Source organism: Streptomyces sp. NPDC107500, from assembly GCF_055582785.1.
On sequence record NZ_JBVJPF010000010.1, the window covers coordinates 286,244 to 343,914 of the forward strand.

Annotated in this window: 42 protein-coding genes and 1 pseudogene (2 of these 43 running past the window's edge); 25 read left to right on the forward strand and 18 right to left on the reverse strand. The window is 72.4% G+C overall.

All coding sequences use genetic code 11. The features are described from left to right. From ACZ67M_RS35085 to ACZ67M_RS35100, 4 genes are all read left to right on the forward strand, one after another. Nucleotides 1–414 carry the 3' portion of a hypothetical protein gene (locus tag ACZ67M_RS35085; RefSeq protein ID WP_469854052.1) on the forward strand. 504 nt of this gene lie to the left of the window's left edge, so only the last 414 of its 918 coding nucleotides appear in the window; its start codon lies beyond the left edge, outside the window; the stop codon is at nucleotides 412–414. Continuing rightward, nucleotides 389–1,225 (forward strand): prephenate dehydratase, encoded by an 837-nt coding sequence (locus ACZ67M_RS35090; protein WP_469854053.1) that lies wholly within the window; start codon nucleotides 389–391, stop codon nucleotides 1,223–1,225. Before ACZ67M_RS35085 ends, ACZ67M_RS35090 begins: the two co-directional genes overlap by 26 nt. Before the next feature lie 251 nt (nucleotides 1,226–1,476). Next, nucleotides 1,477–2,121 carry an HAD-IA family hydrolase gene (locus ACZ67M_RS35095; protein WP_469854054.1) on the forward strand — a complete coding sequence of 215 codons (645 nt, stop codon included), beginning with the start codon at nucleotides 1,477–1,479 and terminating at the stop codon, nucleotides 2,119–2,121. Nucleotides 2,122–2,131: 10 nt separating this feature from the next. After that, nucleotides 2,132–3,049 (forward strand): TIGR03619 family F420-dependent LLM class oxidoreductase, encoded by a 918-nt coding sequence (locus ACZ67M_RS35100; RefSeq protein WP_469854055.1) that lies wholly within the window; start codon nucleotides 2,132–2,134, stop codon nucleotides 3,047–3,049. A gap of 30 nt (nucleotides 3,050–3,079) precedes the next feature. On the opposite strand, the gene ACZ67M_RS35105 is transcribed toward ACZ67M_RS35100, so the two are convergent. Together ACZ67M_RS35105 and ACZ67M_RS35110 are read right to left on the reverse strand one after the other, a co-directional pair. After that, the gene (locus tag ACZ67M_RS35105; RefSeq protein ID WP_469854056.1) at nucleotides 3,080–3,577 is read right to left on the reverse strand and encodes a carboxymuconolactone decarboxylase family protein; all 498 of its coding nucleotides are present in this window, start codon (nucleotides 3,575–3,577) and stop codon (nucleotides 3,080–3,082) included. Between the two features lie 191 nt (nucleotides 3,578–3,768). Beyond that, on the reverse strand, nucleotides 3,769–4,257 hold the full coding sequence (locus ACZ67M_RS35110; protein WP_469854110.1) for a TetR/AcrR family transcriptional regulator: 489 nt from the start codon (nucleotides 4,255–4,257) through the stop codon (nucleotides 3,769–3,771). 265 nt (nucleotides 4,258–4,522) lie between these two features. On the opposite strand from ACZ67M_RS35110, the gene ACZ67M_RS35115 reads away from it, so the two are divergent. Next, nucleotides 4,523–6,076 carry an MDR family MFS transporter gene (locus ACZ67M_RS35115; protein ID WP_469854057.1) on the forward strand — a complete coding sequence of 518 codons (1,554 nt, stop codon included), beginning with the start codon at nucleotides 4,523–4,525 and terminating at the stop codon, nucleotides 6,074–6,076. A gap of 172 nt (nucleotides 6,077–6,248) precedes the next feature. Here ACZ67M_RS35115 and ACZ67M_RS35120 read toward each other — a convergent pair whose 3' ends face one another. Both ACZ67M_RS35120 and ACZ67M_RS35125 read right to left on the reverse strand, forming a co-directional pair. Further along, nucleotides 6,249–6,737 (reverse strand): SRPBCC family protein, encoded by a 489-nt coding sequence (locus ACZ67M_RS35120; protein ID WP_469854058.1) that lies wholly within the window; start codon nucleotides 6,735–6,737, stop codon nucleotides 6,249–6,251. A 125-nt stretch (nucleotides 6,738–6,862) separates the two neighbouring features. Beyond that, on the reverse strand, nucleotides 6,863–9,649 hold the full coding sequence (locus tag ACZ67M_RS35125) for an ATP-binding protein (RefSeq protein ID WP_469854059.1): 2,787 nt from the start codon (nucleotides 9,647–9,649) through the stop codon (nucleotides 6,863–6,865). 431 nt (nucleotides 9,650–10,080) lie between these two features. Between ACZ67M_RS35125 and ACZ67M_RS35130 the strand changes: the two genes are divergently transcribed. The 3 genes from ACZ67M_RS35130 to ACZ67M_RS35140 all read left to right on the forward strand — a co-directional run bounded on the left by ACZ67M_RS35130 (nucleotide 10,081) and on the right by ACZ67M_RS35140 (nucleotide 13,464). Further along, entirely contained in the window at nucleotides 10,081–11,490 is a 1,410-nt protein-coding gene (locus ACZ67M_RS35130) for an FAD-binding protein (RefSeq protein ID WP_469854060.1), read from the forward strand. A gap of 278 nt (nucleotides 11,491–11,768) precedes the next feature. Then, a complete protein-coding gene (locus tag ACZ67M_RS35135; RefSeq protein ID WP_469854061.1) occupies nucleotides 11,769–12,407 on the forward strand; it encodes a peptide deformylase in 639 nt (212 codons plus the stop codon). 166 nt (nucleotides 12,408–12,573) lie between these two features. Continuing rightward, on the forward strand, nucleotides 12,574–13,464 hold the full coding sequence (locus ACZ67M_RS35140) for a Bax inhibitor-1/YccA family membrane protein (RefSeq protein ID WP_469854062.1): 891 nt from the start codon (nucleotides 12,574–12,576) through the stop codon (nucleotides 13,462–13,464). A gap of 34 nt (nucleotides 13,465–13,498) precedes the next feature. Here the strand turns inward: ACZ67M_RS35140 and ACZ67M_RS35145 are convergent, their stop codons facing one another. Continuing rightward, a complete protein-coding gene (locus ACZ67M_RS35145; RefSeq protein ID WP_469854063.1) occupies nucleotides 13,499–14,077 on the reverse strand; it encodes a TetR/AcrR family transcriptional regulator in 579 nt (192 codons plus the stop codon). A gap of 176 nt (nucleotides 14,078–14,253) precedes the next feature. Here ACZ67M_RS35145 and ACZ67M_RS35150 point away from each other — a divergent pair, with 176 nt between their 5' ends. Next, on the forward strand, nucleotides 14,254–14,640 hold the full coding sequence (locus ACZ67M_RS35150) for a hypothetical protein (RefSeq protein WP_469854064.1): 387 nt from the start codon (nucleotides 14,254–14,256) through the stop codon (nucleotides 14,638–14,640). Nucleotides 14,641–14,771: 131 nt separating this feature from the next. Next, nucleotides 14,772–15,269 carry a hypothetical protein gene (locus ACZ67M_RS35155; RefSeq protein ID WP_469854065.1) on the forward strand — a complete coding sequence of 166 codons (498 nt, stop codon included), beginning with the start codon at nucleotides 14,772–14,774 and terminating at the stop codon, nucleotides 15,267–15,269. A 135-nt stretch (nucleotides 15,270–15,404) separates the two neighbouring features. On the opposite strand, the gene ACZ67M_RS35160 is transcribed toward ACZ67M_RS35155, so the two are convergent. The 4 genes from ACZ67M_RS35160 to ACZ67M_RS35175 all read right to left on the reverse strand — a co-directional run bounded on the left by ACZ67M_RS35160 (nucleotide 15,405) and on the right by ACZ67M_RS35175 (nucleotide 21,448). Next, nucleotides 15,405–16,259, reverse strand: coding sequence for an alpha/beta fold hydrolase (locus ACZ67M_RS35160; RefSeq protein WP_469854066.1), 855 nt, complete (start codon nucleotides 16,257–16,259; stop codon nucleotides 15,405–15,407). Between the two features lie 181 nt (nucleotides 16,260–16,440). Beyond that, nucleotides 16,441–17,223, reverse strand: coding sequence for a creatininase family protein (locus tag ACZ67M_RS35165; protein WP_469854067.1), 783 nt, complete (start codon nucleotides 17,221–17,223; stop codon nucleotides 16,441–16,443). A 73-nt stretch (nucleotides 17,224–17,296) separates the two neighbouring features. Further along, nucleotides 17,297–18,376, reverse strand: a complete 1,080-nt coding sequence (locus ACZ67M_RS35170) for an alpha/beta fold hydrolase (protein WP_469854068.1) — start codon at nucleotides 18,374–18,376, stop codon at nucleotides 17,297–17,299. A 297-nt stretch (nucleotides 18,377–18,673) separates the two neighbouring features. Then, entirely contained in the window at nucleotides 18,674–21,448 is a 2,775-nt protein-coding gene (locus ACZ67M_RS35175; protein ID WP_469854111.1) for a helix-turn-helix transcriptional regulator, read from the reverse strand. A 396-nt stretch (nucleotides 21,449–21,844) separates the two neighbouring features. Here ACZ67M_RS35175 and ACZ67M_RS35180 point away from each other — a divergent pair, with 396 nt between their 5' ends. Continuing rightward, nucleotides 21,845–26,698 carry a ricin-type beta-trefoil lectin domain protein gene (locus ACZ67M_RS35180; protein WP_469854069.1) on the forward strand — a complete coding sequence of 1,618 codons (4,854 nt, stop codon included), beginning with the start codon at nucleotides 21,845–21,847 and terminating at the stop codon, nucleotides 26,696–26,698. 73 nt (nucleotides 26,699–26,771) lie between these two features. Next, nucleotides 26,772–29,978, forward strand: a complete 3,207-nt coding sequence (locus ACZ67M_RS35185; RefSeq protein ID WP_469854070.1) for a DUF5010 domain-containing protein — start codon at nucleotides 26,772–26,774, stop codon at nucleotides 29,976–29,978. 95 nt (nucleotides 29,979–30,073) lie between these two features. On the opposite strand, the gene ACZ67M_RS35190 is transcribed toward ACZ67M_RS35185, so the two are convergent. Continuing rightward, a complete protein-coding gene (locus ACZ67M_RS35190; RefSeq protein WP_469854112.1) occupies nucleotides 30,074–30,562 on the reverse strand; it encodes a TetR family transcriptional regulator in 489 nt (162 codons plus the stop codon). Between the two features lie 206 nt (nucleotides 30,563–30,768). Between ACZ67M_RS35190 and ACZ67M_RS35195 the strand changes: the two genes are divergently transcribed. After that, nucleotides 30,769–32,211 (forward strand): aldehyde dehydrogenase, encoded by a 1,443-nt coding sequence (locus ACZ67M_RS35195; protein WP_469854071.1) that lies wholly within the window; start codon nucleotides 30,769–30,771, stop codon nucleotides 32,209–32,211. Nucleotides 32,212–32,315: 104 nt separating this feature from the next. Here the strand turns inward: ACZ67M_RS35195 and ACZ67M_RS35200 are convergent, their stop codons facing one another. From ACZ67M_RS35200 to rpmF, 5 genes are all read right to left on the reverse strand, one after another. Beyond that, nucleotides 32,316–33,170, reverse strand: a complete 855-nt coding sequence (locus ACZ67M_RS35200; RefSeq protein WP_469854072.1) for an MBL fold metallo-hydrolase — start codon at nucleotides 33,168–33,170, stop codon at nucleotides 32,316–32,318. 156 nt (nucleotides 33,171–33,326) lie between these two features. Then, nucleotides 33,327–34,184 (reverse strand): oxidoreductase, encoded by an 858-nt coding sequence (locus tag ACZ67M_RS35205; protein ID WP_469854073.1) that lies wholly within the window; start codon nucleotides 34,182–34,184, stop codon nucleotides 33,327–33,329. Between the two features lie 147 nt (nucleotides 34,185–34,331). Then, a complete protein-coding gene (locus tag ACZ67M_RS35210) occupies nucleotides 34,332–35,165 on the reverse strand; it encodes an oxidoreductase (RefSeq protein WP_469854074.1) in 834 nt (277 codons plus the stop codon). Between the two features lie 183 nt (nucleotides 35,166–35,348). Further along, a complete protein-coding gene (locus tag ACZ67M_RS35215) occupies nucleotides 35,349–36,701 on the reverse strand; it encodes an amidase family protein (protein WP_469854075.1) in 1,353 nt (450 codons plus the stop codon). 188 nt (nucleotides 36,702–36,889) lie between these two features. Next, nucleotides 36,890–37,090, reverse strand: a complete 201-nt coding sequence (rpmF, locus tag ACZ67M_RS35220) for a 50S ribosomal protein L32 (protein ID WP_469854076.1) — start codon at nucleotides 37,088–37,090, stop codon at nucleotides 36,890–36,892. Between the two features lie 639 nt (nucleotides 37,091–37,729). On the opposite strand from rpmF, the gene ACZ67M_RS35225 reads away from it, so the two are divergent. The 6 genes from ACZ67M_RS35225 (at nucleotide 37,730) to ACZ67M_RS35250 (ending at nucleotide 45,577) form a co-directional block, all read left to right on the forward strand. Further along, on the forward strand, nucleotides 37,730–40,120 hold the full coding sequence (locus ACZ67M_RS35225) for a M4 family metallopeptidase (protein ID WP_469854077.1): 2,391 nt from the start codon (nucleotides 37,730–37,732) through the stop codon (nucleotides 40,118–40,120). 203 nt (nucleotides 40,121–40,323) lie between these two features. Continuing rightward, complete coding sequence (locus ACZ67M_RS35230) at nucleotides 40,324–41,259, forward strand: SDR family NAD(P)-dependent oxidoreductase (RefSeq protein WP_469854078.1); 936 nt, start codon at nucleotides 40,324–40,326, stop codon at nucleotides 41,257–41,259. Nucleotides 41,260–41,324: 65 nt separating this feature from the next. Then, nucleotides 41,325–42,029 (forward strand): alpha/beta hydrolase, encoded by a 705-nt coding sequence (locus ACZ67M_RS35235; RefSeq protein WP_469854079.1) that lies wholly within the window; start codon nucleotides 41,325–41,327, stop codon nucleotides 42,027–42,029. A 91-nt stretch (nucleotides 42,030–42,120) separates the two neighbouring features. Continuing rightward, nucleotides 42,121–42,774, forward strand: coding sequence for a TetR/AcrR family transcriptional regulator (locus ACZ67M_RS35240; RefSeq protein ID WP_469854080.1), 654 nt, complete (start codon nucleotides 42,121–42,123; stop codon nucleotides 42,772–42,774). Nucleotides 42,775–42,925: 151 nt separating this feature from the next. Next, the gene (locus ACZ67M_RS35245) at nucleotides 42,926–44,002 is read left to right on the forward strand and encodes an LLM class flavin-dependent oxidoreductase (protein ID WP_469854081.1); all 1,077 of its coding nucleotides are present in this window, start codon (nucleotides 42,926–42,928) and stop codon (nucleotides 44,000–44,002) included. 93 nt (nucleotides 44,003–44,095) lie between these two features. After that, entirely contained in the window at nucleotides 44,096–45,577 is a 1,482-nt protein-coding gene (locus ACZ67M_RS35250) for an MFS transporter (protein ID WP_469854082.1), read from the forward strand. A gap of 108 nt (nucleotides 45,578–45,685) precedes the next feature. Here ACZ67M_RS35250 and ACZ67M_RS35255 read toward each other — a convergent pair whose 3' ends face one another. Both ACZ67M_RS35255 and ACZ67M_RS35260 read right to left on the reverse strand, forming a co-directional pair. Beyond that, nucleotides 45,686–46,051 (reverse strand): hypothetical protein, encoded by a 366-nt coding sequence (locus ACZ67M_RS35255; RefSeq protein ID WP_469854083.1) that lies wholly within the window; start codon nucleotides 46,049–46,051, stop codon nucleotides 45,686–45,688. A 141-nt stretch (nucleotides 46,052–46,192) separates the two neighbouring features. Further along, nucleotides 46,193–50,248 (reverse strand): ricin-type beta-trefoil lectin domain protein, encoded by a 4,056-nt coding sequence (locus ACZ67M_RS35260; protein WP_469854084.1) that lies wholly within the window; start codon nucleotides 50,246–50,248, stop codon nucleotides 46,193–46,195. 179 nt (nucleotides 50,249–50,427) lie between these two features. On the opposite strand from ACZ67M_RS35260, the gene ACZ67M_RS35265 reads away from it, so the two are divergent. The 5 genes and pseudogenes from ACZ67M_RS35265 (at nucleotide 50,428) to ACZ67M_RS35285 (ending at nucleotide 56,771) form a co-directional block, all read left to right on the forward strand. Then, the gene (locus ACZ67M_RS35265) at nucleotides 50,428–51,444 is read left to right on the forward strand and encodes an alpha/beta fold hydrolase (RefSeq protein WP_469854085.1); all 1,017 of its coding nucleotides are present in this window, start codon (nucleotides 50,428–50,430) and stop codon (nucleotides 51,442–51,444) included. 164 nt (nucleotides 51,445–51,608) lie between these two features. After that, on the forward strand, nucleotides 51,609–51,800 hold the full coding sequence (locus ACZ67M_RS35270) for a hypothetical protein (RefSeq protein WP_469854086.1): 192 nt from the start codon (nucleotides 51,609–51,611) through the stop codon (nucleotides 51,798–51,800). Between the two features lie 53 nt (nucleotides 51,801–51,853). Continuing rightward, nucleotides 51,854–54,607, forward strand: coding sequence for an ATP-binding protein (locus ACZ67M_RS35275; protein ID WP_469854087.1), 2,754 nt, complete (start codon nucleotides 51,854–51,856; stop codon nucleotides 54,605–54,607). Nucleotides 54,608–54,745: 138 nt separating this feature from the next. Beyond that, nucleotides 54,746–55,128: pseudogene (locus tag ACZ67M_RS35280) on the forward strand (GDSL-type esterase/lipase family protein); the annotation flags it as partial. 110 nt (nucleotides 55,129–55,238) lie between these two features. After that, complete coding sequence (locus ACZ67M_RS35285; RefSeq protein ID WP_469854088.1) at nucleotides 55,239–56,771, forward strand: LCP family protein; 1,533 nt, start codon at nucleotides 55,239–55,241, stop codon at nucleotides 56,769–56,771. A gap of 24 nt (nucleotides 56,772–56,795) precedes the next feature. Here the strand turns inward: ACZ67M_RS35285 and ACZ67M_RS35290 are convergent, their stop codons facing one another. After that, nucleotides 56,796–57,224 (reverse strand): SRPBCC family protein, encoded by a 429-nt coding sequence (locus tag ACZ67M_RS35290; protein WP_469854089.1) that lies wholly within the window; start codon nucleotides 57,222–57,224, stop codon nucleotides 56,796–56,798. A 123-nt stretch (nucleotides 57,225–57,347) separates the two neighbouring features. On the opposite strand from ACZ67M_RS35290, the gene ACZ67M_RS35295 reads away from it, so the two are divergent. Further along, nucleotides 57,348–57,671, forward strand: partial view of a CGNR zinc finger domain-containing protein gene (locus tag ACZ67M_RS35295; RefSeq protein ID WP_469854090.1) — the 5' portion only. 213 nt of this gene lie beyond the right edge of the window; the window shows 324 of its 537 coding nt (coding positions 1–324); the start codon lies at nucleotides 57,348–57,350; its stop codon lies beyond the right edge, outside the window.

The window sequence follows — 57,671 nt, forward strand, 5'->3', positions numbered from 1 at the left end:
CTGGCCGGCCCCGGCGCGCGGGTGACGGCGGCGTGCCCGGGGCCGCGCTCCGCACCGGGCTCCGGCCCCGTCGTCGCGGCCGAGCTGGCCGCCGTCCTGCACGACGAGCGGCTGGCCCTGGCGGCGGCCCTGCACGGTGCGCCGACCGCACGGGAGGGGCTTCCCCGGGCTCTGCGGGAGCGGCTCGCCGTGCGGGTACGGCGGCTCGCCGACACCGTTCATCACGTGCTCGCGGCGGCCTACGATCACGTCCTCGCGGACGACCGCGGCGGCGGACAACCCCTGGTGCGCGTGATGGAGGCGAGTTCACCGATACTGCAGCAGGTGCGGTACGCAACGGAGCTTCTGCCGCCCCACTACAGGATTTCCCTCAGGAAGGCTGAACGCGGTGACGACCGTCGCATATCAGGGTGAGCCCGGTTCCAACTCGGCGACCGTCGCACGCACCCTGTACTCGGACACCCGAGAACTGTCCTGCACCGGCTTCGAGCAGGCCCTGGACGCCGTGGCCCTCGGCGATGCCGACCTGGCCGTGATCCCGGTGGACAACTCCGCGGCCGGACGCGTCGCCGACGTGCACCACCTGCTGCCGGAGTCCGGGCTGCACATCATCGGCGAGTACTTCCACGCCATCCGTTTCGACCTGATGGGTGTCGCCGGGGCCACCCTGGACCAGGTGGAGTGCGTCCGCAGTCATGTGCACGCGCTCGGCCAGTGCCGCAAGTTGCTGCGCGAGGGCGGCTGGCGCACCCTGGTCTGCGACGACACCGCCGGGGCGGCGCGTGAGGTGGCCGAGCTGGGGGACGCGCGGCACGCGGCCCTCGCGCCGCCCGCGGCGGCCGGGCTGCACGGTCTCGACGTGCTGCGCGCCGGCGTGGAGGACGACCCGGAGAACACCACGCGGTTCGTCGTCCTGTCCCGGCGGGCCGCCCCCGCCCCGGACCCCGGGCAGCCGACCATGACGAGCCTCTTCTTCAGCGTGCGCAACATCCCGAGCGCGCTCTACAAGGCACTGGGCGGCTTCGCCACCGGCGGGGTGAACCTCACCAAGATCGAGAGCTATCACATCGGCGCGGGGCTCAACGCCAGCCGCTTCTACGTCGAGGCTGAGGGCCACCCCGACGAGCGGCGGGTCGCCCTCGCTCTGGAGGAACTGCGGTTCTTCTCCTCGGAGGTGCGCGTCCTGGGCGTCTACCCCGCCCATCCGCACCGGTCGAGGGGCTGACGCGGGAGTACGGAGCGGACCGGGGGGAGGCGGTGGGGTCCGGGCGGCGGCAGGGCGGGGGCGAGCGGGTTCCCGCCGCCGTCGCCGGGGCGGCGGAAACCCCTCACCCGGACAACGTGCCTGCCCTGCCGACAGGTTCACACCTCGTCGTGATGATCCTCGAACATGTGCCTTCGTGACACTTGTGGTGCGCGCTTTGAAACACATGACCTGGTGTGGGGCGAGTGTGTCCGGTCTACTAAAGTGTGCATATGACCCAGCACCGCAAGGGCCTCGTGCTCGACTTCGGCGGTGTGCTGACGACCCCCCTGCCGCCCGCCGCGCTGGCCTTCGAGAAGCGTGCGGGACTCGCTGAGGGGACGCTGCTCACCGGTCTCTACCTGGACCCGGAGGGGATCCGGCTCACCGAGGAACTGGAGCGCGGTGCGCTCACCCAGATCCAGTGGAACGAGGCGGCCGGCCGGCTCCTCGGCATCGAGCCGGAGAACCTGATGGGCCGGATCTTCGCCGATCTGCGCCCCGAGCCCCTGGTGATCGCCGCTGCCGCCGCCGCGCGCCGGGCGGGGGTGAAGGTCGCCCTGCTGTCCAACTCCGTCGGCCTGGCCCCGTGGAACCTCTACGACGGCTACGAGGTGGAGGAACGCTACGACGCCGTGGTGCTGTCGGAGGTCCACGGGACACGCAAGCCCGAACCGGAGATCTTCCGGCTCGCGCTGGACCGGCTCGGACTGACGGCCGGGGAGTGCGTGTTCGTCGACGACACCGAGCAGCACCTGCCGCCCGCCGCGGACCTGGGTTTCGCCACCGTCCACGCCGTGGACCCCGCCCGGACGGTCGCCGCCCTGGAAGACCTGCTCGGTACTTCGCTGACGGGCAGGGACCGGGACACCGTATGAGGAGACACCCATGAAACTCGGCCTGGCCCTGCCGACCTTCGGTCCCGACGCCCATCCGGAAGGCATCCTGCGGGTGTGCCGCACCGCGGAGGAGATGGGGTACGACTCCCTGTGGACGGGCGACCGGGTCCTCGCCCCGCTCGTTCCGGGAGCGCACTATCCGAGCGGTGACGGGCAGATGCCGCGGGTCTACGAGAACCACATGGACCCGCTGGTCGCCCTGACGTTCGCCGCGTCCCACACGACCCGCGTCCAGCTGGGCACCAGCACCCTCAACGGGCTGTGGCAGCCGCCGATCATGCTGGCCCGTTCGCTGACCACCCTCGATCTGCTCAGTCAGGGCCGCCTGGTCGTGGGCCTCGGCCTTGGCTGGATGCCCGACGAGTACACCGCGGTCTCCGTGCCCTGGAAGGGCCGGGGTGCCCGGCTCGACGAGACGCTGCAGATCCTGCGGGACTACTGGGCCAACGACGTCTTCTCCCACGAGGGCGCCCTGTTCACGATCCCGGAGACGGTGGTGGGGCTCAAGCCGTCCCGGCGGCCCGCACCGCCCGTGCTGCTCGCGGCGTTCACGCCCAGCGGGTTGCGGCGGATCGGACGACGGCTCGACGGCTGGCTCCCCGTGGCGCTGCCGCTGCCGCAGCTCCTCGGCATGTGGGACATGATCGTGAAGGAGGCGGTCGAGGCGGACCGTGACCCGTCCGCCCTGCGGATGGCGCTGCGTGTCAATCCGGAGCTGACGGACACGAGGACCGACGTCGAGCGCATGCCGTGGGCGGGCACGCTCGCCCAGTACGTCGACTACGCCCGGACCGCCGCGGAAGCGGGCGTCCACGAACTGTTCGTGGACTTCGGCCAGACCCACGCCTCCCTGGCCGAACGTGTCGACCTGGCCGGCCGCTTCATCGAGGGCGTCCGCCAGGGCTGACCACCGGGACGAGCCGGCCGCTCCGCCGGGTCATCGCGACCCGGCGGTGATGCGGCCGAACGACCAGAAGTAGCCGGCCACGTGCAGCACGTCGACCAGTTCCCGTTCGGTGAGGTGGGCGCGGGCCTGCCGGTAGACCTCCTCGGAGACCCGCGGCTGCCTCACCAGTTCGGCGGTGAGCCGGACGAGCGCCCGGTCGTGGGACGACAGCTCGGGGTGGTCGGGCTCGCGGGCGGCGACGATCCGCAGAGTCTGTTCGTCCACGCCCTCCGCCCGCGCGAGCGGGGTGTGCTGGGCCGCGACCGACGGGCTGTCGGTGTAGGCCGCCACGGTAAGTATCACGAGTTCGCGCGAACGCGCCGGCAGGTCCAGCGAGGTGGCCAGCGCACGGGCCAGGCCCTCGAACGCCTTCACGGTGCCCGACGCGTGGCACAGCTCCCCGATCAGGGGAGCGGGCGGCAGGATCGAGGAAAAGGCGCTGACCTCCTTCGGGAAGGAGGTCGGGTTCGGGGCGGTGCGCAGGGACATGGCGTACTCCGATCGAGGGGTGCGGCGGTGCGCGGGACTCGGCGGGTCCCGTCCGGGGCGGCGGTGAAGCCGGGGCTCGCTCGCACGACGGAAGCGGCCCGGAACACGGGCGCGAGAAACGGACTCAAGAGTCCGTCCTGGACGATATCGGACCTTGGAGTCCGTTTCAAGGGCCCTCTGCTCTTCCGGCCTCAGGGTGCGCCGACGCCGCGCAGCAGGGTGTCGACGACGACGTCCGCCGCCCGCGCGGGGCTGAGGTCGGGCAGCTGCCGGGACACCAGGTGCATGAGCTGGGGCAGCAGGCCGCCCACCCACCCCGCGGGGAGCCCGGGACGGAGGATTCCTTCGGCGACGGCACGGTCGAGGAAGGCCTCGACCTCCTGCGCGGAGGCGTCGCGGCGGGCGCGCACCTCCTCGTCGGCGAGCATGCGGGTGAGGTCGACGGGCCAGGTGCGGTTGACCGCGATGATGTTCTCGACGTAGCGGTGCAGGGCGACGGCGACGGGTGCCTCGCGCAGCCGGGCGTCCTCGATGGCCCGCTCGATGGCCGCCAGGCGGGATGCGTAGATCGCGGCGAGCAGGTCCTCGCGGGAGGCGAAGCGCCGGTAGACGGTGCGCCGGTCCACGCCCGCCTCGGCGGCGATGCGCGCGATGCTCGCACCGGGATCGGTGGTGAGCATGCGCGCGCCGGTGGTCAGAACGGCTTCCAGATTGCGTGCTGCGTCGGCTCTCACGTCGTCGAGTCTATGCGTGCTGTGACCCCTGAGACCTTCTAATGCCTCTCCATGGTGAATCACTCGACTGAAAGTGCTACATTAACGTGACAGATAGCTCGGGTAGTGACAGTAGAGTGAGACGAAAAGGCCGTGTGACGGCCGACGCGAAGCTCCTGCCGCACCTCGGACGACCCTGAGAAAACCCTTGGATGAGAAGGAAGGCACGTCGATGTCGTTGTCGAAGTCACAGTCCGCACCGCCAAGGGCGGGCGGTGTCGCCGCCGCGATGAGCGCGCTGATCCTCGCGGTGCTGCTCGCGGCCCTGGACCAGACGATCGTCTCCACCGCGCTGCCCCGGATAGCGCAGGACCTCAACGGGTTCGACGACATCGCATGGGTCAGCGCCGGGTACCTGCTCGCCTCGACGGCCGTGACGCCGCTGTGGGGCAAGCTCGGCGACATGTTCGGCCGCAAGCGGCTCTACCTCGCCGCCACCTCGGTGTTCCTGATCGCCTCCGTCGCCTGCGGCCTGGCGCAGAACCTCCCCGAACTGATCGGCGCCCGGGTGCTTCAGGGCGTCGGCGGCGGCGGCATGATCGTGCTGACCTTCGGTCTCGTCGGTGACATCGTCGCGCCGAGCGAGCGCGGCCGGTACCAGGGCATGTTCGGCTCGGTCTACGGCGTCGCCAGCATCGTCGGCCCGCTGCTCGGCGGTGTCTTCACCGACCAGCTCTCCTGGCGGTGGGCCTTCCTGATCAATCTCCCGGTCGGCATCGTGGCCCTCTTCATCGCGGCCCGCGCCCTGCCTGCCGCTGCCCGCGGCGCCAAGGCGCGCATCGACTACGCCGGCGCCACCCTGCTGGCCGCCATCGCCACCGGCCTGGTCCTCGTCACGTCCTTCGGCGAGCGCTGGGGCTGGGGCTCGCCGTCCATCGTCGGCCTGATCGTCGCCACCGTCGCACTCGCTGCGGTACTGGTTCCCGTCGAGCGCCGCGTCGCCGCGCCGGTGCTGCCCCCGGCCATGCTCGGCTCCCGCACCGTGGTGTTCTCCTCGCTGATCGCGTTCTTCGCCAACGCCGCGATGTTCTCGGTCCTGGTCTACCTGCCGACCTACCTGCAGATCGTGCACGGAGTCTCGGCCACGCTGTCGGGCATCTACATGCTGCCGCTCGTCGCCGGGCTGGTCGTCAGCCAGTCCCTGGCCGGACGCTGGGCCGCCCACATCGATCGGCTGCGGACCATCCTGCTGAGCGGCCTGGCCGTCAACCTCGCCGGTCTGCTCCTGCTCGCCACCATCGGCAACGGCCCGAACACCCTGGTCCTCAGCGTCTACTTCCTGATCACCGGGATCGGTATCGGCATGGTGCCGATGGTCGTCATGACCACCGTCCAGAACAGCGTCCCGGCCGCCGACATCGGCGCCGCGAGCGCCGTCGTCACCTTCTCCCGCTCCATCGGTGCCGCGTTCGGAGTCGCCGTCTTCGGTACCCTCCTCAACACCGGCTTCGCCGACCGGGTCAGCGGCCTGCCGACCGCCGGCGGTTTCGACGCCACGCGGCCCGACACCGTCGGACACCTGCCCGGCGCGCTGCGCGAGACCGCCCTGGACGCCTTCGCCCACGCCACTGCCGCCGGATACCTGTGGATCGCCCCGGCCCTCGCCGCCGGCATCGTCCTCGCCCTCTTCCTCAGGCCGTCCGCGAGGAGCGCGCACACCGTCGCGGCGACCCCAGACGACACGGCCGGTGCGCCCGCGGCCGAGGAGAACGCCGCGGCCGTATGAGCCACGGCGGCACCACCCCGACCGGCCGGCCCCGCAGGCGGGGCCGGTCGTCGGCGTGTGTGCCGGGCCGTGCGACAAGGCCAAGGCGCCTGTCCGGCCATTCCCGCCCGCTCTGCGACGCCGTGCACGCGCTCTCGCCGCAGTGCCGCCCCTCGGGCGACGACGGTCCTCGTCAGACCGGCCCCTGGCCCACGGCGCTCTCCGACAGCCCCTTGAGCTGCGCCAGCCACAGGGCGTGCAGGCGGCGTGCCCACAGGGGTGACTGCGCGTCCAGAGCCCGGGCGGCCGGTCCGCGGACGACGTTCTCGCTCACCACGTGGGTGCCGCCCTCCACCTCGGTGAGCAGCCATGCCTGGTAGAGCTGGACTCCCGCCCCCACCACCGACCAGCCGAGCCGGTGCGGCTCCACCCGCTCCCCGAAGAACACCTCGAACCCGTGCTCGTGGAAGCGCACGCGGAAGGTCCCCTCCAGCGCACCCGGCCGGGACTCGGTCACCCCGGCCGCCCACTCCGGCCACCGGGCCACGTCGGTCAGCACACCGAACGCCGTGGTGGGCGGGGCGTGCACGACGACCTGCGCCTGACAGAAGCTGTGGGCACGGTCGGGCGAGAAGCCGGACGGCCAGTGGATGTCCGGATGACTGTCCGAGGCGCCGTGCATCCGGCTCCCCTCTCGTGGTGCTGAACCGCGGTGCTGAACCCTGGTGCGGAGCGGGGCGGGACAGCCCCGTGTCCACTGTGCGCGCGACCGCGGAGCGGGGACATACGTCAAATGACTGGCCGCTGTCAGCCGTTCCCGGGGCCCTCGAGAGCGGAGAGCGCGTCCCGCAGCGCGGCCCGCGAGGTGATGCCCAGCTTGGGGTAGATCTGGTACAGGTGCGTGCCGATGGTGCGGTGGGAGAGGAACAGCCGCTCGGCGATCTGCTTGTTGGTCAGTCCGGTCGCCGCGAGGGTGGCGATCTGCAGTTCCTGCGCGGTCAGCGCGGCGGACCTCGGCCGCGCGGCGGCCGGCGCGGACTGCCCGCTCGCCCGCAGTTCGGCCGCCGTGCGCGTCACCCAGGGCTGCGCCCCGAGTTGCTGGAAGCTCTTCAGCGCCTGCGCCAGTTGGTCCCGTGCCTCCGATGTCGCCCGCAGCCGCCGCAGACGCTCACCGTGGAAGAGGCGGACCCGCGCCGCGTCGAACGGCCAGCGTTCCGGCCCGGGCAGGGCCAGCGCCCGCTCGAAGAGGGCGACGGACTCCTCACCGGGCGTCGTCAGTGCCTCGGCGGTCAGGACGGACAGCTCCAGCCGGGGGGACAGCGCGGCCATCGCGGAGGCGCGCATCGCGGCCGCGTGGGCGGCCGCCTCCTTCTCGCGACCGGTCCGCACCGCCGCCTCGACCAGGTCCAGCGCACCCCACATGGCGATCGGGACGTACGGTGCCACGGTGCCCGGCTCGTTGAGCGTGCAGGAGTGCCGGTAGGCGGTCTGATAGTCGCCCCGGCCCAGGGCCGTGAGCGCCCTGGCGTGACCGGCGAAGAACCGTGCGCCGAGGGCCCCGCGGGGGGTTGCCCACCGCACGATCTCCTCGGTCAGCGCGTCACTGGTCTCCGCGTCGCCGCGGACCGCGGCCACGGCCGCCCGGATGTAGTGGAAGTACCAGGCGAAGAACCGGTAGTCGTGGTTCTCGCACAGGGCCAGACCCTCGTCGGCCAGATCCGCGGCGTCCTCCCACCGGCCCAGGTGGAAGTAGTCCAGCCCGAGGTGCATCAGCGCGCCCAGATGGCGGCGGACGGGCGCCGTGCCGGCCCGGCCCTGCTCGACGAGGCGGCGGGTGGCCCACCGGAAGTCGCCGAGCCGGTCCGCGAAGACGGACGCGGTGCCCACCCGGATCACCCGGGTCGGATCGTCGCCCACGGTGGCGGTCAGCTCCGCGAGCCGGGGCAGCGCCTCGGGACCGGTGCGTGCCGGGTCCGCGAAGGTGCGGATGATCACCCACAGCAGGTCGGGTGTCTCGGGGGTCAGCCGGTCCAGGAATGTCAGCAGGGGCCGCCACAGGTGGGGCTCGCCGCCGTACCAGCACAGCAGGACCAGCAGGTGCAGCGCCTCCACGAGCGCGGCGTCCGCGGCGTCCCAGTCGTGCTCGCCCGACTCGATCGCACCGACCAGCAGCCGGTACGCGGTGTCGATGTCCCCGTCCTGGTTGATCAGCAGGAACGCCGACGCGGCCGCCGCGTGCAGCGACTTCTCACCGGTCTGGGGGTGGGCCAGCCGGGCGAGCAGCCGGGAGGCGTCCTCCAGCTCCCCGCCGGAGTCCACGCCGACGTAGGCCGCCTCGGCCAGCCGTCTGCTCTCGTCGGCGGGCGCGGGGCTGAGTCCCGCGGCCCGGGTCAGTGCCGTCACCGCGCCGAGCGCGTCCCCGCGCCGCAGCCTGCGACGTCCGGCCTCCTCCAGCAGGGCCGCGACCGTCTCGTCCGGACCCACGGCGGCCTCGCCCAAGTGCCAGGCACGGCGTTCCGGCTGGTCCTCAAGGACCCCGGCGAGCGCCTCGTGGGCCCGTCTGCGTTCCGCGGCCGTCGCATGCTCCACCACCGCGGAACCGATCAGCGGATGCCGGAAGGACAGCCGGCGGTTGTCGGCGGAGATCGTGACCAGCCGGTCCTGCTCGGCGGGTGCCAGGTCGTCGACGACGGCCAGGCCGGCCCCGGCGGCCTCGATCGACGCCAGGTCACCGGTGCCGTCCAGGGCGGCGATCAAGAGCAGCGTACGGCAGGGATCGGAGAGCCCGGCCACCCGTGAGGCGAACAGGGCCTGCAGCCGCTCGCTCAGGGGCAGCACGGAGGGGATCGCCGCGAGCGTCGTGCGCTGCTCCGGGGAGAGCGCCCGCGGCAGCTCCACCAGGGCCAGCGGATTGCCTCGCGCCTCGGAGGCGATCCGGCGCCGTACGGCGGGGGAGAAACCGGGGTGGGTCAACGCCAGCAGCTCCGCGGAGGACGTGTCGCTCAGCGGTTCGAGCCGGTGCTCGGTCAGACCGCTGGACTCGAAGAAGCTGTCGGCGCCCTCGCGGGAGGCGGCGAGGAAGCCGATCCGGCTGCCGACCAGCCGCCGGGCGACGAAGCCGAGCACGGCGTTGGTCGCCCGGTCCAGCCACGGCAGGTCGTCGACGACGATCAGCAGCGGCGTCCGGGCGGAGATCGTCCGCAGCAGCAGCAGGACCGCGGTCGAGGTCAGCAGGCGGTCCGGCACCGGACCGCCGCCGATACCGACGGCGACGCGCAGGGCATCGCGGTGGACGGTGTCCAGGGCGTCGAACTCGTCGAAGAGGGGCACGAGGAGCTGATTGAGGCCGGCGTAGCCGATGTCCGCCTCGAACTGCACCCCGTTCGCGCGCAGCACCCGGATGTCCTGGCGCACGGCGCCGTTGGCCACCGCGTCCAGGACCGCGGTCTTGCCCACCCCGGCCTCGCCCCGGAGCAGCAGCGCCGCTCCGTGGACCTGGGAATCGGTGAGGAAGGACCGGATGAACGCGAGATCCTCGTCCCGCCCGACCAGGCGGGGCGCGGTCGGGCAGCCCGTCGCGTCCAGGTCACTCATCGCACTGCCTCCAACGGCCCACGTACCGGGGTCCGGTCCACCGCCCCGACCTGGCCGTGTACGCCCGCACCCGGCTCCGTACGGCCCATGCAACCATCGCGCGGCGAAGGACGTCCAGATTCCGCCCTTGCCGGTCCGGCCGGGATCGTTTTCACCGGTTCGTACGGTACCGCGAGCGGACGCGCCCGGCGGAGTACCCGTCACGGCGTAACAGGGAGACCGAGCGGGCGAGCCGGGTCCGGCCGGCCCGCGAGGCGGCGGCCCGTGACGCGGCGGCGGGGGCCGAACCGCGGCACCTCACACATGCGCACGAGTGCGCAGTGAACGACGGAGCAGCTTCCACTCGTGTCAGAAGCGTCAGATGACGTCGCACACGTTTTACGAGACGGGCGGCGAGACACATGTGCAAGTGAGGTCGTGACAACGTGAATGTGGACAGCCTTGATCAGACGAACGGGAAGCTCACCCCGGAGGACGTGGCCGCCCTGCGGCGCGTCGTCGCCGGGCCGGTGCTGGAGCCGGGGGCCGAGGGATACGGACCGGAGTGCGCCACCTACAACCTGACCTGCGGTCTGCGGCCTGCCGTGGTGGTCGGGGCGACGAGTGAGCAGGACGTCCTGGAGGCGGTCCGGTTCGCCGGGCGGCACGACATGGGCGTCGCGGTGAAGTCCGCGGCCCACCAGGTGGCGTCGGCCGCCGAGGGCGCGCTGCTGATCACGGTCGAGCGGATGCGGGACCTCGTCGTCGACGCGGGCGAGTGCACCGTACGGGTCGGGCCGGGCGTGCGGTGGACCGACGTGCTGCCGCGTGCCGCGGAGCACGGGCTCGCCCCGATCGTGGGTTCGGCGCCGAACGTCGGGGTCGTCGGCTACACCCTCGGCGGCGGTCAGAGTCCGCTGCTGGGACGCAGCCTGGGTTACGCCGCCGACCACGTGCGCCGCGTGAACCTGGTCACCGCGGACGGAGAGCTGCGACGCGTGACGGCCGAGAGCGACCCTGACCTGTTCTGGGCGGTGCGCGGCGGCAAGGGGAACTTCGGAGTCGTCACCGAGATCGAGTTCGACGTCTTCCCGGTCACCCGTTTCTACGGGGGCAGTGTCTACTTCCCGGGCGAGCACCTGGCCGACGTGCTCCGGGCCTGGCGTGCCTGGCTCCCCGGCGTGGGGGAGGACATGACGTCCTCCATCGGCGTCCAGCGCCTGCCCGACCTGCCGGTGCTGCCGGAGCCGCTGCGCGGCGCCTTCGTGGTCCACCTGCGGGTCGGCTACCTGGGGTCGGCCGAGGACGGCGCGGACCTGCTGGCGTCGCTGCGGGCGGCCGCCCCGGTGCTGATCGACCTGGTGGGGGAGAAGCCGTTCACCGCCATCGGGGAGATCCACCAGGACCCGGTGGACCCGATGCCGTACTTCGACCGCAGCGTCTGTCTGGAGGACTTCGACGAGAAGGCGGCCGAGGCGTTCGCCGACCTGACGGGGCCCGAGTCGGGCTGCACCCTCGCCAACGTCGAGATCCGCGCGCTCGGCGGTGCCCTCGACCGCGAACCGGCGGTGCCCAACGCGGTGTCGAGCCGTGGTCTGCCGTACGTGGTCTTCGGGTTCGCGGTGGGTGCCCCGGACGAGGCGGCCCGCCTCAGGGGCGAGCTGGAGCGGGTCATGGACGGGCTCGCGCCCTGGGCCGCGCGGCGCAACATGGTGAACTTCCTCTCCCCGGACGAGGCGACCGACGCCGAGGGCGTGCGCCACGTGTACGGGCCGCAGCGGTACGACCGGCTCGCCGCGGTGAAGACGGCCTACGACCCCGGCAACGTCTTCCGGTTCAACCACAACATCGTCCCCGCCTGAGCCCCGGGCGGCACGGCCTTCCCCGGTGTCCGGGTGAACCGCGGGACACCGCGCGCACGTGTCGATGACAGCAGGGTCCCCGCGGCGTTCCGGACGCGGCGGGGCGCCGGCGGTGGTCCGAGCGCTGTGCGACGGACTGCCGCCTCCCGGGCTCCCGGGCCGGATCCGCTGTGGGGGCGGATCCGCGCCGGAGGGAGCCCGGGGCTGCGCTCTGCGCGCTCCCGGCAACGGACACACCCTGCTTCACATGTGACGTGACATGCTGGCAAGCTGATCACATGAGCAAGAAACCTATCTCGCTGTCCGCGCGGGTCGAGGAACTGCTGGCGGTGGACGGGCCCCTGCCGATCGTCGCCGCGGGCGACCCCGTACTGCGGGCCGTCGCCGAGCCGTACGAAGGACAGCTCGGCGACGCGCTGTTCGGCCGGTTCGTGACCAGGCTGCGCGAGACGATGCTGGCGGCCCCGGGTGTCGGGCTGGCCGCTCCCCAGGTCGGCGTGCCCCTGAGTGTCGCGGTCGTGGAGGACGCGGCCCGCGGCCCGCAGGAGGTGCTCGCGGCGCGCGGGCGCGTACCGCTGCCGTTCCGGGTGCTGGTCAACCCCGCCTACGAGCCGGTGGACGGGGAGCGGGCCGCGTTCTTCGAGGGCTGCCTGAGCGTGCCGGGGTGGCAGGCGGTGGTGGCCCGGCACGCCCGGGTCCGGCTGCGCGGGCAGGATGAGCACGGCGACGCGGTCGACGAGGTGGTGACCGGCTGGCCGGCGCGGATCGTGCAGCACGAGACCGACCATCTGCGCGGCACGCTCTACCTGGACGTGGCCGAACCGCGGTCGCTGTCGTCCAACGCGTCCGTCGCCGAGCGCTGGTCGCAGCCCGGCCCCGAGACGGCCGCCGCCGCACTCGGGTTCCCCCTGGGATGACTGCTCCGACGCCCCCGAGGCACCGCCCGCATCCCACCGTCAAGTGACTGATGCCCGGGGCTCGTCCGGCCGGGCAGTCTGAGACGAGCCGAGACCTCCGGCGACACGGCCCGCATCGGGGCACCCGCGAACGCCGGTACGTCCGGCACGGAGAAGAGGAACTGGCGTGGCACTGGTCGAGCAGCAGACGCTGAAGAGCAGCAACCCGATACTTTCCCGGCCGCAGTTCACCCGGATCGGCGGGCAGAAGACGGCGGCCAGGGACCCCCGGACGGGCCTCGCCGTCATCCTCGACCGCATCAGGGCGGGCACCGAACGGGAGCAGGGCGGCGGCGCCCGCCCCGCGCCGCCGCCGCTGCACGTCGGTTACCTGCTGACCATGGACGAGGTACTGCCCCGGGCGGCGGCCGGGCTGGGCACCACCGCCCTCGCGGCGGTCCTGTCCTGGACGGTGCTGCCGCTCGCCCGGATCGGCACCGCGTGGTCCTGGAGCGTCGTCGCCGCGGCCGCGGCCCTGACGGCGGTGCTGGTGATCACGCAGTACCGCAGGAACCAGCCGTCCGCGACTCTGACCCTCGCCTTCGCCGCCGCTCAGGGACTGTTCCTCGGCACGCTCTCGGCGACCGCCTTCAGCCATCTGTCGCCCGGGCTCTTCGTCCAGACCGTCCTCGGTACGATCGCGGCCGGTGCCGGGGTGCTCCTCGCCCAGGCCCTGCACTGGGTCCGGGCCAACCGCCGCTTCCGTGCCTTCACCGGCGCCGCGTTGCTGGGCCTGGGTCTGCTCGCGCTGGCCGACTGGATGCTGTACCCCGTCATGGGGCTGGACGGCCTGGGCCTGCGCCCCTTCGGCCTCGGCCTCTTCATGGCCCTGGTGGGCGTCGTCCTGGGCGCCTGCTTCATGCCCCTGCACCTCAAGCAGGTGGAGAACGGCCTCACCTACGGCGCGTCCCGGGACCAGGCCTGGCCCGCCGCGTTCGGTCTCACCCTGACCATGGTGTGGCTGTACGTGGAGACCGTGCGGCTGCTCACCCTCTACCAGGGCGACGACGTCTACTGAGCCGGACCGCGGGGCCCGCCCGGCCGCCCGGGGATCACCGTGCCGCGCCCGCCGGCAGGTCCCGTACGGAAGCGGACGGGCACAGTCCCCGCAGCACCGTCTCGAACAGCCGGTCCGGCCTGGCCGAATCCTCGGCCCCGGCACCGGCCTGCCACAGCGGACCGAGCAGCAGGAGCACGTCCTCGGCCGTCGTCCCCGGGGTCATGGTCCCGGCCGCCTCGTTGGCGCCCACCAGCCTCGACAAGGCGTCGAGGAGCGGACGGTAGGCATCGGCGCAGGGCTTCGCGGGGGCGCCGGTGGCCAGTTTCATGACGTTCGCGAACTCGGGAAGGCACCGGCCGACATCCAGCAGGCGCCGCAGCCAGACGCGCAGCGCGAACTGCGGGGGCAGACTGCCCAGGAGGACGGGTACGGCGGCCACCAGCGCGTCCACCTCGTCCCCGTACACCTCCAGGACCAGGGACTCCCGGCTCGGGAAGTGCCGGTAGAGCGTGCCCTGGCCGACGCCGGCCCGGCGCGCGATGCACTTCAGGGAGACGTCACCAGGCGCGCCGAGCATCTCGGCCGCCGTTTCGAGGATGCGCAGCCGGTTGCTGTGTGCGTCCGCTCTCATCGATGCTCCGGTTCCTCTCCGGCGTGACACCGGCCGGGCCACGTGTCACACGCTCTCCCCGGCCCGGCGAGACGGACGCCGAACACACCTGGAGACACGTATTCTTATCGAACCTACACCGTTCGTCGCCCGACGGGCATATTTCCCCACACCTCTCCGAAGGAATTCTCACACCCATGTCGATGGACTTGTTCGTCACTCACACCTCGGCCGAGCGGCACCCTGCGGCCGTGCGGGAACTCGCCGCGTCGACCGCGGCCCTCACCCGGGACCTGGACGCGGGCAGGTGGGTTCCGGGACAGCTGGAGCGGTCGCTGGTGTCCCGGCTGTTGGTGGCCTGCGCGGGGGACGGACAGCTGACCCCGGTCCGGCTGCGGGAGGTCCAGTGGGAGGGCAGTGTCGCCCTGACCTACGCGGGGGAGGGCCGGCTCTCGCGGCTGCTGGCGCAGACGTGCGAGGTGGCCGAGGGGGCGGCGCCGGACGCCGCGTCCGTGCTGTCCGGGGCCGTGCGGCTGCTGGAGCGCACGGCACGGGCCGGGGTGGTGGACGGCGACCGGCCCTGACCGCGGCGTGTCGGTGCGTCGGTGCCCCGACGCGTCCGCCGTGCCAGTCAGATGACGGATGTGGGCGCCTGCCGCCCGCGCGAGACTCGGTGGCACGAGGCGCGCACCGTACGCAAGGACAGGGGGACAGCATGACGAGACATCCCGGCTGCGGCCGGCCGGACTGCGACCGCTCGCCGGCCGGACCGACGACGACCGGGCCGGCACCGGCCGGGCGGCGGACCGGGGCCGGTGACGGGCACCGGCCCGTCCTGACCCTGGTCCGAGGCTCGGGCGGTGGCCGCCGCACGCCCGTCGACCTGTCCCTGCTGACCCGTGAGCCCATGCCGGCCGGCGTCCGCGGCGCGCTCGTCGCGGTGACGTCCGGCAGACTCCTGGCCACCTGGGTGCCGGCCGGACCGTTCCGCGTCCCGCCGGGCCGGGTCCTGCTGTCCTGGACCCGCACCGCCGACGGCCGGACGGACGTCACGGCCCGTCTGGGGCTGGCCGGTGCGCAGGTCCTGCTGGCTGTCTGGCCCGGTCTGCGCGGTGAGTGGTCCGGTGTCGTCCGGCCGACCGTCGCGGAGGTGACGGAACTGCACGCCGCGCTGCACCTGGCGACCGCGGTCCTGGACCGGCTGGCCGACTGACCGGCCTCCCTCACGGCACGGCGGTGGTGGGGGGTCCGTCCCGACGGCCTCGTCCCGCACGTGTTTCACTCGCATACCTCGTCCGCGTGCCTCCCCCCGGGGGGAGGCACGCGGACGAGGTATGCGAGTGAGGTGTCAGCGGACGGTGGCGCGGGCGGCGCGCTCGATGACGTCGGCGACGAGGCGGGGGTGGGAGACGGCGACCGAGTGGGAGGCGGCGACCTCGGTGGTGTGGGCGTGGGCGCGCTCGGCCATGAAGCGCTGCACGGCCGGGGGGATGTTCAGGTCGCGGGTGGTGATGACGTCCCAGGTGGGCTTGTTCTTCCAGGCGGCCGTCGTGGCCTTCTCCTCCAGCGCCGACTGGGCGATGGGACGCTGCTCGGCGGCCATCAGGGCGGCCTGCTTCGCGGGGACGTCGGCGGCGAACTGGTGGCGGAACTTGTCCCGCTGGATGTACAGGTCGGTGGTGGTGGAGCCGTCGGCCTGCTGGTAGGTCACCGGGTCGAGGGCGTCGGGGAGGGTGGAACCCGGGAACTTGTTGGTGAGTTCCAGGGCGGTCTCGCCGGGGGCGGGGAGAAACGCGGCGACGTAGACGAGGGCCTTGACGTCGGGCTCGTCGGTGGCGGCCTCGCTGATGACGTTGCCGCCGTAGGAGTGGCCGACCAGGATCTTCGGGCCCTCGATGTGCTCGAGGAGCGCGCGCAGCGAGGCGGCGTCGGAGGCGGGGCCGCGCAGCGGGTTGGCGGCTGCCACGACCGGGTAGCCGTCGGCGCGCAGGTGGTCGACGACGCCGTTCCAGCTGGAGCCGTCGGCGAAGGCGCCGTGCTCCAGGACGATCGTCGGCTTGGTGCGTCCGTCGTGCTTGGCGGCTCCGGCGCTCTCGGCGCTGGCATTCCCGCTGAGGGCGAAGGCGCCCAGCGCGATGCCCGCCGTCAGCGTGGAGACCACACCCGTCACCAGCCGCTTGCGTCCGCCCTTTTTGCTCACCACGGTTGTTCCTTCCACATGTTCCGGTAGCGATGTCCGGACCGGTTTCACCGGGCCAACGTCACCGCTTCAACTGGTGATGAATCTGTCAGATGTTTCGTCACCTGTCAAGCAGGTGACGACATGGGGAGTGCACACGTGCTCCGGAGGAGCGGCGCTCCCCGTAACGCCCGGGGCGAAGGCCTCAGGGCCGGGGCTGGGGCCCGTCGCCCTTGGCCCACGGGTCCCGGGTGATGATGTCGGCGAGCGCTTGGGCGCAGCCGTCCAGCATCCGCTCGCCCTTCTCCCGGCTCGCCGGCCGTGCGTCCCCCGCCACGCCGGACGCGGTGATCCGGTCGAAGGTCACCGCCATGTACAGGGGGTCGTCGGACTCGGCGGGCAGGGTGATCCGCGGTCCGTGTGCCTCGGGCAGGTGCTCGGCGCGGAGCAAGTCGGGATGGGCGGCCATCATCATGGACGTCTCCCCCTCGCAGGCGTGCATGAGTCCGTCCTGCGTCTCCAGGGTGTCGCGGACGACTTCCCGTCCCGCGCCGAAGTAGCTGGCGAAGGCGATCGGCGTCGAGAGTTCCAGGGTCAGCTCGGTCGTGAGGGCGTTCAGGGCGGTCATATTGCCGCCGTGTCCGTTGACGATGAGGATGCGGGAGAAGCCGACCCGGATCACGGATCGGCAGATGTCCCGCAGCAAGGCGTGCAAGGTGGCCAGACTGAGGGTGAGGGTGCCCCCGAACGGCATGTGATGCTCCGACAGGCCGGTCGCCACCGACGGCGTCACCACCACACCGGTGTGCTCCGACGCCAGCAGCGCCGTCCGCCGGCACACCTCCGCGGCCAGGAAGTCGTCCACCCCGGTGGGCAGGTGGGGGCCGTGTTGTTCGGTGGCCCCCACCGGCAGCAGCACCACCGCGTCGCGGGCCGCGAGTGCGCGCAGTTCGGCGGCGGTCAGACGGTTCCACTGGACTTCGTTCATCGGGGGCTCCTCCTGGGAGTGAACGGCCCGACGGACGAGGGCCCCCGGGCCGGTGGCGGGTGCGGGTGAGGGCTCAGAGGTGGGCGGCGTCGACCACGGCCTGGGCGAAGGCGGTGGGTGCCTCCTGCGGCAGGTTGTGGCCGATGTTCGCGATCGTGCGGTGCGCGTAGGGGCCGGTGAAGTGGTTGCGGTAGGCCGAACCGTCGCCGGGCGGCGCGGTGAAGGGATCGAGGGCGGCGTCGAGGGTGACGGTGGGGACGTGGATGGCGGGCTGGGCGGCGAGCAGCTTCTCGTAGCGCGCGTACCGGTGGTCCGTGTCGACCAGGCCGATGCGCCAGCGGTAGTTGAAGAGCACGATGGCCGCGTAGTCCGGGTTCTTGAACGCTTCGGCGGTGCGGTCGTAAGTGGCGTCGCTGAAGTCCCAGTTGGGGGAGACCAGGGTCCACACGTAGCGGCACAGCGCGAGGCGGCTGTCCTCGGCCTCCATGGCCGCCTTGCCCCGGGGGGTGGCGAAGTACCACTGGTACCACCATGTGTGCTCGACGGCCGGGACGGCGGGTGCGACCTGGGCCTTGCGGTTGGTGATGAGGTAACCGCTGGTGGAGACCATGGACGTGACCCGCTCCGGCCACAGGGCGGCGATGATGTCGGCGGTGCGCGAGCCCCAGTCGAACCCGGCCAGGGCGGCCTTCTCGATCTTCAGGGCGTCCATCAGGGCGATGATGTCCAGCGCGATGGCCGACTGTTCGGCCGTGCGCGGGGTGCGGTGGGACAGGAAGGTGGTGCTGCCGTGTCCGCGCAGGTAGGGGACGATGACGCGGTAGCCCAGGTCGGCGAGGAGCGGGGCGACGTCGACGTAGCTGTGGATGTCGTACGGCCAGCCGTGCAGCAGGAGCACGACCGGGCCGTGGGCCGGGCCGGCCTCGGCGTAACCGACGTTCAGGACACCCGCCTTGACGTGCTTGATCTTTCTGAACGAGGTGTGGGTGCCCGGAGTGACGGCCGGGACGGTGGGAGCCTGCGAGCCGCCGCCGCCCGGCCGCCCGTGCGAGGCGGTGGAGGCGAACGCGTCGGTTCCCAGGCTGGAGAGCGATACCGCGGCCGCGCCGGTGCCGAGGCCGACGGCCTTGCTGAAAGTGCGCCTGTTGATCATGTCAAACCTTCCGTCATGCGTTGTCCACTGACCGGTCGTTGACCGCGCCGCTGCTCACACCTGCCGCACGGGAGCACCGGGCCGCTGGGGCACGGTGACCCTGCCACAGAAGAGTGTCACCTGTCCAACAGGTGACGGAAGTGGGTGGGGTGGGGCGGGGTCGACGCCCCATACTCTGGCCCCGGGGGTCTGGGGACACATCAGTCAAATGACGGTACGAAACGGGTACAAGAGGTGAAATCGCCTGTCGGCGGTGGCCTCGGTCATTCGACTGAGGCCCGTCGCTGCGCGTGCGGGTCACCTGCCTCCGCGCTCCTCCAACCGGGTCAGTGCGTCGTGCAGGGCGGCGCGGGAGGTGATGCCGAGTTTGGGGAAGACCCGGTAGAGGTGGGAGCTGACCGTGCGCGGCGACAGCCGCATGCGCTCACCGATCTCCTTGTTGGTCAGTCCGATCGCGGCGAGGCCGGCGATCCGGCGTTCCTGCCAGGACAGTTCGCCGGTCTGCGCGGACGGGGTGCGGGCGGCCAGTCCGGACGCCCGCAGCTCTCCCTGGGCCCGTTCCGTCCAGGGGACCGCACCGAGCCGCTCGAACGCCTCGGCTGCCCGCAGGAGCAGCGGCCGCGCCTCCTTGGGCCCCCGGGTGTGGCGCAGGCGGATGCCGTGGGCGAGGCGGATGCGGGCGAGTTCGAAGGGGAAACGGGCGGCGGAGGGCTGGCTCTCGGCCCGCTCGTGGAGGCGGTCGGCCTCCTCGGGGTCCGTCGCCGTCATGGAGAGGGCGCCATAGGTCAGGAGCGCGAGACGCGGCGAGACACCGGGCAGGCCGGCCCGTTGTGCCGCGAGGGCGTGGGCGCGGGCCGGTTCGGCACGGCCGGTGTGCAGGGCCGCCTCGACCAGGTCGAGCAGGGTGCGGGACGCCTGGTGCGCGTACGGTTCGAAGGTGCCGGGCGGGGTGATGCCGATGGCGTGCAGGTAGGCCGCCTCGTGGTCGCCGTCGGCGAGCGCGGCGGTGGTGCCGATGGCGTCGGCGATCTGGGTGAGGAAGCCGACGCCGCGGGGGCGGGCCCAGGCGTCGACGGCGGCCTGGAGTTCGCGGGCCCGGTCGGTGTCGCCGCGCAGCGCGGCCAGCAGCCCCAGGTACGCCCGGGTGTGGTGGGCCAGCAGCGCGTATCCGTGAGAGGTCGTCAGTTCGAGGTCGCGCCGGCCGGTGCGCTCGGCCTCCTCCCACTCGCCGACCGCGAGCTGGTCCAGCATCACCAGGTGCAGCGTCGTCATGCTGTTGCGCACGAAGCCCGTCTCGGACTGGCGGTCCACCATGTGCTGGAGGTGCGGGCGGTACTGGCTGAGGGTGTCCACGTGGTAGGCGGCCACCCCCAGCCGGCTGAGGTCCCAGGGCTCCAGGTCCGCCAGGCCCGCGAACTCGGCTTCGATCCGCTCGCGCACCCCCGCGCCGTGCCGGACCACGTCGCCCCAGGCGTCGCCGTAGACCAGGGAGCGCGAGGGCACGTCCCCGCCCAGGGAGCCGAGCAGCGCGCGGGTCTCCTCCCACTGGGCGGCGTCGCCCGCGTACTGGGCGATCGCGAGCAACAGGTTCACCAGCCGGGTGAGCACGTCGGAGGTTCCGTGCGGATCGCGGGCGCGCACGCACGCGATGGCCGCCGACACCCGGCGGTGGGTGTGCCGCACGTCGCCGTCCTCGAAGAGGGCGCGGTACGCCGAGGTGAGCACCGAGACCGGCGGGTCGTCCGTGTCCGGGGCCCGGTCCGCGCGCACCAGTTGCCGTGCCTGGTCGAACAGGCCGGCGTGGCCCGCGACGAAGGCCGCGTCGCCGAGCCGGCGGGACCGCTCCGCGGGGCTCTCGCTCAGCTCCGCCGCCCGGGTCAGCCAGGCCATCGCGGCCACCGCGCCGCCCCGCCTGGTCGCGGACTCGGCGGCCGTCTCCAGTGCCCGCGCGACCTCGTCGTCGGGGTCGACCGTCGCCGCGGCCAGGTGGGTGGCCCGGCGTTCGACGTCGTCGTGGTGCACCCGGGCGAGCACGGCGTGCGCGGCCCGGCGCTGGTTGGGCGTCGCCGACTGCACCACGGTGGAGCGGATGAGCGGATGCCGGAAGACGAGGTTTCCGTCGGCCGGTTCGACCTCCAGCAGACCGGCGGCCACCGCCTCCTCGGCGTCCCGCATCCGGTACTGCCGCGCACCCGGTGCGGGAGGTGCGCCCCGTGAGGTGCCGACGCCGTCGAGGGCGCCGCGCAGCAGCTCCTCGCGGACCCGGTGACCGAGTCCGGCCAGGCGGGCGCCGTACACCTGGTGGAGCCGCCGGGGCAGCGGCAGCGAGGCGTCGCGCAGTCCGAGGCAGTCCGCCGTCGCCAGGTCCGCGGGGCCGCCGCGGGACCGGGTCGCGTCCCCGTGGGCGTGGGCGGGCAGTTCGAGCAGGGCCAGCGGATTGCCCCGCGCACGGTCCAGCACCAGCTCCCGCACCTGCGGGGCGAGGACCGGGTGGTGGTGGTCCAGCAACGCGCGCGCCGCCCCGTCCGGCAGGGCGTGGACCGGCAGTTCCGGCAGAGCGGCGGTGTCGAAGCCCGAGGGGGCGTCGGAGCGCAGGCCCACCAGGAGCTTCACCGAGCCGCCCGTGAGCCGGCGTCCCGCGAACCCGAGCACCGCGACGCTGGACGCGTCGAGCCACTGGCCGTCGTCGAGGACGAGCAGCAGCGGTCCGGTCGAGGCGGCCAGGGACAGCAGGTCCAGGACGGCGATGCCGAGCGACATGGCCGACGGCGGTTTCCCGTGGCCCCGGCCGAAGGCGGCGTCGAACACCGTGCGGTGGACCTCGTCCAGGCTGTCCACGGCCGGCAGCAGAGGGTGCAGGAGCTGGTGCAGCCCGGCGAGCGGCAGCCCGGACTCGGCCTCCACCCCGGCCGCCCGGACCACCGTCTGGCCGGCCCGTGCCGCCAGGTGTGCGGCGTGGTCGAGCAGGGCGCTCTTGCCCACGCCCGTCTCGCCCCGCAGGAGGAGCGCCTGCCCCTCCCCGGCCGCCACGAACCCGGCCAGCCGCTCTCTCTCGGCGTCCCGGCCGATCATCGCAACGAGTGACTCCACGGTGCACCAATCCCCTCACCACCGGAACAGACATGTGTGCGCCCTTGGAGCCTATGTGTGCTGTAGCCCTGCCCCGTGCACACCTCACGAGCAGAGTACGGCTACATGTGCCTTTTCGTCACTATATGGAGGTAAAGGCCTGTCTCGGTTCCCGGCTGCTTTCCCGGTCGGTCTCGTGTTCCGGGCCCTCTTCTTCCACGTCCGCAGAAGCGGCATCACCACCCGCAAGGGACGTATGGACGGGTGCTGAACGAAGTCGTGATCTTCCACGAGTAGAAACATGCTTCTGGTTCGAAGCACGTGTGCCATGGTGCTCGGTGGTGATCCACGACCGTCCTTCCGAGGGACGGCACTTCCTTCCCACCCCCTGGAGTGATCATGCACGGCCCGAGACGCCGACGCGGCGGCGGAAAGGCGACCACAGTCGCCGTCGCCGTCGCGGTCGGCCTCACCCTGGCGTCCCCGTATGCCGCCGCGTCGCCCCCGGCGGTCTCCCACGGCACGACGTCCACGGCCACCCCGATGTACAAGGACACCGGCTACTCGTTCGAGGAGCGGGCGGCCGACCTGGTCTCCCGGATGACGCTGGAGCAGAAGGTCCGTCAGCTCATCACCAACGACGCCCCGGCCATCCCCGAACTGGGCGTCCAGGGCTACACGTACTGGAGCGAGGCCCTGCACGGCGTCCAGTCGCTGGGCAACTCCAAGAACGCCGGGGACGACACCGCGTGGCCGATGAAGGCCACCGGCTTCCCCACCAGCCTCGCCACCTCGATGGCCTGGGACCCCGCTCTCCTCCACCAGGAGGGCTCGGCGATCTCCGACGAGGCCCGCGGCTTCCTCGACAAGTCGCTGTTCGGGGTCAGCCGCAACAACCTCGGCACCTCCGCCGACAACTACGGCGCGCTGACCTACTTCGCCCCGACCGTCAACAACGACCGCGACCCCCTGTGGGGCCGGCACGACGAGTCCTTCGGCGAGGACCCGTACCTCCAGACGCAGCTGGGCGTCCAGTTCGTCAACGGCTTCCAGGGACAGAAGCCCGACGGCACGTCGGTCAACGGCTATCTGAAGGCCGCAGCGACGGCGAAGCACTACGCCCTCAACAACGTCGAGGACGCCCGCACCGCCATCAGCTCCGACGTCAACGACGCGCAACTGCGCGACTACTACACCAGGCAGTTCGCCGGCATCATCGGCCAGGCGCACGTCGCGGGCCTGATGACGTCGTACAACGCCATCAACGGAACCCCCGCGGTCACCAACACCTACACCAACAACACCCTCGCCAAGCGCACCTACGGCTTCCAGGGCCTGACCACCTCGGACTGCGGCGGCGTCGGCACCACCTACAAGCTGCCCGACGACGGCCACAACTGGGCCCCGGCGCCCTGGTCCACCAACGGGTCCAAGACCAACCCGCAGTGGATCGACGACGAGACCGGCGAGACCGTCGACGCCCGCGCCGCCGGCCAGGCCTTCGCCCTGCGTTCGGGCAACGACCTGAACTGCAGCGGCGAGGAGATGACCACCGCCAACGTGATGGAGGCCGTGCGCGCGGGCCTGCTCAGCGAGGACGTCCTCGACACCTCCCTGGTCCGGGTGTTCACCGTCCGGATGCGCACCGGCGAGTTCGACCCGGCCGGCAGCGTGCCGTACACCTCCATCGACAAGTCGGTCATCCAGAGCGCCGACCACGTGGACCTGGCGACCAAGGCCGCCGACGCCTCCATGGTGCTGCTGAAGAACAGCAACCTCGCCGCGACCGGCAAGCCGCTGCTGCCGCTGAAGGCGTCCGCCGTGAACAAGGTCGTCGTCCTCGGCAACCTCGGCGACACCGTCAGCCTCGGCAGCTATGGCAACGGCCCTGACAAGCAGATCTCGGTCCGCAAGGGCATCACCGACGCCCTGAAGGCCGCCAACCCCACCGCGACCGTCACCTACGACGCGGCCGGCACCAGCACCACCAACACCGCCGCCGTCACCCTCAGTTCCGCCACCCAGGCCGCCGTCAAGGCCGCCGACGTGGTGGTCGTCGCGGTCGGCACCGACCAGAACACCGCGAGCGAGGGCAGGGACCGCGCGAACCTCGCGCTGCCCGGCAACTACAACTCGCTGATCGACCAGGTCGCCGCCCTCGGCAACCCGAACGTCGTGCTGGACATCCAGGCGATCGGCGCGGTGGACATCTCCGCCCGCCAGTCCAAGGCCGCCTCCGTCCTGTTCAGCGCCTACAACGGCCAGAGCCAGGGCACCGCCGTCGCCGACGTGCTGTTCGGCAAGCAGAACCCGCAGGGGCACCTGACCTTCACCTGGTACAAGGACGACTCCCAGCTCGCCGGCAAGAACAACTACGGCCTGACCCCCGCCCAGTCCGACGGCAAGGGCCAGACGTACCAGTACTTCACCGGCACGCCGTCCTACCCCTTCGGCTACGGCCAGAGCTACACGACGTTCTCCTACTCGGCGGCGACGCTCGACAAGAGCAGCATCACCGCCGACGGCACGGTCAACGTCTCCTTCGACGTGACCAACACCGGCAGCGTGGCCGGCGCCACCGTCGCCCAGCTCTACGCCGCGAACTCCTTCACCGTCTCCGGCGTGACCATGCCCAAGCAGCGCCTGGTCGGCTTCAAGAACACCGGCGTCCTCCAGCCCGGCGCGAAGCTGCACATCACGCTGCCGGTCAAGGCGTCCGACCTGAGCGTGTGGAACGCGTCGACCTCCAAGCAGACGGTCTACCCGGGCGCCTGGGCGCTGAAGGTGGCCTCCGACTCCGCCACCGTGCAGAGCACCGCCACCGTCACCGTCACCGGCACCCTGACCCCGAAGGTCTCCACGGTCACCGTGCAGCCCGGCCGGCTGGTCTACCACGCCGGTGAGACGCTGGACCTGAAGAGGAAGAACCTCTGGATCAAGGACGACACCGACCCGGACCGGGAGCAGCGCGACACCTCGATCACGGCCGACGGCATCGTCGAGGCGGTCAACAACGACCAGTCCTTCGCCGACCTGTCGAAGACGACCGTGACGTACTCCAGCAGCGACCCGGCCGTGGCCACCGTCGATTCCGCCGGCATCGTCACCGCCGGCGCGGACGGCGTGGCGACCATCAAGGTCACCGTCGGCGGCGTCACCGGCTCCATGGTGATGGTCGTCAAGGACTCCCTCGCGCTGCACACCCCGCAGCTCGTGACGGCGGGCCAGGCGGCCACCGTGACCACCACCGTGACCAACGGCACCGGTTCCGCGCTGTCCGGCGTGAACGTCACGCTGCCCGCGCCGTCCGGCTGGACCGTCAAGGCCACCACGGCGACGTCCTTCGCGTCCGTCGCGGCCGGTGCCTCGGCCACCACCACCTGGCTGGTCACCCCGCCCGCCGGGGTGAGCGCCGGAACGTACCCGCTGACCGCCACCGCCACCCACAGCGGCGGCTCCTACACCGCCGGCGCCACCCTCCTGGTGCCCTTCGCGTCGGTGAAGGCGGCCTACACCAACGTCGGCATCACCGACGACGCCAACCCCGCCCCGGGCAAGTACGACGGCGGCGGGTTCAGCTTCTCCAAGCAGGCGCTCGCCGCCCAGGGCGTGTCCGCCGGGACCCTCGGCACCGGCGGCCTGACCTACCAGTGGCCCGACGCCACGGGAACGGCCAACGCCATCGACACCAGGGGACAGGCGGTCCTGATGTCCGGGACCGGCGGCTGGCTCGGTTTCATCGGAAGCGGCACCAGCGGCCCCCACCAGGGCATCGGCACCATCGTCTACACCGACGGCTCCACCCAGAGCTACGGCCTGGGCTTCTCCGACTGGTGGGACAACACCAACGTCTCCCAGGGCAGCAGCCGCCTGGGCACCTACGACTACATCAACAGCAACGACGGCAGGGTGAACCAGAAGGTCAGCCTCTTCACCACCAAGGTGCAGCTCGCCGCCGGCAAGACGGTCAAGGCCGTCGTCCTGCCCACCTCGGGCCCGGCCGGCACCCCGCAGGGCCACGTCTTCGCCATGGCGATCGGCGGCACCACGCAGACCCCGGCACCGCAGCCGCAGGGCGTCACCGGTCACATCACCGGCCAGGGCGGCAAGTGCGTCGGCCTCGCGGCCGGACCGGCGGCGGGCGTCCAGGCGGTCCTGGCCACCTGCGACGACGACGCCTCCCAGCAGTGGACCCTCGGCACCGACAAGACGCTGTGGAACCAGGGCAAGTGCCTGACCACCGCCCAGGGCGGCGCCGACAACGGCACCGACGTGGTCCTCGACTACTGCGACGGTTCCAAGGGGCAGCAGTGGACGGTGGACTCCGAGCACGGTTTCCTGGTCAACGCCGGGTCGGGGATGTGCCTGGAGAACTCCAACGGCTCCACCGCCGACGGCAACCCGCTGATCATCTGGACCTGTGGCGTCGGCGACGCGGGCATGGTGTGGAAGGCCCCGGCCGACACGCCGTCCGGTCCCTCGGGCCGGATCGCCGGGTACAACGGCAAGTGCGCCGAGGTGACCGGCGGCGCGACCGCCGACGGCACGGCGATCCAGCTCAACACCTGCGGCACGGGTACGCAGCAGGTGTGGACCGCGGCCTCGGACGGCACGCTGCGTGCGCTGGGCAAGTGCCTGACGGCGGCGGGCGGTGCGACGGCGGACGGTACGGCGGCGCAGCTCGCCACCTGCACGGGCGCCGGCTCGCAGAAGTGGTCGTCTGACGCGAAGGGCCAGCTGGTCGGTTCGGGTTCGGGCAAGTGCCTGGACGCGACCGGGCCGAGTTCGGCCAACGGTACGAAGCTGCAGATCTGGGCGTGCGCGGCGTCGGACAACCAGCTGTGGAACGTGCCGACCTCGCGTCCGTCGGGTGTGATCAGCGGCTATGGCGGCAAGTGCGCCGAGGTGGCCGGGTCGCTGTCGGCGAACGGCACGGCGGTCCAGCTGAACACCTGCGGGACGGGCAGCGGCCAGTCCTGGACGGTGGCCTCGGACGGCACGCTGCGGGCGCTCGGCAAGTGCCTGACGGCGGCGGGCGGTGCGACGGCGGACGGTACGGCGGCGCAGCTCGCCACCTGCACGGGCGCCGGCTCGCAGAAGTGGTCGTCGGACGCCAAGGGCCAGCTGGTCGGTTCGGGTTCGGGCAAGTGCCTGGACGCGACCGGTCCCAGCTCGGCCAACGGCACCAAGCTCCAGCTCTGGACCTGCGCGGCCAGCGCCAACCAGCTCTGGAAGCTCCCCACCGCGGCCTGACCCGCACGGGGTGGACCCGGCCGGGTCCACCCCGTTCTCCTTCACCTACAAGGAAACCAGGAAGAGCACACACGTGTTTTCCAGACTCAGACGCGCCCCGCGCACCGGACCCGGCCGGACCCTCGCCGGCACGTCCGCCCTCACCCTGGCCCTGACGGCACTGACCGCCGTGGGCACCGCCACCACGGTCCCCGCCGCCTCGGCCGCGACCGCCGCCGACACCCCGATCGTGGTCGACGGCGGCACCGTCCTGCCCGGCCGCATCACCGGCAAGAACGGCGCGGTCGGCGTCACCTTCGGGTTCTCCACCGAGACCCTGGCCGGCGGCCCCTACGACCAGCCGGTCAACAAGAACTACAACCAGCCGATGTACCGGCCGAAGGCCGACGACCCGGCCTCCTTCTGGGACAACTACGTCGAGCAGCTCGTCACCGCCGGAGTGGACTTCGTCGCCGTCGACCTGCGCGGCTTCGACCCCGCCAGGGCGGTGCCGGACGGCGCCGGCGACCCCCGCGCGCTCACCCCGCTGCTCGACGCCATCAACCGCCGGGGCGTCGCCGGCCAGCTCAAGATCGCCGCGCTGGACGACACCCCGGCCACCCTGACCGACAAGAAGAACCGCGCGGTCCACAACACCGGCGGCTACGAACCCCCCTTCGACTTCGGCGACGCCGACGGCACCGGGGAGGGCGGCTACAAGTACTTCTGGGACCAGAACCAGCGCGAGTTCTTCCAGCGCATCCCCTCCGAGATGCTCTACAAGGTCGACGGCCGCCCGCTGATCTACGAGTGGTCCGCCAACGCGCCCGCCTTCACCAACCAGGGCAACGGCAACCTCTCCAAGCTGCTCCAGTACGCCCGCTCCCGGGCGAAAGCCGAGTTCGGCATCGACCCGTACTACGTGGTCGACAGCAGCTGGCCCGACCGGGACCCCTCCGTCATCTCACAGATCGACGGCGTCAACAACTGGTTCCAGCTGCCGACCGGCTGGTCCAACGCCACCTACCAGCCGATCATCGACAACGGGCAGCTCACCTTCGGCGACGGCTGGGCCTACCGGACCTCCGACGGCGCCGGTGACTACAAGAACACGTACCAGACCACCTCGCAGTCGGGTGCCTCGGTCACGTACTCCTTCATCGGCACCGGCGTGCAGTACCTGGCCCGGACCGCGAGCGGCCAGGGCAGCGTCGACGTGTCGATCGACGGCGGCACGCCCGTATCCGTGCGGCTCGACACCAGCAGCGCCCTCAAGACCCAGCAGAACGTCTTCGAGAGGTCCGGCCTGACCGACGGCACGCACACCATCAAGGTGACCAGCAGGACCGCCACCGAGGTCAATGTCGACGGCTTCAAGGTGCTCACCGGCCGCGCGGCCTCGCTGAACGGCCGTACCTTCGGCGTCGCGACGCCGAGCTTCCGGGTCGTCAACGACGACGTCAACATGGTCATGGACGCCGACCACGGCAACCACCTCAACCGCACGCTGGACGCCACGGTCAACGGCGGCGCGGACATCACGCTGCTCGAAGGCTTCACGGACTGGGAAGAGAACGCGCTGGTCGCGCGTACGGCCGAGGGCACGTACGCGGAGCGGCTGACCGACTACCCCAACCAGATGCTCGACATCACCCGGCGGTACTCCAGGGACCCGTTCCCGGCAAGCCTCAAGATCGAGGCGGAGACGGCCGACGCGCACACCGGTGCCACCCCCGGCAACAACGGTGTGTACCGCAGCGGCGACCTCGACGTCGAGCCCACCGGCGACACCGGCGGCGGCTGGGACGTCGGTGACGTCGCCGCAGGTCAGACCCTGACCTGGAAGAGCCAGCCGATGCAGGGCACGGTGAAGCTCTCCGCGCGCCTCGCCACGCCCAACGACGGGGCCAAGGTCCGCTTCGTCGTGGACGGCGTCGCCGGTCCGACCATGGACGTGCCGAACACCGGCGACTGGCAGAAGTACACGACCGTCGACGCGGGCACCTTCCAGTTCCGGGCGGGCACCCACCACGAGGTCCGGCTGGAGTTCCCGACCGGTTCGCTCAACGCCAACAACTGGACGGCGACCACTCTCAGCGCGCCGGTCACGCCCGCTCCGACCGGACCCACCGGCCAGATCACCGGCCAGGGCGGCAAGTGCGCCGACCTCGCCGGGGGCAGTGTGGCGAACGGTACCCAGGTGGTGCTGAACACCTGCTCCACCGCCACGACCCAGCAGTGGACGGCCGCCTCCGACAAGTCGCTGCGCGTCCTCGGCAAGTGCCTGACCACCGAGAACGCGGGCACGGCCAACGGTACGAAGGTCCAGATCGCCGCCTGTGACGGTTCCAGGGGTCAGCAGTGGACGGCGGACTCGGAGCACGGGTTCATGATCAACGCCGGGTCCGGGATGTGTCTGGAGAACTCCAACGGTTCCACCGCCGACGGCAATCCGCTGATCATCTGGACCTGTGGCGTGGGTGACGCGGGCATGGTGTGGAAGGCTCCCACCGACGCCCCGACCGGTCCTTCGGGGCGTGTCGCCGGTTACAACGGCAAGTGTGCCGAGGTGGCGGGTGGTGCGACCGCCGACGGTACGGCGATCCAGCTGAACGGGTGTGGTTCGGGTTCGCGGCAGGTGTGGACGGCTGCGTCGGACGGGACGCTGCGTGCGCTGGGCAAGTGCATGACGGTGGCGGGTGGTGGTACGGCGGACGGTACGCCGGTGCAGCTTGCCTCGTGCACGGGTGCCGCGTCGCAGAAGTGGGCGTCGGACGCCAAGGGCCAGCTGGTGGGTTCGCAGTCGGGCAGGTGCCTGGACGTGACCGGTCCCAGCTCGGCCAACGGTACGAAGCTGCAGATCTGGGCGTGCGCGGCGTCGGACAACCAGCTGTGGAACGTGCCGTCGTCGCGTCCGTCGGGTGTGATCAGCGGCTATGGCGGCAAGTGCGCCGAGGTGGCCGGGTCGTTGACGGCGAACGGCACGGCGGTCCAGCTGAACGCGTGCGGGACGGGCAGCGGCCAGTCCTGGACGGTGGCGGCCGACGGGACGCTGCGTGCGCTGGGCAAGTGCATGACGGTGTCGGGTGGTGCGGCGGCCAGTGGTACGCCGGTGCAGCTCGCCTCGTGCACGGGTGCCGCGTCGCAGAAGTGGGCGTCGGACGCCAAGGGCCAGCTGGTGGGTTCGCAGTCGGGTAAGTGCCTGGACGCGACCGGTCCCAGCTCGGCCAACGGCACCAAGCTCCAGATCTGGACCTGCGCGGCCAGTGACAACCAGCTCTGGAAACTCCCCGCCGCCTGATCCACGGCGGCGGTGAAACGGCCGGGCCCGGTGGGACGTGTTCCCACCGGGCCCGTGCCGTGTCACCGACCGGATCTCCTCCTCAGGACACCTCCTCAGGACACTCCGACGCCGTGCAGAAATGTGTCGACCACGACGTCCGCGGCCTGTCCGGGAGACAGATGCTCGTGCCGGTGTGCCACCAGGCTCACCATCTCGGGCAGCAGCGGACCCGCCCACCCCTCCGGCTGGTCCCGGCGGAGCAGGCCCTCCTCGGTGGCCCGCCGCAGGAACACGTCCACCTCGGCCATGCAGGCGTCCCGGCGCCGGCGGATGGCTTCGTCCGCGAGCATGCGGGTGAGGTCGACCGGCCAGGTGCGGTTCACGGTGATGATGTTCTCGACGTAGCGGTGCAGGGCGACGGCGACGGGTGCCTCGCGCAGCCGGGCGTCCTCGATGGCCCGCTCGATGGCCGTGACGCGTGATTCGTAGATCGCGGAGAGCAGGTCCTCCCGGCAGGCGAAGCGCCGGTAGACGGTGCGCCGGTCCACGCCCGCCTCGGCGGCGATACTCGCGATGCTCGCACCGGGGTCGGCGGCGAGCATGCGCGCCCCCGTGGTCAGAACGGCTTCGAGGTTACGTGCGGCGTCGGCTCTCATGCTCCCAAGAGTATCGCTCTTGGGGAAAATTCTTGCTTTCCTGCGCCTCTTATGTGTAGCTAACGAGAGTAAGTGCTACATTGAAGTGGCAGTTGAGTAAGGGTCCTGGTCCGAACAGGCCGAGAGCGTGGAAGACGGAAGAGAGAAAGCGCATGATCACCTACGACCGGCTTTTCATCGGTGGTTCCTGGGTCGAGCCCAGTGACCCGGAGCTGCTGGACATCGTTTCCCCGCACGACCGGTCGGTGGTCGCCCGTGCCGCCCAGGCGCAGCCCGCCGACATCGACCGCGCGGTCGCCGCGGCCCGGAGTTCCTTCGACGAGGGCGTGTGGCGGCTGACCCCGCCCGCCGAGCGGATCGCCCTGCTGCGCCGGTTCAACGCGCTGCGCGAGGAGAACGCCGAGAAGATCGCCGCCCTGATCACCCTGGAGAACGGCTCGGCCGGCTGGTTCACCCGCGCCGGACAGCCCGGTCTCACCCGGCAGGCCAACGCCTACCTGAAGGCGGCCGAGGAGTTCGGCTGGGAGGAGACGTTCACCCCGTCGGACCCGGCCTCCCCCGTGCGCAGCGTGGTGCGCCGTGAGGCGGTCGGCGTGGTGGCCGCGGTCATCCCGTGGAACTCGCCCTTCTCCTCCGCCACCTCGAAGATCATCCCGGCTCTGGTGGCCGGCAACTCCGTGGTCCTGAAGGTCTCCCCGGAGAACTCCCCGAGCATGGGCTTCCTCGCCGAGCTGCTGGAGCAGGTAGGCCTGCCCGAGGGCGTCCTCAGCGTCCTGCCGGCCGACCGGGAGACCAGCGAGTACCTGGTCAGGCACCCGGACGTCGACAAGATCGCCTTCACCGGCTCCACCCGTGCCGGGCGCCGCATCGCCTCCCTCGCGGGCGAGCAGCTCAAGCGGGTCAGCCTGGAGCTGGGCGGCAAGTCCGCCGCGATCATCCTGCCCGACGCCGACATCGAGAAGGCCGTCGCGGGCGTCAAGTTCGGCTCCCTGCTCAACAACGCCGAGTCCTGCATCGCCCAGACCCGCATCCTTGCCCCGCGCAGCCGGTACGAGGAGGTCGTCGCCGGTCTGAAGGAGCTGATCGAGTCGCTGAAGGTCGGCGACCCCGACGACCCCGACACCTTCATCGGCCCGATGATCCGCCCCGACCAGCAGCAGCGGGTGATCAACTACATCCAGCTCGGCATCGAGGAGGGCGCCCGCCTGGTCACCGGCGGCCCGCAGATCCCCGAGGGCATGGAGAAGGGCAACTACGTCACGCCCACCCTCTTCGCCGACGTCGACAACTCCATGCGGATCGCCCAGGAGGAGATCTTCGGCCCGGTCCTGGTCGTCATCGCCTACGACGACGAGGACGACGCCGTCCGCATCGCCAACGACTCCGAGTACGGCCTGTCCGGCGGCGTCTGGTCCGCGGACGAGGAGCACGCCCTCGCCGTCGCCCGCCGCGTGCGTACCGGCACCATCACCGTCAACGGTGCCTCGGTCGCCTTCGACGGCCCGTTCGGCGGGTTCAAGGCCAGCGGCATCGGCCGCGAGTACGGCAGCGTCGGCCTCGGCACCTACACCGAGTACAAGACGATCACCGTCTGACCCCGCGCGGGACGCGGCCCGTACCAGAACCGCCGACGGCGGCAGGTGGACCCGGCCACCTGCCGCCGTCGCGGCGTTTCGGGCTGTCCGCGGACAGCCCCGTGTCACGCGTTCACCCAGCGAGGGCCGTCCCCGTCGCGCTCGATGCGCTTGAAGTCGAGACCGGGCTGGTGGCTCATGCCGAGGGCCACGTCGCGCCCGGTGAACCGCTCGAAGAGCGCTTCGCGGGTCGCCCTCGACTCCTCGCCGTCGAGGTCGGCGTGGAAGCCGATGCCGCGGTCCGTCAGCATCAGCGGGTGCTGGACGGCGTCGCCGAGCAGGTCGGCCTCCTGGCCGTCGTCGAAGACCTGGACCGTGTAGTGGCCGGGGGTGTGCCCCGGGGTGTGGTGGGCGACGACGCCGGGAGCCACCTCCACGGTGTCCCCCTCGACAGGCTCCAGGACACCGGCCGCGCGGGCCGCCTCCATGACGGTGCGCGAGAGGTCGCCCTCCGGGGCCGGTGCGATCAGCGCGTCCCAGTCCGCCGCCCCGTAGAGGACGCGGGCGCGGGGGAAGAACAGGTCACCGCCGTTCGGAGCGACCCAGCCGATGTGGTCCATGTGCAGGTGGGTGAGGAAGACGATGTCGACGTCCTCGGGCGCCACACCGACCCTGGCCAGCTCGTCGGGCAGCGCACCGCCGACCGCGATGAACTCGGGTGCGTGCTCAAACCCGGCCGCCTCCGCCATCTGCGGCGGGTACGGCAGCCGCACCGGCCCGGTGCCGGCGTCCACCAGCACGGTACGGTCGTCGGTCTGCACCAGGTAGCAGGCGGTGGGCATGTGGTAGGTGCCGTCGCCGTCCAGCAGGCCGGGGTGGGCGTCGAAGTCGAGGCCCGCGTAGGCGATCCTCGGCAGGTAGTTGAATCCGTCGTTGAGCGCGGTGACGGTGATGCCCCCGACCTTCAGTGTCGTCGTCACGGGTGTGCGTTCCTTCCGAAGAGATGCGCCGCGGGGTCGCACCGGACGGCGCGGACGCGTGGACGGGCAGAACCCCGGGTACGCCAAGAGGCGCACTCGAGGTCGTGACGACCTCTCGACTGCGCCTCTCGCCGTCACCGGGATGGAGCTGAGGGTTCAGAGCACCGCGTTGTCGGCGGCCCCCGGGAAGTCCGTGCTGAACGCCCGGTCCTTGCCGGCGTCGAACTCGGCACGCAGCTGGTCGAGCTTGGCGCCGATGCGGCGCTGGGCGTCGCTGCCGAGGACGACCCAGTGGGGCGGCTCGGGGGAGGTCACGGCCTGCTGGATCACCTCGGCGGCCCGCTCGGGGTCGCCGGGGAACATCTCCGGGGTCAGGCTGCCCATCATGGCGCGGAAGGCCCCGGCCGTGGCGGCGTAGTCGGCGATCGCCTCGCCGGAGACCTTCGTCCGGTTCTCTATGCCTGTGCGGAACGAACCGGGCTGGATGATCATCGCGCGCAGGCCGATGGGCTCGATCTCCTGCCAGAGCGCCTCGGTGAAGCCCTCCAGTGCGAACTTGGTGGTCGAGTAGTAGCCGTTGGCGGGGAGACTGGCCAGGCCGTCCATCGAGGACACGTTGACGATGGTGCCGCTGCGCCGGGCACGCATACCGGGCAGCACCGCGCGGGTGAGTTCGACGGCGCCGAAGAAGTTGACCTCGAACATGCGGCGGTAGTCGCTCTCCTCCTGCTCCTCGAGCGCGCCGACGAAGTCGATCGCGGCGTTGTTGACCAGGATGTCGATGCCGCCGAAGCGCTCCTCGGCGGCCCGCACCGCCCTCTCGCGGTCCGCGGGCAGGGTGACGTCGAGCTTCACCGCCAGCGCGGTCTGCGGGTACCGGGAGGCCAGCTCGGTGGTGGCGGCGGTCGAACTGGCGGTCGCCACCACCTGGTCGCCGCCCGCCAGGACGTGTTCGGCGAGAGCCTTGCCGAGCCCGCTGGAGGCGCCGGTGATGAGCCAGGTCTTGGGGGACATGGTGTGTTTCCCTTCGGGATGACGTGTGGGTGGGGCAGAGGACGGAAAGGAACGGGACGGGCCCGGTGAGCGGGCACCGGAAAGCGCCCGGGGGCGGCTGTGCCGGGGAGGCGGGAGCCGGCCGGGACGGTGCTGCCGGGCAGGTGCCTAGGCCGGGAAGTCCGCGGCGCCGCTGGCCGCGGCCCACTTGCGGGTCTCGACGGCGCGGGCCTCGCCCGCTTCCAGCGCGGCGGTCACGGCAGCGGCGCCGAGCAGGAGCCGACGCGGCGGATCGTCGTCGTTCACGACGTCGATGAGGACCTTGGCGGCGCGGACCGGGTCACCGGGCTGTGTGCCGTTGTTCTCCGCCCGGTACGTGTTCATGGCGCCGACGGTTCCCTCGTAGTCGGGGCCCACGGCGTGCAGCTCCATCGAGGAACCCTGCCAGTCGGTGCGGAAGGCGCCCGGCTCGACGATGACGACCCTGACGCCGAACGGGGCGGTCTCGTTGGCCAGGACCTCCGAGAAGCCCTCCACGGCGAACTTCGCGCTCTGGTAGGCGCCCATGCCGGGGGTGCCGCCGACTCGTCCGCCGAGGGAGGAGAACTGTACGAACGTTCCCGACCGCTGCCCGCGCAGCACCGGCAGGGCGGCCCGGGTGACGTTGACGACGCCGAAGAAGTTCGCCTCGAACTGGGCGCGGAAGTCGTCCTCCGCCATCTCCTCGATGGGAGCGCTGTTGGCGTACCCGGCGTTGTTCACGACCACGTCCAGCGTGCCGAAGACGTCCACGGCCGACTGGACGGCGTGCTGGGCGGCGGTGATGTCGGTGACGTCCAGGGCCACCGGCAGCACCCGGTCGCCGTACCGGGAGACCAGGTCCTCCAGCTGCTCCGGTCGGCGGGCCGTCGCCACCAGCCGGTCACCCGCCTCCAGGACCGCTTCCGCGAGGGCGCGGCCGAAACCTCGGGACGCGCCGGTGATCAACCATGTGCGAGCCATGTTGTTTCCTTCGTGAATGTCGTTGTTTCTCCTTTATGCCTCCCAATATGACTTGAAGTCTGGTGTGGGGCGTCCGTCGTTTGACTGTGCCGTCGTTCGCGAAAGCGGTGGACGGGACGTGCGGGTAAGTCATCGAACGGAGGACGGGGCCGTCGCGGCCGCCGCCGGGGCGGGCCCCGAGGGCTACCGCGCGGCCCGCAGCAGCCCGTCGACCCGCGCGGCCACGTTCAGCAGCTCCCGGTCGGTTCCGAGAGCCCCGACGAGTTGGAGGCCCACGGGGGCGGAGGCCGTCACGGGGAGGGGAACCGTCACCGAGGGCAGGCCCGCGGTGGCCGCGGGGGAGGTGTTGCGGATCAGGGTGGGGAACGTGGGCGCCTCCCGGCCGTTGAGCGGGAGCGTCCGCTCGTACCGGAGCAGCGGTCGGGCGCAGACGGGGACCGTGGGGCTGAGGAGCGCGTCCAGGCCGTGGTCGCCAAAGACGCCGGCGTAGGCGTCCCGCATCAGCAGGCGCTCGGCGAGCGCGGCACGCAGCGCGGCGGGACCGGCGTACGCCGCACCCGTGGGCGGCGCGCCGGCGCGGAGCATCTCCGCGACGGCCGGGTCGCCCACGTCCGCCAGGACCTCGGCGAGGGTACGGCCCGTGCGGTGGAGGCCGAGATAGCGGTCGAAGGCGGCGGCGAACTCTCCGAGGACCAGGGGTACGCCGACGCGGGCGTCGAACGCGGCCAGGTGTGCCGTGTCCACCGGGACCCATTCGGTCCGGTCCGTGCCGAGACGCGCGACCGCCTCCTCCCACGCCGACGCGACCGGCCCCTCCAGGTCCTCGGCGAACACCTGCCGCGGCAGGCCCAGCCGCAGACGGCGGTCGGGGTCGTCGTGGGGCCCGGTCTCGCCGGTGATCAGGGTGTCCAGGGCCGACAGGCGGCTCAGGGTGCGGGCCATCGGGCCGACGGTGTCCCGCGTGGGCGACAGCGGAGTGACGCCCGCGGAGGGGTACCGCCCGGCGGTGGGCCGCAGGCCATAGACACCGTTCAGAGCCGCCGGGACGGTGACGGAACCGCCCGTGTCGGTGCCGAGCCCGGCGTCGGTGACCCCGGCGGCCACCGCGGCCGCCGTACCGCCGCTGCTGCCTCCGGCGAACAGGCCGGGGTCGGTCGCGTTGCCCACGGCACCGAAGGTCGGGTTGCACGAGGTCGCCCCCAGTGCCAGCTCGTGCATGTTGGTCTTGCCCAGCACGATCGCTCCCGCCGCGCGCAGCCTCGCCACGACGGGCGCGTCGGCGTCCGGAACGAAACCGGCCAGCGCGGGGGTGCCCGCCGTGTTGGGCAGGCCCGCGACATGGATGTTGTCCTTGACGACGAGGCACCAGTGGCCGCGGCCGCCCCGGGCGTCCAGGCGGGCGGCCTCGTCGAGTCCCGCCCCGGAGGCGAGCGTGACGAACGCGTGCAGCCCCTCGATCCCGGCGGCGCGGGCGAGGGCCGCCGATACCGCCTCGTGTGCCGGGCCGCGGTGGCTCGACGCTGCCGACTCGGTCACCGGGCGTCTCCTTTGCGCTCACACCCGACGACCACATCTCGCCGGGCTCGTCCGTGCCCACGTCCGCGTCCGGCCGCGTCTGTGCCATGGTGCCATGACCGCTGAGTGTGACCGCGACATGTTCGAGCACCGGGGCCGGGTCCGCACCGCAGGTGTGCGCGGACCCGGCCCGCAGGAGTCGGCGCGGGTCAGGACGGGGGCAGTACCTGACGGCCCTTGTACATCCCGCAGTGGGCACAGGCGGCGTGCGGCGGGGTCGGCTGCCCGCAGGCCGCGTTGGGGCACTTCACCAGCAGAGGTGCGGTTGCCTTCCAGTGGGCCCGGCGGTGGCGTACCCGAGAACGGGACTTTCTGTTCATCATGGCGATGGTTCCGTTTCCGTATGACATGGGGCATCGCTCCGGCCGGTGTGAGGGCACGGCACGGTCCGGCGGACGTGCGCACACGCGCGGGACACACCCGTGTCCCGGGCGGACAAGGGCGCGCTGACGCGGTGGGGATGTGTGCTCGGCACGGGAACGGGCCGTTGAGGTCGGAGCCGTTGGGCGAGGGCGAGGTGAGCGCGCTTCCGCCGTGCCGGAGTGGAGAACTGCGGCGAGTACGTCCCAGGTGCCTGGGCCGGACCGAGGGGCGGTGGGCTCAGGCTAGGCTCTGTCGACTTCGATCAGCACGCCGAGGAGGCTAGCAATCGCCGGGCCCGTGGTGCAACGCCGCGTCCCGCCCGCGCGGACGGCCGCGCACCGGCGCCACCGCGGCCGACGACTGCCGGCCGCCGTGACGGGATTCGGCCAAAGTCGCTCTCGTACCGGAGATTTCAGCCACGTAAAAGGGCTTGTGGACCGACCGGACATCTCCACCCGGACGTGACCTGTCCATGGCCGGAATGCGAACACATGTCACCGGGATGCTGACACCTGGGCCGGGACCTGCGACGATCCCGTCGCTTGTGTCACACCTCCCTCCACCCCCCCACCGGGTGCTCCGATGCCGCAGCGTCCGCCCCTGTTCGGTTCCGAGTCAGGAGAGTCATGTCCCGCTTCACCGCGTCACCCCGGCGCGCCCCGCGCGCGGAGCGGCCGACACCGTCGGCAGGCCGGAGCAGACCCGTCGGCTCCCGCGCCGTACCCGCCCTCACCGCCACCGTCCTGGTGGCGATCCTGGGCGCGCTCACCCTCTCCGTCACGCCCGCCCTCGCCTCGCCGGCCCCCGTCCCCGCCGCGGGCCACGCAGCCGGCACCCCCGCGCCCGCGCTCGTCGAGGCCCGCGCCCGGTCCGGGACCGAGGCGGTCGCCCTCACCCCCGGCGGACGCGAGCGGCTGCTCGCCCGCGCCGCCGACGAACGCGCCGGCGTCCGGCGTGAGCTGCGTGCCCCGGCTCCGGAGGACCTGGTCGCCGCGGACGTCCTGAAGGACACCGACGGCACCGTCCACACCCGCTACCGGCGCACCTGGGACGGCATGCCCGTCGAGGGCGGCGACCTGATCGTGCACCAGGGGGCGGCGGGCGGCCGGAGCATCGACGACTCCCTCGACGCCCCGCTGTCCGTGCCCGCCGTCCACGACGGTTTCAGCGCGGTCCGCGCCCGCGGCCGTGCCCTGGCCCAGGCCGAGGACCTGCACGTCGCCCACGCGGCGGCCGGCGCCGCGCGACGCGTCGTCTGGGCCGCGTCCGGCACCCCGCGACTCGCCTGGGACAACGTTGTCTCCGGTGCACGGGCCGACGGCACGCCCAGCCGCCTGCACGTCGTCCTCGACGCCGCGACCGGCACCCGCCTCGCCGCCTACGACGAGGTGGACTCCGGCACCGGCGACAGCCAGTACAGCGGGACCGTCCGGCTCGGCACCCGGAGCGTCGACGGCACCTACCAGTTGGTCGACCCGCAGCACGGCGGCAACAGCGTCCGGGACGTCACCAACGGCGGCTCCGGCGTGCTCTTCACCGACGCCGACGACCAGTGGGGCGACGGCACCGCCGACAACCCGCAGACCGCGGCCGTCGACGCCGCCTACGGCGCGGCCACGACCTGGGACTTCTACCACGACCGGTTCGGCCGCAACGGCATAGCGGACGACGGGGTGGGAGCCGTCTCCCGCGTGCACGTCCCGGGTCTGGCCAACGCCTACTGGCTGGACAGCTGCTTCTGCATGACCTACGGCGACGGCCTGGACAACCGGCACCCGCTCACCGAACTGGACATCGCCGCCCACGAGATGACCCACGGCGTCACCGCCGCCACCGCCGGTCTGCTGGAGACCGGCGAGTCCGGCGCCCTCAACGAGGCGACCAGCGACATCATGGCCACCGCCGTGGAGTTCTCCGCCCACGACCACGACGACCTCCCCGACTACACCATCGGCGAACTCGCCGACGTCCGCGGCACCGGCAAACCGCTGCGCTACATGGACCGGCCCTCCAAGGACGCCTCCGAGAAGGGCACCTCGCAGGACTACTGGACCCCCCAGACCCACCAGGTCGACCCCCACTTCGGCGCCGGGGTCGCCAACCACTTCTTCTACCTGCTCGCCGAGGGCAGCGGGCACAAGACGATCCGCGGCGTGGACTACGACAGCCCCACCTACGACGGCCTCCCCGTCCCCGGCATCGGCCTGCACCAGGCCACCAACGTCTGGTACCGGGCCCTGACCCACTACATGACCAGCACCACCGACTACGCCGGTGCCCGCACCGCCACCCTCCAGGCTGCCACCGACCTGTTCGGCTCCGGCAGTGACGCCTACGAGTCCGTGGCCAACGCGTGGGCCGCCGTCAACGTCGGCCCACGTTTCGTGAACCACATCGCCATCACCTCGCTGTCCACCCGTGACTCGGCCGTCGGCCAGCCGGTCTCCCGGACCGTCTCGGCCATCTCCACCCGGCCCGGTCCCGTCACCTACGCCGCGAGCGGACTGCCGGCCGGCCTCGCCATCGACCCGACCACCGGCCTGATCTCCGGCACCCCCACCACCGCGGGCACCTTCCCGGCGACGATCACCTTCACGAACTCGGCCGCCGAGAAGCGCCGGCACTCCTTCGACTGGACCGTGGTCCAGTCCGGCGGCGACTTCTTCGTCGACCCCGACCGCCACGACTACGCGCCCTGGAAGAGCGTCGAGACCCCGCTGACGGTCACCGGCCGCACCGGAGACGCCCCGGCCGCGCTGAAGGTCTCCGTGGACCTCGTGCACACCTTCATCGGCGCCCAGGTGATCCAGCTCGTCGCCCCGGACGGGACGGTCCTGCTGGTCAAGGACTTCCGCTGGGACACCGGAACGGAACTGCACGACACGTTCACGGTGGACGCCTCCGCCCTCGCGGCGAACGGCGTCTGGAAGCTGAGGATCACCGACTACACGCCGGCCGCGCCCGGCATCGCGCCCAGTGAGGGCGGCTACCTGGACCGCTGGAGCCTGACCTTCTGACCCACCCCGTGCGACGGGCCCGGGAAGTGAGGCATGTCGAACGACCGCCGGCCGAGATGCACACGTATCTCGATCGGAACAGGGGGTGGAACGATATGTATGAACACTGTGTATGGTTGTTCCACGGCGTCCAGGTGGTCCGGATTCTGTGGTGTCTCCCGGCCAGGACGTGACCATCCCTCATCGATCGAGGCAGGCACACCATGACGTTGACAACCACCCCCTTCGGGCCGCGCGCGACCGCCTCGGAGACACTCGCCGGTGTCGACCTGAGCGGACGCCGGATCATCGTGACCGGGGGCTCCTCGGGCCTGGGCGTCGAGACGGTGCGCGCGCTCGCCGGCGCCGGGGCCCAGGTGACCGTGGCCACCCGCAACCCGGCCGACGCCGATCCGCTCGTCGCGGAGTTCCCCGGGACCCGGGCGGTCGCCCTCGACCTCGCCGACCTCGCTTCCGTCCGCGCCTTCTGCGCGTCCTGGGACGGTCCGGTCGACGCCCTCGTGGCCAACGCCGGCGTGATGATGCTGCCGACTCGACAGGTCACCGCCGAGGGCTGGGAGATGCAGCTCGCCATCAACTACCTGGGCCACTTCGCCCTGGCCCTGGGTCTGCACTCCGCGCTGCGGCGGGCCGAGGAGCCGCGCGTCGTCCTGGTTAGCTCCGGCGCGCAGCTGAGGGCGGGATTCGACTTCGACGACCCCCAGTTCGAGCGGCGTCCCTACGACCCGTTCCTCGCCTACGCGCAGTCCAAGACCGCCGACGTACTGCTCGCGACCGGCATCAGCCGCCGCTGGGCCGAGCACGGCATCACCGCGAACGCCTGCGCGCCGGGATGGATCCACACCAATCTGACCCGTCACCTCGACGACGCGACCATGAAGGCCCTGGGTGCCATGGACGCCGACGGCAACCTGCTCACCCCGGACTTCTACAAGACCCCCGCGCAGGGCGCGGCCACCACGGCCCTGCTGGCCGCCTCACCCCTGGTGAAGGGGGTGACGGGGCGGTACTTCGAGGACAACCAGGAGTCGCCGGTCGTCGACGGCGGCCCGGACCCGATGGCAGGTGTCGCCAAGTGGTCGGTCGACCCGGCCGCCGCGGACCGCCTGTGGGAGCACGCCCTTCCCGTCGCGCGCTGAGCCCGCCCCCTTCTCATCCTCCCTGCTTCTCTCCTGATCCCCTCCCGATCCCGACAAGGACGAAGATGAACGACATCGAGCGGCGCCCCGAGTTCCTCCTGGTGCACGGGGCATGGCACGGCTCCTGGTGCTGGCGCGAGTTCCAGGACGCTCTCACCGCGCGGGGCTGGACCAGCCACACGGTGGACCTGCCCAGCGTCGTCGCCGAGGGCTCGGAGGGCAGGCTCCCCGGTCTCCTCGACGACGCCGGGGTGATCCGCGAGAAGATCGACTCCCTCCAGGGCCCCCTGATCGTCGTCGGGCACTCCTACGGCGGCGCTCCGGTCACTCAGGCCACGCCGGGTGCCGCGAACGTGGCCCACATCGTCTACGTGTCCGCCTTCGTCCTGGACGAGGGGGAGAGCCTGATGACGTGCTTCGGCGGCGAGCAGCCGGACCTGGCGACGGTGGAGGGCACCATCCCGGTCCGGGAGAACCCGCTGGAAACGCTGTACAACGACGTTCCGCAGGACAAGCGCGAGGCCGCCCTGCCCCGGCTTAGGCCGCAGACCGCGCTGTCCTTCGCTGAACCGGTGAGCGAGACCGGGTGGAAGACCGTGCCCACCACCTACGTCCTGTGCGACGACGACCAGAGCCTCCCGGTGTCCTACCAGGAGCCGTTCGCCGCCCGGACCGGCACCACGTACCACCTGCCCAGTGGTCACACCCCGCTGCTCTCCATGCCCGACAAGCTCGCGGACATCCTGGAGGAGACCGCGCGGAAGCTCTGAGACCCGCCGACGGTTCCCGTGCCGCAGGACGCGCCGCGTCCGGGCCCGCGGCCACGGACCGCCGGACCCGCCCCAGACCGGAAAGTGCCTGATGAGACCTGTGCCCCGACGCCTGTCCGCCCATCACGCGGCGCGTACGGCCGCGACCCGGGACCTGGTGTCGTCGGCCGTGGAGCGGCTGCTGGCCGCGGGTGAGCCGTTCGCCGACATCAGCGTCCAGCGGATCATCGAGGAGGCCGGCGTCTCCCGGGCGACGTTCTACGCGCACTTCCGCGGCAAGGCGGACGTCCTCGTCCGCCTCGCCGACGCGTTGCGGGAGTCGCTGCTGGAGCTGGCCCGGCGGTGGGACCCGGGCCCCGGTGACGACGGGGCCGAACGGCTCACCCGGTTCTTCGCCGAAGTGATCACCGTGCACCGGGCCCACCGGAGTGTCCTCGGCGCGGTGCGCGAGGCGGCGGCCTACGACTCCGCCGTGAGCGACTTCTACACCGCCAACCTCGAGGGATTCGACGAGGTGGTGCGCAGGACCCTGCGCTCCCGGCGGGCCCGCGGCTCGACGGAGGCCCGTCTCGACGTCACCGCCGCGAGCCGGGTCATCGTCTGGGGAGGAAGCCAGGCCATCGCCCATCACCTTGTGGTCGACGACGGCAGCGGCGACGCGGCCCTCGCCCGGGAACTCGCCGCGATCTGGTGGTACGGCGCCTACCGGCGTCCCGGCGGGCCGGAGGCGCCCCCGCCGTCCTGATGAGCTGGGCCGGTGGCGGACGCCCCCGCACACCGGTTCGTCACGCCTGCGCGCAAGACGGCGGACACTTGACCGGACCCAGGAGTCCGCTTATTCTGGAGTAAGCGGACTTGGAGGTCCGGTTACATCGTCCGAAAGCGGGAAGCGGCTCATGGAGAAGACGGCGACGCCCATCGGTCTCGGGACGGACAACGGCGCCCCGGTGCCCCTTTCGGTGCTCGACCTGTCGGTGGTGGGGGAGGGAGTCGACGCCGCCGAGGCGCTGGCGCAGACCTCCGCCCTCGCGGTCGAGGCCGAGCGCCGGGGGTTCCGGCGGTTCTGGGTCGCGGAGCACCACAGCTTCCCGGCGTCGGCGAGCCCCGCCCCCGCGGTGCTGCTCGCTCACCTCGCCGGGCTGACCGGCCGGATCCGGCTCGGTTCGGGCGGGGTCATGCTGTCCAATCACGCGCCCCTCGTGGTCGCCGAGCAGTTCGGCGTTCTGGAGGCACTGCACCCCGGGCGCTTCGACCTCGGCATGGGCCGCAAGCCCGGCGGCCTGGACTCGGTCTCCCAAGCGCTGGGCCGGCCCGCCGAGGACCCCGGGCCGGAGGCGTTCGAGCGGCAGGTGGAGGAAGTCCTGGGTTTCCTGGGAGCGGGATTCCCCGACGACCACCCCTACCACCGCGACCAGGTCCACGTGGTGCCCGCCGCGCCCGGCCTGCCCGTGTGGATGCTCGGATCCGGGACGACGGGAGCCAGGGTGGCCGCCCGCCTCGGGCTGCCGTTCGCGGCGGCCTACCACATCAACGCGGCGCAGGTCCCCGAGGCGCTCGAGATCTACCGCGCCGAGTTCCGCCCCTCGAAGACGCTGCCCGAGCCGTACGTGATGGTCTCGGCCAACGTCGTCTGTGCCGGCACCGAGGAGGAGGCCCGCTTCCTGGCCCGGTCCGGTGCCCTGATGCTGACCCTCGGCCGGAGCGGCCGGCAGACCGCGCTGCCCACCCCCGAGACGGCGGCGTCCCACCCCTACACCGAGGAGGAGCGCCGGTTCGCCGACTTCCTGCTGGCGACCGTCGTCCTCGGCACCCCGGACCAGGTGCGCGCCGGCCTCACGGACCTGCGGGCGCGGACCGGAGCCGACGAGCTGATGCTCACCTCGATGATCCACGACTTCCCGGCCCGCCTGCGCTCGCTGGCGCTGGTGGCGGACGAGTTCGCCCTGGACGGCACGCCGGGTTCCGCCCGATGACGGCCCGCGGCCACCGGCGCCGGCGGTCGCGCCGGCGCGTCGCGCCCCTCAACCACACACAGTCAGCCCACTGAACGACGTCGGGAGGACGCCATGGCCACATCAGCACCCGTCTCGGATCCCACCCGGGACACCGCCCCCTCCGCGGACGCTCCCCGGCGGCCCGGCCGTCACCGGAGCCCGTCGGCGGAGACCGGTCACCGTCTGCTGCTCCTCGTGCTGACCGCGCAGTTCATGGCGACGATGGACGTCTCCATCGTGAACGTGGCCGCGCCCACCATCCAGGGCGATCTGCACACCTCCGGAGCAGCACTCCAGATCATCATCGCCGGGTACACCGTCGTCTACGCGATCCTGCTGATCACCAGCGCCCGGCTGGGCGCCCGGCACGGCTACAGCCGCCTGTTCACCCTCGGCCTGGTCCTGTTCACCGCGGCCTCGCTGGCCTGCGGCCTGGCCCCCGGCACCGACGCGCTGATCGCCTTCAGGCTCCTCCAGGGGGCGGGCGCGGCCCTGCTGGTGCCGCAGGTCATGTCGCTGATCCAGCACACGCTCACCGGTGCGGCCCGGACGAAGGCCCTCAGCGTCTACACCGCCGTTCTCGCGGCCGGAGCCGTCGTCGGGCAGATCCTCGGCGGTGTCCTGGTCGGCGCCGACCTCTTCGGCAGCGGTTGGCGGGCGGTCTTCCTGGTCAACGTGCCCATCGGCGCGATCGCCCTCGTCGCCTCGCGGCGGGTGCTGCCCCACGTGCCCGGGATGCGGGGCCGGCGCACGGACCTGCCCGGCCTGCTGCTGCTGGCCGCGGCGCTCGGCCTGCTCGTCGTGCCGCTGGTGCTGGGACACGAGGCGGGCTGGCGTCCCTGGACCTGGATCATGCTGGCCGCGTCCGTGGTCGTCTTCGCCGTCTTCGTGGCCGTCGAACGCCGGGTCACCGGCGCGGGCGGCGACCCGCTGATCGAGACGCGCGTCCTGCGCTCCGCGGGCCTCGCCCCGGGCGCCTCGGCCATCCTGCTGACGCTGGTCGTCTTCTCCGGCTTCCTGTTCGCCTGTGCCCTGCATCTCCAGGGCGCGCTGCGCTACAGCCCGCAGCACGCGGGACTGCTCTTCGTGCCTCTGGTCACCGGGTTCGGACTGGGAGGCCTGTACTGGCGGCGGCTGCCGGGGCGGCTGCACGCGGCGCTGCCGGTGGTGGCGCTGCTGGTCTCCGCCGCCGCGTTCGCCGTGCTGGCCCTGCTGGAACGGGGCGGCGGGCAGGCGGGTGCGGCCGTGGAGAGCGCCCTCGGCGTCACCGGCCTCGCGCTGGGTGCCGCGTACGGTCCGCTCTTCGGCCTGGCCCTCAGCCGGGTCGCCCCCGCCGACGCGGCGGACGCCAGCGGGCTGATGAACACGGTGATCCAGATCGGACAGGTGCTGGGCATCGCCGTCATCGGCACCCTCTACCTGAGCCGGGTCACCGAGCCCGTCTCGGCCGCCGTCTCCGGGCGCGCGCTGGCGGACGTCGGATTCGTCGTGGCCGTGATATGTGCCGCGGCGGCTGTCTTCGCCCACCTGGCGCGGCGCTCCGCGGCACGGTGACACCGCTTCCCCCTCCACCTGGCCGGCCGGTTCGAGCGAACCGGCCGGCCAGGTGCTGTCGCGACGCCGCCTCCTGCCGGGGATCCGGCCGGGAGACGCCGGTGCAGGTCAGCCGGTGAGGGGCGTCACCCGGTAGCTCAGCTGCGGCGGGTTGACATCGGTCTGGCGCAGTCCGCCGTACGCGAAGGAGTAACCCGTGCAGTCGGCCCCGGAGTACGTGTGGAGGTTCGCCGTCTCGCTGACGATCATCACCGAGTTGATCGGCTCCGACAGGGTGTGGCACGTGCCGAAGTCGGTGAGGTCGACGACGACCTCGTCGCCCGTGTTGTGGTAGCCGGTGTAGAGGTAACCGCCCCACTTCACGGGCGGCCAGCCGTCGGCGGCGCCCGCCGTCCCGGCGCCGACGCCGATCAGGGCCGCGGCGGCGGTCGCGACGACGGCTGCGGTGCGGAGCTTCGCCTTGGGGGAGAACATACGACCCACCCTTTCTCGTGTGTGTCGGCGCCGAGGGGAGGCACCGGCACGACTGGTTCGATCGTGTGTGGCCGGCCGGACAAGATTCTTGCGCCTTCAACCATGTGGGGGAAGAGCGGAAACCGGCCACCGGAACACGTGTCAGCCGGACGCGGGCAGGCTCCACTTCTGCTGTGCGGAGCCGCCGCAGGTCCAGATCTGGAGCCTGGTGCCGTTGGCCGAGCCGGCGTCGGTGGCGTCCAGGCACCGGCCGGACAGGGTGTTGACGAGGCTGCCGTCGGCGCCCGCCGTCCACTTCTGCCCGTTGCCCCCGCCGCACACCTGGAGCGTGACCGCCGTACCACTGGCCTTGACGTTGTTCGCCACGCCCATGCAGTCGCCGAGGACCTGCACGGAGCCGTCGGCGGCGACGGACCAGTCCTGGGAGACACCCGTACCGCAGGTGTTCAACTGGACGGCCGTGCCTGCGGCGTTGGTCGAGCCGGAGCCGCCCAGGTCGGCGCACTTGCCGCCGAGGCCGCCGATGTGACCGGTCGGCACCCCGGCGGGCAGCTGCCAGCGCTGGTTGTCGGAGTAGGCGCAGGCCCAGATCTGCAACGGGGTGCCGCCCGCGGAGCTGGGGCCGGTGGCGTCGAGACAGCTGCCCGACTTCTTGGAGACCAGGCCGCGGTTGGCGGCCCACGTCCACTGCTGGGCCGTGGAGGAGGCGTCGCAGTCGGCGAGGACGGCCCGGGTGCCGTCGGCGGTGGCGCCGGACTTCAGCGCCATGCACTTGCCGAGCACGCGCACCGTGCCGTCGGGGGCGGCCGTCCACTTCTGGGAGGCTCCGGTGCCGCAGGTGTTGAGCTGCACCTGGGTGCCCGCGGCGCTGGTCGAGCCCGCCCCGGCGAGGTCGGCGCACTTGCCGCCGTAGCCGGAGATCCGGCCGGTGGGGTCCCGCCGCTGCTGGACGGGAAGCTGCCACACCTTGCCGTCGGTCACCGGGCCGCAGCTCCACAGCCACAGGACCGCGCCCACCTCGGCGACGGTGTCCTTGACGTCCAGGCACCGACCGGACAGGTCGTTGACGACCCCGCCGTCGGCGCCCGCGTGCCACTGCTGCGCGGCGGAGCCGTCACAGATCTCCAGCACCAGCGGGGTGCCGTTGTCGCCGGTGCCGCCGCCCTCGGGCGTCACGCACCGCGAGTCGAACACCCGCAGCGTGCCGTCGGAGCCGACCTTCCACTGCTGAGAGTCGGCCGCCGAGCAGTTGTCCAGCACGAGCGCGGTGCCCGGCGCCTGACTGTCCCCGTCGCTGTCGGCGCACATACCGCCGATGCCGGTGAGGTGGCCCTGCGGGCCGGCGGGGGTGGTGGGCGGCGTGAACCTCTGCCCGGTGGTGGCCGTGGCGCAGGTGGCGGTCACCAGGGCGGTGCCGGCGGCGGTCGACGAGCCCTTGACCTCCGCGCACAGGCCGGACGCCTGGTTGACCAGGGAGCCGTTGGTGCCGGTCTTCCACTGCTGGGCGGTGGAGCCGTCGCAGGCCGCCAGCACCAGGGCGGTGCCCAAGGCGCCGCTCTTCCCGGCGGGCATCGCGCACTTGCCCTGCACCCACAGCGAACCGTCCCGGCCCGTGATCCACACCTGGGAGGCGCTGCCGTCACACGTGGCGGTCTGCACCGCGGTGCCGCTCGCGAGACCCGGGGCGTGGGAGACACACGTCGAGCCCACCGCGCCGAACGTCCCGACCGGCCCCGCCGGGGCGGGAGAGGCGGGGAAGTCGAGCCCGATCCGCGTCTTGAACAGGTGCTTGGGCAGCTCGGCCGCCTTGCCGCCGATCTTCTCGAACGGCAGCGAGCCGACGGGCGCGGACTGCCGCTGGATGAGGTAGTCGTGCCCAGCCTGGGCGTGGATGGTGAACTGCGCGGCGGTGGAGTACGCCACGACCGTCGAGCCGTCCGACGCGTCCACGACACCGGCCGACTGGCCGGGCCAGGGGTTGCGGGTGGTGAAGTCGGCCGTCGAGCCGGCCTCCAGCACGGCGCCAACCGGGACGCCGCCCCGGGTCTGCACGTCCACCTTGGCGTTGTCGTGCACGGTCACCGTGGCGTCCACGTCCCAGTCGGAGGGGACCGCCGGGGCGATGCGCAGCACGTCGTCGTAGTCCTGCGCCAGCGCCTCGTTGACGGCGGCGGCGATCACGCCGGTCGTCTCGCTGTACGGCTCGCGGCCGGTGAGCACGTTGTTGTTGCTGGTCAGTCCGGAGGGGTAGAGCTGGTTGGTGACGTTGAAGAGCAGTCCCGCCTTCACCGCGTCGGCCTTGCCCAGGCGGGCCGCCTGGAGCGCGTCGAAGCTCCAGTTGGCGTCGTTGGGCCAGCGCCGGTTGTCGAAGGTGCGTACCGCGAGGTCGTGCTGCGCGCCGGTGTCACCGATCAGGCCGTAGGGCCAGACCGGCTCCAGGTCCAGGTTCTCGGAGTTGTGGGTCTCGGCGGCCGGTTCCCCGGAGAGGGCGATGACGTCCTCTCCGGCTCCGTCCGCCGAGGAGGTGAGCACCTTGGTGTGGGTGGCGGCGTCCGTGCGCGGCAGCGGGGGCACCTTGGCCAGCGCGGCGGTGAGCCGCGCCTGGAGGTCGGTGTCCGTGCCGAGCTTCTTGGCCGCGGAGGTGACCACCGGGAACAGCGCCCGCATGGCGGCGTTGTCCGTGACCGGGTCCGCGACGCCCCACTGCGTCTCGTGCGCGTTGCCCCGGGTGTGCAGCAGACCGTCGGAGCCGGTCGTGGCGTACGACAGCAGGAACTCGGCGGCGGACCTCATCAGCGGGTAGCTGTCGCGCAGGAACGCCGTGTCACCGGTGGTCCGGTACTGCTGCCACAGCGCGAGGGAGACCTCCGCGCCGGTGGAGACGGTCTGCGCGTTGTACGAGGTGATGCCGTCCTGGCAGGAGGCGTTGCCGAGGCCGCCGTCGAAGTAGCCGTTGCCGTTGAAGCGCATGGTCTCGGGGACGCAGGCGCCGGTGCGGCCCGGCATGTGGTCCTTCGTCCACGCCTCGATGTTGGCGAGGTTGGACGTGTACAGCTTGTAGAACGGGGTGTTGAGGTCCCCGACGCCGGAGGTGAGGTGGGCGGCGGCCTGCATGCGCAGGTTCCACCACCAGTAGCTCTCCGGCGACCAGTCGTGCTCGTCCCGGGTGAAGGAGAACAGGTCCGCCACACCGGCCTGGGTGCCGGGCAGCGAGCCCCGGTTGCTGGCGGCCGACTGGTACAGGAAGACCGTACGCAGGTTCTCGACGTACGGGCCGCTGCCGTCGGCCGACTCGATCTTCATCGTGCCGGCCCGGTCCCAGAAGTCGTGCCACCAGTTCAGGTGCGGTGTCTTCAGGGCGGAGACCGACGCGCTCGCGTCGCCGCCCAGGTACGACGTGGCCGTCGCGCCCGCGTCCCCGCCGGCCCAGTGGGGGGCGGCGACGACGACCCGGAAGGAGCCGTCGGCGGCCGGGTGGAAGGCGACCCGCACGCTGTCGCCGTCCGTCACGGAGGAGGTGACGTCGCGTCCGCCGGCGGTGATGCCGAGCAGGGTGCCGAAGGTGTCGCCGGAGCCGCCGCCCCCGTCGTCCGTCCAGGTCTCGGCGAGGGTGGCGACCGCGCCGGAGGCGGCGGCGGAGGGGGAGCGGCCGTCCCAGAGGTCGCCGTCGACCGTCTGGGTGCTGTCCGGGTCGGCGCCGGTGACGTCGACGACGAGTTCGTCGCGGTCGGCGCGGGTGTAGACCGTCGCCGTCATGCCGCCGCCGGACTCGGTGAGTACGCCGTTGTAGACGTCGAGGCGGGCGGTGAAGTCGTCGGCCTCGGTGATCTTCTTCAGGCCCGGGACGGTGATCCGGCCCGGGGACTTGCGGTCCGGGAAGGTGTCGCCGCGGTTGAGCTGGGCGGTGAGGCCGTCGGCGGCCCACACGGCGGCGCCCAGGGTGCCGTTGCCGAGCGGCATGGATTCCGTGGGTTCGGTGTTCGGGCGGCCGAGGACGACGTCGGAGCGGTGGATCACGGCGGGCCGGTCCACCTGGAAGGCGCCGTCCCGCCAGGCCGTCGTCGCGGTGGTGGCCGCCGCGGTGCCGCCGGGTGCCGCCGGGGCGGCCAACGCGGGCGCGGTGACGAAGCCGAGGGCCAGGGCGGTCACGGCACCGGTCATGAGCGCGCCCCGGACGGGGGGTCTGTGTCTGCGCATGGGGTACTTCCTGTCGGAGTGTCTCCTGTTGGTCACACGGCGATGACGTGGGCGGGGCGACCCGGGGTTCATCGCGGGGCCGTCCGATGGTCGATACGTGTGCGGTCTTGACAGATGTCTCCCGCACGGCAACTATCGTCACCTGTCAGACAGGTGACGATGAGTCAGTGAGGCGTGGCATGATCAGCAGGCGAAGTGTGACCGGAGCGATGGCCGTGGCGGCGGGAGCCGCCGGGCTCCTCGGGGCGGGGACCGCGTCCGCGAGCGCGGGCGACGGCGGGCGCGGCGCGCCCGGCCTGGGCCCGCTGTACCGGGTGCGCACGGGCGAGCTGGAGATCGCCTACCACGTCACCGGGCCCGCCGGCGGCACGCCGGTGATCCTGCTGCACGGCTGGCCCTTCAGCCCCGTCGGTTCCTACCGGGAGGTCGCCGCGGCACTCGCCCCGCGCGGCTACCGCTGCTACGTCCCCTACCTGCGCGGCCACGGGCAGACCCGGTTCCTGCGGGCGACGACCTTCCGGTCGGGGCAGCAGGCGGCGCTCGGTGCCGACCTGATCGCCTTCATGGACGCGCTGCGCCTGCCCCGGGCCCTGTTCGCCGGGTACGACTGGGGCGGCAGGGCCGGTGACGTCGCCGCCGCCCTGTGGCCGGAGCGCTGCACCGGCCTGGTCTCCGTGAACGGCTACCTGATCCAGAACCTCGCCGCGGCCGACAAGCCGCTGGTCCCCGCGGTGGAGGAGGGCCTGTGGTACTTCTTCTACTTCCTCACCGAGCGCGGACGCGAGGGGCTGCGGCGTGACCGGGAGGGTCTCGCCCGGGTGGTCTGGCACCGGAACTCGCCCGCCTGGGACTTCACCGAGGCCGAGTTCGCCGAGACCGCCCCGCTGTGGCAGAACCCGGACTACGTCGACGTGGTGATCCACAGCTACCGGCACCGCATGGCCGCCGCCCCCGGCGCCCCGCGGTACGCGGGCCTGGAGCGCAGGCTGCTGGACCAGCCCGCGATCACCGTGCCCGCGGTCACGCTGGACGGCGGGGCCGACGGAGTCACGCCGCCGACCGACGGCAGCGGCTACGCCCCGCACTTCTCCGGCCCCTGGACGCACCACGTGGTCCCGGGCGCCGGTCACAACCTCCCCCAGGAGCGGCCGGACGCCTTCGCCGCCGCGGTCCTGGAAGTGGACGGGATGGTGTGACCGGCCGGGGGCATGTGTGGCGAGGAGGCATGTGTGTACAGGCACGTATGCCTCGCGAGATCCGTCACCGGTTTGACAGGTGACGCAAGGTGGTGCACGCTGACAGTAGTCGCCCCCGGCGACAGGCAAGACGCGATCCACGACCGAAGAAGTGGAGCAGGGTCATGAACAAGGAACTCGCCATGGACGCCGACGCGGTGGCACGGCAGGCACGCTTCGGCACGCTCCCCGAGCGAATCCGCTACGAGGACATGACGACGGAGGTGGAAGCCGCTCCGGGCGGCCGGGCGGACACCTACAACCCCGAGCATTCGTGGAAGTTCTACTCCTGCGTCGCCCTCGACCTCGGCCTGTAGCGGCACGCCGCGCCACGACCTGCTCCGGCGCCTTCTGGAAGACAACACCCCCCATGAACCACCTGCCCCACCCGCGCGATCCGTCCCGGCTGATCGGACGGTCCAAGGACATGGCAGCCCTGCGGTCCCGCCTGACCGGGACCGCCGACGCGGCCGTCCTGCTGTCCGGAGAGGCCGGGGCGGGCAAGACCGCCCTCCTCGCCGCGCTCGCCGCCGAACTGGGACGGGACGGGGTCCGCGTGCTGCGGGCGAGCGGCGCGCAGTTCGAGACGGACATCGGCTACTCCGGCCTCAACCAGCTGCTCCTGCCGCTGCTGGACTCCCTCGGCCTGCTGGACCCCGGCCACCGCGACGCGCTGCGCGTCGCCGTCGGGATCGGCGGCGGTCCGCCGCCCAGCCGGCTCCTCACCTCCACGGCGGTGTTGCTGCTGCTGCGCCGCATGGCCGAGGACGGCCCGCTGTGCCTCGTCGTCGACGACCTGCCGTGGCTCGACCGGGCCACCCTCTCGGTCCTCGGCTTCGTGGTCCGGCGGCTGACGGGCTCGCGCGTCGGCTTCCTCGCCGCCGCCCGCACCGGCACCGACAGCTACTTCGAGACCGGTCTGCTCACCGAGCACCGGCTGCGGCCCCTGGACGACGCCTCCTCGGCGGCGCTCCTCGACCGGGCCCACCCCGCCATGGCCCCGACGGTGCGGCGGCGCATCGTCGCCGAGGCCCGCGGCAATCCGCTGGCCCTGGTGGAGCTGCCCGCCGCGCTCGACCGCGACCAGCGCGAGGCGCGCCTGCCCATCCCCGCCGTACTGCCCCTCGGCGAACGGCTCCAGGCGCTGTTCGCCGTCCGGGTGACCGCCCTGCCCACGCCGACCCGGGAACTGCTGCTGCTCGCCGCCCTCGACGGCACCGGCGACCTCGCCACCGTTCAGGCGGCGGCCGGACGGCCCGTGCTCGACGACCTCGCACCCGCCGAACGCGACCGGCTGGTCGAGGTCACGGCGTTCCCCCAGCGCCTGTCCTTCACCCATCCGCTGATCGGTGCCGCGGTGGTCACCCGGGCCACCGCGGCCGACCGGCGCCGGGCGCACCACGCCCTCGCCGGTGTCCTCACCGAACGGCCGGAACGCCGCGCGCACCACCTCGGCGAGGCCACGGCGCAGCCCGACGAGACGGTCGCGGCCCGGCTGGAGGGCGCCGCGCGGCTGCGCCTGGGACGCGGTGACGCCTTCGGCGCGGTCGCCGCGCTCACCCGGGCCGCCGAACTCAGCCCCGCCCCGTCCGACGTGGCCCGGCGGCTGGCCGAGGCGGCCTACATCGGCGCGGACTCCGGGGACCTGTCCGCCGCCTCACGGCTGCTGGCGGGAGCCCGGCAGGCCGACCCCGGCGGACGGCGGTCGCTGCACGCGGCAGCCGCTTCCGCCTTCCTCCTGATCAACGGCGAGGGCGACATCGGCACCGCGCACCGGCTGCTGGTCGGCGCGATCGAGACGGGCGACCACCACTACGACGCCTCCGACGGAGCCCTCGTCGACGCCCTGTTCACGCTGACCATGCTGTGCTGGTACGGCGGTGACCCGCTCCTGTGGAAGCCCCTGCTGCGGGCCCTGGACCGGCTGCGGCCCGCGCCGCCCGACCTGCTGTGGGTGTGCGTCCAGACCTTCGGCGACCCCGCGCGCACCGAACCCCGCGCGCTGCCGCGCCTCGACGCGATGCTGGACGACATCGGCTCGGACGCGGCCCGGACCGTCCGCATCGGCACCTGCTCGCTCTACCCCGACCGGCTGGCCGACTCCCGGCAGGCGTCGTACCGCCTGGTCGAACGGGGCCGCGCGGGCGCCACGCCGGCTCGCCGCCACATCGCGGCCCTCATCCACCTCGCCCAGGACCACTACGACGCGGGCCACTGGGACGAGGCCACGGACTTGGCCGACGAGGGGCTGCGCCTGTGCGAGGAACACAGCCACCGCTACTTCACCGGCAAGTTCCAGTACGTGCGGGCGCTCGTCGCCGCCGCCAGGGGCGAGACGGAGACCACCGCCCGGCTGGCCGAGGACATCGCCCGCTGGGCGGCCCCCCGCGGGGCCCACGGCCTGCGCGCCCTCGCCGACCACGCCCGGGGCCTGGCCGCCCTCGGCCGCGGCGACGCCGAGAACGCCTGGCACCACGGCCGCGCACTGACCCCGCCCGGCACGGTCGCCCCCTACCTGCCGCAGGCCATGGCGGGCACCCTGGACCTGGTGGAGGCGGCCGTGCGGACCGGGCGGCACACCGAGGCCGCCGCACACGCCCGGGCCGTCCGGGACAGCGCGATGGCCGCACTCTCACCCCGGCTGCGCCTCCTGGTCCTTGCCTGTGAGGCCCTGACCACACCCGGCGACGACGCCCTCCCGCTGTTCGACCGCGCCCTCGCCGCCGTCGAACCCGGGCGCTGGCCCTTCGACACGGCCCGGGTCCACCTCCTCCACGGCGAACGCCTGCGCCGCCGCCGTGCGGCGAAGGAGGCCCGGGACCATCTGCTCACGGCCCTGGACACCTTCGAGGCACTGGGCGCCCGCCCCTGGGCCGACCGCGCCCGCACCGAACTGCGCGCCGGTGGCAGCGGCCCGGCCGCCCCGGGACGGACGGCGTTGACACCTCAGGAACGGCAGATCGCCACCCTCGCGGCGTCCGGACTGACCAACAAGCAGATCGCCGAGCGGCTGTTCCTGTCGCACCGCACCATCGGCACGCACCTGTACCAGCTCTACCGCAAGCTGGGCATCAGCTCGCGCACCGCCCTCCGCGACGCCCTCGACCCGGAGAACGCCCGCTGACCGGAGGGAACCGGGACCGGGTCGGTCCCGGTAGCGGGCGCCCGGTGTCAAGCCGCGCAGCCGCACCGGTGCCTCGGCGGCGGAACCGGGCTCCCCGGCACCCCGCCGCCAGGCCAGGACCAGCGTCTCGCCGCCGAACCCGGCGGGGTGTTCCTCTTCGAGGGCGTGAACGACCTCAAGGCCCACACCGAGGTCACCGCCGACGACCTCGTCGCCGGGTACCGGCAGATCGCCGCGCGGGCGCACGCGGCCGGGAAGTGCGTAGTCGGTGCCACGGTCGCCCCGTTCGAGGGATGGGGGAGTGGGACGCCGCCGCGGAGGCCGTGCGCCAGAAGGTCAACGCGTTCGTGCGCACCAGCGGCGCGTTCGACGCGTTCACCGGCCCCGACCGCGTCCTGCGCAGCCCCTACGACAAGGAGCGCATCCCGCCTGTCCTCGACGGCGGCGACCACCTGCACCCCAACGACAAGGGGATGCAGGCGATGGCGGACGCCGTGGACCTCACGGCACTGGAGTGCGCCGATGGGCCCGCCCGGCCGGGCGCCCGGGGAGCGGCCGCCGGTGTGCCGTCCTGTGTGACCGCAAACACACCTATGTTCACACATGCCACGTATATGACATCCTGGCACGTGTGAACACCCATCGTGCGCGAAGGCGTCGGCCACTGCGCCTGTTGGGACTGGTGCTGGCGCTGGTGGTATTCGGTGCCTGCGGCGCCGGATGGTGGTTCTACCAGCGGCTGGACCACAACCTCCGTAGCGTCTCCATCGGCGACCGCGGCGGCGCGGAGCGGCCCGACGCCTCCGGGCGCACACCAGTCGACATCCTCGTCATCGGCTCCGACGGCCGGACCAGCGCCGCGGACTGCAGGCTCGGCGGGGGCTGTGCGCACACGGGCGTGCAGCAGGGCGGGGGGAACGCGGACGTGGAACTGCTGGTGCACATAGCGGCCGACCGTTCCAACGCGACCGTGCTGAGCATCCCCCGCGACACCGTCACCGAGATACCCGCCTGCCGCGACAGCGCGACCGGCGCCTCGGAGTCCGGCTACCGGGGGCAGATCAACAGCGCCCTGCGGTACGGGCCGGCCTGCCAGGTGGCCGCCGTCCACCGGCTCACCGGCATCCCCGTCGAGCACTACGCGCAGGTCGACTTCTCCGGGGTGGTGACGATGTCCGACGCGGTGGGCGGTGTCTCCGTCTGCGTCAGCGACGACGTCTACGACACCTACTCACACCTGAAGTTGTCCAAAGGCACCCACACCCTCAAGGGGGTGGCGGCCCTGGAGTTCCTCCGGTCCCGGCACGGCTTCGGCGACGGCAGTGACCTCGGCCGCACGGTGGCGCAGCACCTCTTCCTGGGCGCCGTGCTCCGCAAGGTCGAGAGCGGGGGCACGCTCACCGACCCGGCCGCCGTCTACCGCCTCGCCGACGCCGCGACCAAGGCGCTGACCGTGGACGACGGCCTCGGCAGCGTCCGCAGGCTGGTCGGCCTGGCGGCCGACCTGAACAAGGTGCCCACCGGGCGCGTCACGTTCGTCACCATGCAGACCGACCCGGACCCGGACGACCACGACCGCGTGGTCGTGGCGCCCGAGGCCCGGGCGTTGTTCGCCGGCATCGCGGGCGACCGGTCGCTGTCCGCGGGTTCCGGCACCGGTGAGTCCGCCGGTCCCTCGCCGGCCCCCTCCGTTCCGGTGTCCCGGATCTCCGTGCGGGTGGAGAACGGCACCGGCGTCACCGGCCGGGCCGCCGCGATCGCCGGCGCGCTGCGCGCGAAGGGCTTCGGCTCCGGCACCGTCGCGGGCAACGCCCCGCGCCCCGCGGCCACCACCACCCTCGCCTACGGCACCGGCCTGCGTGAAGAGGCCCTGCGGACGGCCGCCGCGCTCGGTCTGCCGGCCTCCCGTCCGACGCCGGGCGGTGCGCAGGGCCTGACTTTGGTGATCGGCGCGGACTGGCCGAGCGGGACCGTCTACCCCGGGGCCGTGACCCCGTCCGCTCCGGCGGCGGGCGCCGTCGCCGGTGCCCATGCTGCCACCGCCGCCGGGTCGGACAAGTGCGCCGAGGTCAGCCACTACCGGACGGTCAGCCTCGACGGCGTCGCGATGACACCGTCCCAGGCCTATGCGCTGGCGAAGGACGTACCCGACTCGGACTCCTGAGGCGCGGCGCGCGGGGCCGGGCGGTCACTTGGCCTTGAAGGGCACCGCGAAGGACTTCTTCAGGGACGAGGTGGCCACCAGCGGCAGCAGCGAGGCCAGGGCCTTGCGCTTGAACCCTTCCGGTTCCCGGGTCAGTTCGACGTCGACGCGGGTGCCGCCGTCCTCGGGGGTCATCGTGAAGACCCAGCCGCCGCCGGGGCCGAAGACCTTGGAGTCCAGGGTGGTGATGGTGACCGTGTCCCCGTCCGGCTCCCACTCGTAGCGGGCGCGCTCCCATGCGGCACCGGTGCCCTCGGTGACCTCCGCCCAGGTGTCACCGAGGCCGTGGACCTCGAAGTGCTCGGTGTCGATCGTGGGCCAGGCCTCGGCGCGCGAGGGCCCGAAATCGGTCAGTACTCCCAGCACGTCCTTCGGGCTGAGCGTGGACACGAGGTGGAACTGGATGACCGCCATGGGATTGCCTCACCGAGAAGTAACTGTTCTGACTGGTGACGTGAGAGTCCCACGGGCGTGCGTCACCTGTCAAGGTGGTTATTCTGGGTGTGGGGGCAGTCAGCCATCTGTCAGGAGGATCAGGTGAGACACGTGTTTCCGTGCGGAACGCGCGCCCTCGACTTCGTCGGCACCCTTCAGGCCCGCCGGGGCCCCGCGCCCCTCGAACGGCTCGGTACGCCCGGGCTGCTGGACGCCTGGTTCGTGCAGGCCGGGCTCCTCGACGAGGAACCCGGCTGCGGAGCGGCGGACCTGCGGGCCGCGCTGGCCCTGCGGGAAGCGGTGCACGCACTGGCCCGGGCCCGGCTTGAAGCCCGTCCGTTGCCCGCCGGGGCGGTCGCCGTGGTCAACCGGCGGGCCGCCACGGTGCCGGTATGGACCGTCCTGCGCTCCGGCGGCGCGAGCCGG

Bases quoted from the DNA above. Each gene is read 5' to 3' on its own strand.
- ACZ67M_RS35095 (WP_469854054.1), top strand. From the start codon at position 1,477: ATGACCCAGCACCGCAAGGGCCTCGTGCTCGACTTCGGCGGTGTGCTG.
- ACZ67M_RS35100 (WP_469854055.1), top strand. From the start codon at position 2,132: ATGAAACTCGGCCTGGCCCTGCCGACCTTCGGTCCCGACGCCCATCCG.
- ACZ67M_RS35105 (WP_469854056.1), bottom strand. From the start codon at position 3,577: ATGTCCCTGCGCACCGCCCCGAACCCGACCTCCTTCCCGAAGGAGGTC.
- ACZ67M_RS35110 (WP_469854110.1), bottom strand. From the start codon at position 4,257: ATGCTCACCACCGATCCCGGTGCGAGCATCGCGCGCATCGCCGCCGAG.
- ACZ67M_RS35115 (WP_469854057.1), top strand. From the start codon at position 4,523: ATGTCGTTGTCGAAGTCACAGTCCGCACCGCCAAGGGCGGGCGGTGTC.
- ACZ67M_RS35120 (WP_469854058.1), bottom strand. From the start codon at position 6,737: ATGCACGGCGCCTCGGACAGTCATCCGGACATCCACTGGCCGTCCGGC.
- ACZ67M_RS35125 (WP_469854059.1), bottom strand. From the start codon at position 9,649: ATGAGTGACCTGGACGCGACGGGCTGCCCGACCGCGCCCCGCCTGGTC.
- ACZ67M_RS35135 (WP_469854061.1), top strand. From the start codon at position 11,769: ATGAGCAAGAAACCTATCTCGCTGTCCGCGCGGGTCGAGGAACTGCTG.
- ACZ67M_RS35145 (WP_469854063.1), bottom strand. From the start codon at position 14,077: ATGAGAGCGGACGCACACAGCAACCGGCTGCGCATCCTCGAAACGGCG.
- ACZ67M_RS35150 (WP_469854064.1), top strand. From the start codon at position 14,254: ATGTCGATGGACTTGTTCGTCACTCACACCTCGGCCGAGCGGCACCCT.
- ACZ67M_RS35155 (WP_469854065.1), top strand. From the start codon at position 14,772: ATGACGAGACATCCCGGCTGCGGCCGGCCGGACTGCGACCGCTCGCCG.
- ACZ67M_RS35165 (WP_469854067.1), bottom strand. From the start codon at position 17,223: ATGAACGAAGTCCAGTGGAACCGTCTGACCGCCGCCGAACTGCGCGCA.
- ACZ67M_RS35170 (WP_469854068.1), bottom strand. From the start codon at position 18,376: ATGATCAACAGGCGCACTTTCAGCAAGGCCGTCGGCCTCGGCACCGGC.
- ACZ67M_RS35175 (WP_469854111.1), bottom strand. From the start codon at position 21,448: ATGATCGGCCGGGACGCCGAGAGAGAGCGGCTGGCCGGGTTCGTGGCG.
- ACZ67M_RS35180 (WP_469854069.1), top strand. From the start codon at position 21,845: ATGCACGGCCCGAGACGCCGACGCGGCGGCGGAAAGGCGACCACAGTC.
- ACZ67M_RS35190 (WP_469854112.1), bottom strand. From the start codon at position 30,562: ATGCTCGCCGCCGACCCCGGTGCGAGCATCGCGAGTATCGCCGCCGAG.
- ACZ67M_RS35195 (WP_469854071.1), top strand. From the start codon at position 30,769: ATGATCACCTACGACCGGCTTTTCATCGGTGGTTCCTGGGTCGAGCCC.
- ACZ67M_RS35205 (WP_469854073.1), bottom strand. From the start codon at position 34,184: ATGTCCCCCAAGACCTGGCTCATCACCGGCGCCTCCAGCGGGCTCGGC.
- ACZ67M_RS35210 (WP_469854074.1), bottom strand. From the start codon at position 35,165: ATGGCTCGCACATGGTTGATCACCGGCGCGTCCCGAGGTTTCGGCCGC.
- rpmF (WP_469854076.1), bottom strand. From the start codon at position 37,090: ATGTCATACGGAAACGGAACCATCGCCATGATGAACAGAAAGTCCCGT.
- ACZ67M_RS35225 (WP_469854077.1), top strand. From the start codon at position 37,730: ATGTCCCGCTTCACCGCGTCACCCCGGCGCGCCCCGCGCGCGGAGCGG.
- ACZ67M_RS35230 (WP_469854078.1), top strand. From the start codon at position 40,324: ATGACGTTGACAACCACCCCCTTCGGGCCGCGCGCGACCGCCTCGGAG.
- ACZ67M_RS35235 (WP_469854079.1), top strand. From the start codon at position 41,325: ATGAACGACATCGAGCGGCGCCCCGAGTTCCTCCTGGTGCACGGGGCA.
- ACZ67M_RS35240 (WP_469854080.1), top strand. From the start codon at position 42,121: ATGAGACCTGTGCCCCGACGCCTGTCCGCCCATCACGCGGCGCGTACG.
- ACZ67M_RS35245 (WP_469854081.1), top strand. From the start codon at position 42,926: ATGGAGAAGACGGCGACGCCCATCGGTCTCGGGACGGACAACGGCGCC.
- ACZ67M_RS35250 (WP_469854082.1), top strand. From the start codon at position 44,096: ATGGCCACATCAGCACCCGTCTCGGATCCCACCCGGGACACCGCCCCC.
- ACZ67M_RS35255 (WP_469854083.1), bottom strand. From the start codon at position 46,051: ATGTTCTCCCCCAAGGCGAAGCTCCGCACCGCAGCCGTCGTCGCGACC.
- ACZ67M_RS35260 (WP_469854084.1), bottom strand. From the start codon at position 50,248: ATGCGCAGACACAGACCCCCCGTCCGGGGCGCGCTCATGACCGGTGCC.
- ACZ67M_RS35265 (WP_469854085.1), top strand. From the start codon at position 50,428: ATGATCAGCAGGCGAAGTGTGACCGGAGCGATGGCCGTGGCGGCGGGA.
- ACZ67M_RS35270 (WP_469854086.1), top strand. From the start codon at position 51,609: ATGAACAAGGAACTCGCCATGGACGCCGACGCGGTGGCACGGCAGGCA.
- ACZ67M_RS35275 (WP_469854087.1), top strand. From the start codon at position 51,854: ATGAACCACCTGCCCCACCCGCGCGATCCGTCCCGGCTGATCGGACGG.
- ACZ67M_RS35290 (WP_469854089.1), bottom strand. From the start codon at position 57,224: ATGGCGGTCATCCAGTTCCACCTCGTGTCCACGCTCAGCCCGAAGGAC.